This is a genomic window from Campylobacter sp. 1569 (assembly GCF_024723675.1).
Taxonomy (GTDB): Bacteria; Campylobacterota; Campylobacteria; order Campylobacterales; family Campylobacteraceae; genus Campylobacter_D; species Campylobacter_D jejuni_C.
Map to the genome: position 1 here is coordinate 1 of NZ_JANQDB010000010.1, position 51,347 is coordinate 51,347.

Genomic DNA, 51,347 nt, shown 5'->3' on the forward strand with positions numbered 1-51,347 from the left:
GAGTAAAAAAATAGTGCTATAAATTTTTAAATTATTTTTTACCGAAATATACTTTATAAAACACCTAAATCTATTGTAAAAATTTAATCTTGTTTTCTAAAACACTTTTTGGAGTAAGTCCGATGAATTTTTCATTCATATTGCCTTTTTCATCATAAAAAACTATCACAGGCACACCATAAATTCCACCCACTGCTTTAGACAAAAACGAGCTTGCTTTAGCTTCATATAAAAGTGGCAAATCTAGCTTTTTTTCCAAAAGAATTTTTTGAGCTTCTTCTTTTGACTTAGCTCCATTTAACACTGCTAAAATAGAAAATTTTCTTTCTTTATAAAGTTCATTTAGCATAGGAATTTGTGCATTACATGCACCACAGTCTTGTGTGAAAAAAAATAAAGCATAAGCTTGATTTGCATTTTGTGTTTTTAAGGTTTTTTCAAAACCATCATATTTGAAAGTATAGTTTTGATTTGAATTTAGGGTTTGAAATTCATTATTTGAGCATGCACTAAAGAAAAAAATGCCTATTAAAGCCAAGAAGCAATAGAAGCTTTTAGCTGTGACCATGGTTTTTCTCCTATGATTTTATCTTGTACAACTCCATCTTTAATGACAAAAGTAGTTGGCACCGCAAAAACGCTAAATCTTTGCCATGAGATATCTAAATCATCTTGCAAAAATATAATATTTTTATAATCATATTTTGTAGCAAATTCTTCAAAATCTTTCCCCTTATCTATAGAATCAAGTGCCAAAATAGTGATTTTTTTAGGGTATTCGTTAGCTAGTTTTTCTAAAAGTGGCAAATCTTTTAAACAAGAAGCACAACCTTGCTCTACAAAAGTTAAAACAATGAGATTATCAAAATCAGCTAGTTTAATTTTCTCACCTTCTAAATTTTTAGCTGCGATTTCTGGTGCTTTTAGACCTATTTTACCGCCATTTTTATTGTTGTTTTCAAAACACGCACTTAAAAAAACTAAACACAAACAAGCTAAAATTATACTTTTAATTTTCACTTTTCATTACTCCATGACTTAAAATGATAGTTCTATCAGCAAATGTGGCTAAGTCTGGATTGTGAGTGATTAAAACTATGGTTTTGCCATCTTGTTTTAATTTACAAAAAAGCTCTAGAATGTTTTTTTCATTTGCCTCATCTAAATTTCCAGTTGGCTCATCTGCTAATAAAATTTCAGGATCATTCACTAAAGCTCTTGCTATACATAGCCTTTGTTGCTCCCCGCCACTTAGCTGACTAGGTAAATGCGTAAGTCTGTGTGAAAGCCCTACTTTTTCTAGTGCCATTATAGCGTCTTTTTGCTCTATACTTGAGTGATAAAACTGCGCTAGCATGACATTTTCTAAGGCATTTAAATAAGGTATTAAATGAAATTGTTGAAAAATCAAACCTATTTTTTCTCTTCTAATCACACTTTTTTCTTCTTCACTTAAATTTCCAACTTCTTTATCATCTAAAAAATACTCCCCACTACTTTGAGTATCCATCAAAGAAAGTATATTTAAAAGTGTTGATTTACCTGAACCTGATGGACCCATAATGGCTAGCCATTCGCCTTGCTTTACTTCTAGGTTGATATTTTGCAAAGCTTTAACTTCATTAAAATTACGATTTAAATTTGAAATTTTTATAATATTTTTCATCACTCACCCTTTAAATTTTCACAAACATTGATTTTTAAAGCTTTTTTTAGCGGTAAGATGCTTGCAAAAAATGCAAATACTAAAGAAACAAGCACTGCAAAAAATACCGAAAGCAATCTAAAATCTATACTTGCATTAAAAATCAAATATCCAAAAATATTTGCTAAAAAATATCCGCAAAAAGCACCGAGCAAACTCGCACTTAAGCTTAAAATAAACACTTCAGCTCCAAAAAGTTTAATAACTTCTTTATGCTTAGCTCCTAGTGCAAGGTGCAGGGCTATTTCTTTTTTTCTTGAAAAAATCACTGCGCTAAGAGTAGTATTTACACTCAAAGAACTAATGAGTAAAATCGTTAAGCTAATCAAAGCCATTAAAGCTTTAATCTTTTCTAAAATCACACCTTCACTAATGGATACTGAGGCTATGACTTTAGCTTCTACATTAGCCTTACTAAGTTCTTTTGCTTTTTGATCTAAACTTTCATAATCGCCTAGTAAAATAGCTTGAGCATAATTTATCACTTCTTTAGCTGCTAATTCTTGCGCTTTTTTTAAAGAGATGATTAAAACCCCATCTTGCTCATCATTGCTTCTTAAAATGGCTTTGATTTTTACTTTGACTATTTTAGAAATGCTTGGGTTATAAATTTGTAATTCTTGTCCTATTTTAAGTTCAAGTTGTTTAGCTAAATCCGCTCCCACAAAGGCACTATCTTCACTAAAATCACTCAAAGAGAAACTTCCTTTTAAAACTTCCATAAAAGGCTTGGTAAGCTTTAAATTTGCAAAATCAACCCCAACAACTACCGCACTTGAACTTTCAAGATTATAAAAACCATATAAAAATGGGGTTAAAGCTTTTGCTTTCAAGTTTTCTTTAGCTTGATTAAATTCATCCATGCTTAAAAACTCATCATCTTTTGGCGTGATGATAAAATTAGCTCCATAAGCTTTCAATTCTTTGGACAATTTTGTGTCAATATCAAAATAAATATTAAAAAATGAAGCACTGACCATAGCACCCATAAACACAGCTATAAAAATAATACAAACTCTTTTATAAGAAAAAATAAGAGATTTAAAAACCTCTTGCATAAAAAAATTATTTGCCATATAAAACCTCTGAAGTAGAAAGTTTAGAAATTCCTTTGATAGAAAACAAACATCCTAAAAATACTATAAGCACCGCAAAAAATAAACAAATTGGTAAAATAATCCAAGATATAGCAATAGTATGATCAAATATACTTAGAGCAATAACTTCTGAAACTCCCACACCAAAAGCAAAGCCCAAAACAGCCCCAACTAAAGCTACCACAACCCCTTCTAACGCAAAAATCATATAAATTTGCAAAGTACTAGCACCTAAAGCTTTTAAAAGTCCTATTTCGCTTTTTCTTCTAAAAATATCCGCACTCATTAAAGATGATATGGCTATAGAAGCTACAATTAAACATATAATGCTAACTACTGCCATTAAAGATTGAATTTTAGATACTATCAAACTTTCTGCATCTGAAATGGAGCTCACTACTTTTGTACTAGCACCTTTAAAATCTTCTGCTATTTGATAAGCAATAGAACTTACATAAGCAGTGCAATACCACTGATCATACTCAAGCTGATTAAGACTATCTACATCGCGTCTTGCTTTTTGCGCTAAATCATTTTCAGGTATAGTTAAAGCTGAAACTTCTGCTTTGGCAAATAAACCTTCTTTTTTAGAAAGCTTTTGTGCTAAAAGTAAAGAAGTGATAATTTTATTTGAAAAGGCTTGAGTTAAGTCTATAATACCAACAATTTTTACTTTAAAAATTTGATCATTTTGCAAAAGGGTAATTTCATCATCTATTTTTAAATCATACTTTTGTGCTAAGTCTTTTCCTAGCATTATTTCATCTAAACTATCATCTTTTGGGTAATTTCCTTTGATTTGACTATATTTGTATAATTCTTTAATGCCTGCATAAAAATCATCATCATCTTGCACCTTTATAGCTTTATCAAAATAAGTTCCCACTAAAGAGATATTTTCATAATTTGCATTTGGAGTTTGAATTTTTACTTGGGTATCTAAAAATGGCGCAAAGGCGTTGATATTATTTCTCCAAAAAATTTCTTTTATAGTATGGAGTTTGCTTTCTTCTAAAAAATTTTGATTTTTCAAAGGCTCATAGATTTTATTACCCACTTCCACACTTAAACTTGCGCCTTTAGGTAAAACTAAAATATTTGATCCATAACTTCTTAATTCTTTTGTGATTTCATTACCTATGCCCAAAGTAAGATTTAACATAGTAGCCATAAGTAAAGTAGCTAAAAAAATCGTTAGTAAAGCAAGAGATTTTTGAATTTTATTTTGAAAAATGGAATTTTTTACAATCTTAATTTGCATAGTCATTTCCTAATAAATTATGAATTCTATATTTTGAAGTTTTATTCATATCGATGTATTTTAAAGGATCATTTTTAAACTCTTCATAATTTTTTTCATTAGCAAAAAAATATGTTCTTCCTTTATAAACATAAGATCTTGGTGCTTTTAAATTAATTAATTCAGTATTATCAATAGGATCATAAACTTTCTTTTCTACTACTTGAGTGAAAAAATTTACCCCATCTAAAATTTCTGAAAAAGGTATGATAACCTTACCATTTTCAAATTTATATTTCATAGGGATAGGATTACACCCGCCTGCTTTACCTACACTTGGTAAGAAAATTCTAACATTACATGAAATGCAAATTAACTCTCCACCTTTTTTAACATACCCCATATCTCCACATATACTACAAGCATCAAAAACTGCTACTGGCGAATCTTTATCTTCTCTTTTGTTAATTAAGAAAAATCTCACTACCTTACCCTCATCACTAATATAAGCAAAGCGATGTAAGTTATTATCTCTTAAAGTCACTACATCAAAGACAAATTCGTCATTTTCATTTGGCTCTACATAGGTTGGCTCGTCTATAGTAATTGGTCTTGAAGCATGCAAGTCATAAAAGAGAAAAATACAAAGACTTAAAACCATAGCACTAAAAATACTTGCACTAAAGCTAGTTATAGTTGAATTTTTTGCTTGATTTTTTCTAAATTCTATATCAAAATCTTTTTTCTTGGTGTTTTCTCTCGCTCTTTGCTTTAGAGCTAAAACTATACAAATTCCTAGCAATAAAAACCATATGTATGTATAAAATTTAGTATAATATACACTTTTTGCCACATAGCTTAAATATAAATTTTCTGTTTCTATCACACCTTCTCTCATAAGGTGTAATAAAATTTGAGCTAAAGCTTCATTTAGATAAAAAATCATTATAATAAATAAAAATAAATTTAAAAACTTAAATTTAAATTCTCTTAGCCATCTTGTAAAAAGATAAACCCCAAAACACACAACAAAAGCAAGCAAAATAAACCCAAAAGAACTAATCGCTAAAGAATCTAAAAAATTAGTGCTTAATATAGGAAAGTCTATAGAAATATGTAAGTATTTTATACCAAAAACAAAAGATAATAAAAAAAGCAATATTGCTTGAATTTTTTCTTTTAAAAAATTATTTTTTATAAAAGAAAAAACAATAACACCCAAAGACAATAAAACAAATAAAATATCATTAGAAAAATATAACAAATCATAACTTAGTGTTTTAGCGCTAATAAAAAAAGCAAAATAAGAAAAAACAAAACCCACAAAAGCAAGTTTAAACACTAAAGAATTTTTTAAATTATAAAAAAATAAAGCACTTAAAAGCGCATAAGAAAAAAATACTCCAAAAAAATGTACAAAATAAATCGACATAGGCTCTTCTTTGATAGAATTTATTTATAAAATCAATAATTTTATAAATAAACCCTAGCAAAAAGCTAGGGAAGAATCACTTAGGTTTTCCTGTATATTTGAAGTTGTATTTAACTGAAAATGGCTCAAACCATTTACCAACACCTGTTTCTTTATCAACATGGCGTCCAAAACCTTGTTTTTCTGGGCTTTCTATTAAAAATACCAACTCATAATTTCCTATGCCTGTATCCATTTTTAAATTTGCACCATAGTGAGGGCCATCATCTGCTACCATAGGCATAAGGGTTCCTGTTTTTACTTTACCATTATCAAGATTAGTTAGCTTATAAGCTATAGTTAAATAAGGAATCCAAAAGCCTTCTGGAAAGCCGTTTTTATTGCCCTTTAATGCATGAATATCTGCTTCAAGGTGAATATCTGCTAAACTTGCTGCAAGGTCAATCCCTCTTGGCTCCATTTCGATTGGTTGTAAATAAACCGCTGCTATTTCCATACCATTTAACTCATAAGGATCGCCAATTGGCACCTCTGCTGCAAAAACTGAACTAGCTAAAATACTAGCTGCTGCGCCTAAACTTAATAAAGTTTTTTTCATATTTTTTCCCTTTTATTTGAAATTTGCTTTGTTATAAAAATACCCATAATGAGTAAGATTAAAACCATAAACTGAGGTATGATGCTCTCATAGTAAGGATAAATTCCAAGCCATAAAATTCCTTCAAAATCAAAAGGAAGTAAGCTTGGGGTGATAACCTTAGCTTCTATGAGCTCACCAATACCTTTGCCTGTAAAGACAAAGACCATATAAAAAATAATGTATGAAGTTATATAGAAAAATTGTTTTACTGGTATTTTTAAAGCACCAGCTTTTAATAAATAATAAAGTATTATAAGTATGATTAATCCACTAGCTAATCCTATAAATATAAAACTATAATCTGTGCTTGTTTTTGCATCAAATAATAAAGCTTGATAAAAAAGAATAGTTTCAGCACCTTCTCTATATACAGCTAAAAACACACTAAACCATAAGGTTTTTGCTGAATTATTTGAGATAGCTTCAACTGCTTGAGTTTTTACATAATTTGCCCATTTTTTATTTTGTGCATTTGATAAAAGCCAAAAACCTACATAAAATAACAATGCAACAGCCACAAGCATAGTAATACCTTCTAGTAACTCTCTACTTTGCCCTGCTTGTTCTTTAAAAATCCATGAAATAAAAAATGCGGTTACAAAACTTAAAAATACCCCACTCCAAAGTGCTGAATATACTATATTTAAACGTTTTTTATTACCACTTTGAACTAGGTATGAAACTATAGCTACAACAATGATTAAAGCTTCCAAACCTTCTCTTAAGATAATACCCAAAGCCCATATAAATAAAGACATAGGTGAAGATTCTTGAATTTTATCCAAAGAGCTTTCTACTAATGTACTAAGCTCATCAAAATTTTGTTTTAATTCTTCTTTAGAAGCACTTGCTTTAATAAGTGCAACACCTTTTGAAAAATAACTTTCAATTTTTAATTTTAAAGCACTATCAATGGCACCAATTTTACTTTCCATACCACTTGCTTCAAAAATATCCAAATACACATTTTGCAAAGCATCTATGCTATTTAAACTAAATCCCTCATAATTTTGCAAAATATCATTAAGAGCAATTTTCATATCATCATATACTTTAGTATAGTTTTTAGTACTCATAGTACTTTCATCAAAGCCTTTAACTTGAAGCAAGGCTAATTCTTCTTTAGGTAAAGCCAAAAACGCTTCATATAATAAATCTGATATATTTGAAATTTCATCTCTGATAGTTTTTTCATCTAAAGTATTAGCATTGATTTTTCTTATAATAGTTCTAAGCTTGGTTTGAATTTTTTTATCCACCCCTGCTTTAGTATATCTTGCTACTAAAACTTCCACTTTTGAGTTTCTATAGTCTTCAAACAATGCTGATTGAATCAAATCTTTAGCTTTTTGATAGTCTTTATTTACAAAAGCTAATGCAGATTGATCAAGCTTTGAAATCATTGAATCCATCAAAAATTGCAATCTTGTATCCAAAGCCGAAGCTTCTTGTAAAGCTAGCAATGCTTCATCTTTTTGAGTGTTTTGTTCTTGAGCAACCAAACTTTGAGTTGAGTTTTGTGAAGTTTGTTCTTTAACATCTTCTCCAAGCAAAGCTGCAAACATCGCCTCAGCTTGCGCTTGGCGCTCTTTTTCTGCTTTTAAAGATGAGCTTTCAGCTGCTTTTTTATCATATTTTACATCACTAGCTTCAGCTTTAAGCTGAAAGCCTTTTTCTAAAATAGGAACTATTTCATCTAAATCAAAATACAAACTACTAATCAAAGCTTCTATTTTAGGAAAATCTTCTTTATCTTTATACATTTTTCTTAAATTAATAAATTTACGTTCCATAACAATGGCTTTTCTACCGACATTACGCCCAATAGAACCTTCCATGGTTTCAAAATGCTGGAAATATGCATCTTCTGCTTTTTTCTTTGCTTCTAAATTTTTATTTTTTTTATATAAGATCATACTTTCATTTAAAATTTGCTTGATCGCTTGAGCTTCTTTTTGGTAATCAATCTCTCTAGCATAAACAATAGAACAAAATAAAAAAATCATTAATAAACTTATTTTCTTAAACACTATTTTACTCCGAAATGATATTCATTTTTAAAATCATAGTCGCAAGTATAGTACTAGCTTTCTTAAATTTAGATAAACATTATCATTATTTATTTCATAATAAATCATACAAAAATACTACAAAATGCTACTTTTAGCTACAAAATAAGCTAAAAAATTCTTATTTTTAAGACTATTGTTTATTTTTTATTTATTTTAATCATAAAAATAAGTTTTTCTTTGCTAATATGTGTCGTTTTTAAAATTTCAAGGAGTTTTTGTGCTAGTAATTACCCATGAAAAACCAAGCAAGCTCAAAAAAATGTTAAAAAATTTAGGTTTTTGGGTAATTATAGGAATTATAGCTGGTATTAGCCTTGGTTTGTTAGATAAAGAGCTTGCATTAGCTAGTAAAATCGGGGTAGATTATTTTATACAAGCTTTAAAAATTCTCATAGGGCCTATTATATTTTTAACTATTGTTTTAGGAGTTATTAGTCTTGAAAGCTTAAAACAAGTTGGAAGTATAGGTGCTAAAGCCTTGTTATACTTTGAAGTAGTGAGTACTTTTGCTTTAGCTATTGGTATTTTTATGGCAAATATTATGGGACCTGGAAAAGGAATGAACCTTGATCCAAGCACCCTAGATCAAGAAAGTGTGGCTCAATTTGTTAATAAAAATATAGAAATAAGTGCACAAAATGAGATTTTGCATATTTTAAATGATGCCATACCTACTGACATCATCGCTGCTTTTAGCGAAGGAAAAACCTTGCAAATCTTAGTTATAGCTCTAGCTTGTGCTTTTATTATTTCACTTATGAGAATTGATGAGAGAAAAGCTATACAAAAAACCTTAGAAATAATGCAAAGCTTTGTTTTTAAAATTCTAGAAATCATTATGTATTTTTCTCCTATTGCCGCTTTTTCTGCGATGGCTTTTTTAGTAGCAAAATATGGACTTGATTCTTTATTAAATTTGGGTTATTTGCTTATTGTTATGTTGCTTGCCTCTTTGCTTTTTATCTTTGGAGTTTTAGGACTTATTTGTTTTATTGCCAAAGTTAATATTTTTAAATTTATGCGTTTTATCTCAAGAGAAGTTTTGATAGTTTTTGCTACAAGTTCTAGTGAATCAGCATTAGCCCCACTTATGAGAAAACTTGAAAAAGCAGGAATTTCAAAGGCCACCGTGGGTTTGGTATTGCCGACTGGGTATAGTTTCAATCTTGATTGTACTAATATTTATTTAGCTATGAGTTTGATTTTTCTTGCACAAGCTTTTAATGTGGAGCTTTCTTTAATGCATGAAATTAGCATTTTAATCGTACTAATGATAGCTTCAAAAGGTGCTGTTGGTGTAACTGGTTCAGGTTTTATCATACTAGGAAGCACACTTGCAGCTTTATCTAATATGCATATAGCAGAAGCTAACAATGGCTTAGGAGCAAGCTTAGGAGAGGTTTTACCTGTGGCTGCTATTTCTATACTTTTGGGTGTGGATAAATTTATGTCTGAAATTCGTGCGGTAGGAAATTTATGTGGTAATAGCGTAGCAGCTTTAATCGTAGCTATTTGGGATAAACAAATAGACTGGGAAAAATTCCGCTACGCTCTTGATAATCCTAAAGAATTTACAAACGCAGGTTTTGATTAAAAAACATCTTTTTGTATTTTTTCTACATATTTTTCTCTTAACTTTTGAGTATAAAAGCCTACCTTACCATCATTAATTACCTTACTATCTGCTTTTATAACACCCAAAATCAAAAAAGTAGCCGCAGAAATAAACACCTCATCAGCCTCATATACTTCTTTCATACTAAAAGCTCTTTGATCTACTTTAAGACCAAGTTCTTTTGCAAATTTCAAGATATTTTTACGGCGAATTCCTGGTAAAATTTCATTAGAAAATGGCTTAGTGATTAAAGTTTTATCTTTTATAATAAAAGCTGAACTACTAGAAGCTTCCGTTACTAAAGCATTTTCCACCATAAATGCTTCAAAAACCTTAGCTTTTATAGCTTCTTCTTTTGCAAGACATTGAGCTAATAAAGAAATAGATTTTATATCCCTTCTTTTCCATCTTAAATCAGCTGTTGAAATAACACTCACCCCGTTTTTAGCACACTCATGCTCAATCACTTTACATTCAAAAGCAAAAGCCATAATGGTAGGTTTTAAACCTTTTAAAAGAGCAAAATTTCTACTAGCAACCCCTCTAGTAACTTGCATATAAAGCCCGCCTTCTTTAAGAGAGTTTTTAATAATTAATTGCTCTAAAATATTTTCAAATTCTTCTTTTGTATAAGGAATTTCTAATTCAATTTGAGCCAAGCTACGCCCAAAACGCTCCCAAAATTCTTCCTTATCAGCTATTTTTGCATTTACCACAGGAACTACTTCATAAATTCCATCTCCAAAGATAAAACCTCTATCAAAAACACTCACTTTAGCTTCGCTAGCTTTTACAAACTCATCATTTAAAAATACTATTTCCATTTCTTGCATAAACTCTCCTTTAATCGAATAAATCAATAATGTCCTTTGGCAAATCAAGCTGATTAGAATAATAAAAATACTTAGCTAAAACTAAAATTCCTATATAAAATTCTATCTTTTCATCTAAAAATTGCTCTATGTAAACATGAGCATTTTGAATGATTTCTTTTGCTCTATGTGGATTAGCTAAATAATAATCAAGCAAAGCTTCTACATTTTCATAATCATCATCAATCAAAGCAAAATGCTCATTTGGAACTAACTTTCCTTCCATAAACCAAGTTTCATAACGCATTTTGGGGGCTAAAACTAAAGAATTAGAACTTAACGACCAAATCAAATTACTAGCAAAAGTGTTACCTTCAAGTGATATTAAAAATTTATACTGCAATTGATCTTGCTTACTTAAAAATGTTTTTTTCCACTCATTATAACCTTTTCCTGTGTGACCAATATCACATTTTTTATTTGAAATATTTTTTTCAAAAAACTTCACTCTATTGTTTTGGTAGGCAGCACCTCTAAAAATAGCAATGTTTTTTTTATCTTCAAAAACATATTTATCCTTTAAAAAAACAAAGTGTCTATTTTTATCTAACTTCATAATTATATTATTATAGTTATTATTGCAAATAGGTCTATCTTTGCAAATTGAAGCTTCTTTTAAAATATAAGAAATATCACCAAAAGCTTTAATCCATAAAAAATCATCATTAAAATATTTACTAATAGCATAAGCATCATAAGCCAATGAGGTTTTCTTAAAAGGGAATTTTCCTATTTTTTCAGCGGCTTGTGATAATGTAATATGCTTTGCTCTATCAAAAGTCAGTTTATTGTAATAATTTATTCTCTTTTTTATATACTCTTTTTTTTCTGTATTCAGTAATAAGATATCAGAAAAAATATTTTTTAACTTACTTTGAAATAAAATTCTTGGAATAAAAGCTCCGCCTATACCTTTTACATTCATCATAAATCTAGAATCTGCCATTTTTCTTCCATTTTGATATTAAAATAACATAAATTTTATCACAAGATTTCATTTACAAGACTTAAAATTTAGTTTATTTAAAAACAAAAATGTTAAAATCACAAAAATCACATACTAATTTTGGGTAAAACAATGAAAATACAAGAATTTATTTTAAACTTTATTTTTAAAGTTTCAAATCAACCTGTTAATTTAAAAGATTTACTAGAAGCAAACGCCTTGCTTAATGAAGGTATGATGGTAGATCCTGCGAAATTAAATTTTAAATTTAAAGTGTTTAATTCTTATCTTATTTATGCATTTTTTTGTGCTTTAATTATCATTCCTCTAATTTTAATTACACATTATTTTTTAACAATTATTGATTTTCATATTAGCATTTTAAGTGCTATTTTTGTCACTGCTTGTGTTTTTATTGGCTATGATATTTTTAAAATTTACACTAGAAAAATCATTAGCAAAAGATTACTAAAAAAAGCTTGGGCTTTACATTTTCCATATTTTGCTTATGAAAAATACTCAAAAATAGCAGAAAATATTTATAATCAAGCTATTAAAGAAGAAATTCCAAAAAACCAACTTGAGCAATATGTTTTAGAAAAAATCATTCAAACACAAGATTAATCTAAAAAGTCTAAAACTTGATTTTGAAAATAAAGCATTTCAAGTTGCCTTCGAAGTTCTTTATTTTCTTCATCCAAAACAAGTTCTTGTGATCTTAAATCCGCTATATCTCTACTTACATAATAAATTTGATTTCTGATGTAAATTTGTGGGAAAAATATCAACAAAGCAAATGCTATCATTAAACCTGCGTATAATAAATTTTTAGGACTTAAATTTTTATTTTCCTCGCTTACTATGCTATCTAAAAGTTCGTATTTATCTTCTTGATTATATTCTTGGTTTTCTTCAAGCCTTACTTTTTCTTCTAAAATTTTTTGCTCTTGCTTAGCTAATTTTTCTTTTTCTTTTAATTCTTCTTGAGCTTTTTTTATTTTTTCTTGTTCGATTTTTTTTTGCTCTTTTAATTCTTGTTTGAGTTTGACTTTTTCTTTTCTTTTTTCTTTTAAATCTTGAAATTTTGAAGTGACAAAAACATTACTTTGAGTAAGAATTTTAGATATTTGGATAGAATCTTTTTTTTCTACTTTTTTTACTTCTTGTGGCGATTTACTACTTTTAAGCATTTTAGAATTTGCAATATTTTTTTTATCAAATTTTTCTTTTTGTTTTTTGAAAAAATTAAGTTGTAATTTAAAAGGTTTTTTTTCTTCTAATTTAACATTAATCAAATCTTCTTTTAAATAAATAGCGGATTGTTTTTTAGGTTTTTCTTCGTATTCTTCATCAAAATCTGTAAATTTAGGTCTTTTTTTACGCTGTATTCTATTTTTTAATATGCGATCGCTTTCATTGAAATTTTGCTCATATTCCTCATAAGGCCTACCTTCTTTAATAGCCCTAGAATATTTCAACATTTTTTCGCGTATATTTTGTTTTTCTTTTAAAAAGTCTTCTTCAACCATTATTTACCTAAAATAAAAAATTCTCATTTTTGCGCAACTTGATCTACTATTATAGCTTATTTCTTCTTTGGAGGCACTTATAGCTTTTTTACTTAAAATTTTACCAAGACTATGATTTTTACCACATTCACATTTTATGGCTCTTTCATCACAAATACAGTCTTTTTCCCATCTTTTAAAAGTATTTTTTACTATCCTATCTTCTAAAGAATGAAAACTAATAATAGCTAATTTACAATCTTTTAATTTTGCTTTTTCTATACTTTCAAGTAAGGATTTTAACTCGCCAAGCTCATTATTCACTTCTATACGTAAAGCCTGAAACACAAGCAAAGCTAAAGATACATTGCGTCCTTTTAACTTAGCATTTCCTATGATTTGACTTAATTCTTTTGCACTTGCAATCTCTTTTTGGCTTCTTGCATTGATAATTTTTTGAGCAAGCATTGAAGCAACCGGCGCTAAATCTCCATAGTCTTTAAAAATTCGCTCCAAAGCTTCCTTGCTATAAGAATTCACCACTTCTTTAGCGCTTAAAGGATTGTTTTGATCCATTCTCATATCTAAAAAATCAGAATTTAGCGAAAAACCTCTATCGTTTTTATCAAGCTGCAAAGAAGATACACCGATATCAGCTAAAATTCCTCTTAAGTTTTGCGTTGGAATTTGAGTTAAAATATCTTTAAAAGCTATATGGTTAAAACTTATTCTATCTTGAAAATTTTTTAAAAATTCTTTAGAAAAATTTAAAGCTTCTAAATCTTTATCACAAGCAATTAATCTTAGTTTTTTATGAGCTTGCAATAATGCTTTAGAATGTCCTCCATAACCTAAAGTACAATCTAAAAAATCTCCACCATCAAAATCATCAAAAACATCTAAAACTTCTTGCAATAAAACAGGAATATGTGGACTTTGCAAAATAAACCCTTTAATTTTTTTAGTATAATATCTTAGCAAAGTTTAAAACAAGGTTTTTAATGAATAAAGAAAATATCATTTCTCAAATTACAATGCTTTCTGCCTCAATGTTTAAAAAAAATTTTTTTGGAATTTGTCATGGTTCAGTTTCAGCTAAATTATCTCAAGGTTCGTTTATTATCAATAAAAACAATGCATTTTTAAATCAACTAAATGAAAAAAATCTAAGTATTTTAAAATTTGCAAAAGATTACAGCTGGGATGAAGCTAGTAGTGATTCTGAAATCCATAAAAGTATATATGAGAATATACCTGAAGCTAAATTTATATGTTTTGCTTGTCCAGCTTATACCTTATCCATGAGTTTAAATCATGATTTTATAACGCCTCAAGATTATTTTGGTGAAATTTTTTTAGAAGAAATTCGAGTTTATAACCCTAAAAATTATGAGGATTGGGAGGATAGGTCACAAACTGAAATTTATCGCTATATGCTAGAACAAAAACAAAATTTTGTTGTTGTAAAAGGTTATGGTATCTTTGCTTATGGTAGAACAAGCTATGAATTAGGCAAAATTATAGATTTAATTGAAAATTCTTGCAAAATTATCCATTTAGCTGAAACAAATTTATCATAATCTTTTAAAATTAATTTTTTATTAATCACAAATTATCTATAATTTATGGTTTAATTTATTTAATTAGATTGGGGTTAAAATGCTCACTTGGATGCAGCATCATAAAAAATATTTAGTTGTAACTATTTGGATTAGTGTTATTGCTTTTGTTGGAGCAGGTTTTGTTGGTTGGGGGAGTTATGATTTTAACACTGACAGATCAAATTCTGTTGCAAAAGTAGGCAATGAAAAAATCAGCTATGATGAGTTTAATCTTAAATATTCTCAATTATTTAGCTATTATTCTCAGTTAAACAATGGCAATTACACACAAGAACAGGCACAAAAAGATGGCTTAGATACCCAAGCTATCAATGAACTTATACAAGAAAAACTATTACTTTCTTATGCTAAAACCTTAGGTTTAAATGTGAGTGAGGAAGAGATTGCTTATGATTTAGCACATCAAAAAATCTTTCATAATGCTTCAGGTGTTTTTGATAAAAATTTATATTATAATCTTCTTGCAAGAAACAATTATACACCAAAAACTTATGAAAAAATCATACACGATGAGTTATTACTTAAAAAAATCAATACTATTTTAAATTTACAAATCAAACCAAATGAACTTGATATGTTTGCTGCAAGTTTTTTAATGCAAGATAGTTTAAAAGTTCAAGCCGTAAAACTTGATAATAAAAACATAGCAATTGATGAAAAAGAGTTAAAACAAACTTGGGAGAAAAATAAAGAGCTTTATAAAACACAAAAAAGTTACGAGCTTGCAACCTATTTTTTAAACCCCGATATAATTAAAATTGATGATAAAGAAATCCAAACTTACTATGAAGAAAATAAAAATGATTATAAAGATTTTGCAGGTAAAATTCTAAGCTTAGAACAAAGCAAAGATAAAGTTATAAAGGATTTAAAGCTTTCAAAACTCAAACTTAAAGCTAACGAAAACTATGTAGCTTTAAGAAAAAATGAGCTTAATTTTGATAAAAATATCACAATCAGCGATGCTGATATTTATTATCCTTTAGAAAATATACAAAAAGCTAAAGAAAATGATTTTATTAAGCCTTTTAAATTTGAAAATGGCTATATGGTTGCAAAAGTTATAAAAATAAATCCTATACAAACTATGACTTTTGAGCAAGCTAAAAATGAAGTAAGCAAACTTTACATCAAAGAAAAAACCAAAGCCTTATTGGAAGAAAAAGCAAAACTTACCCTAGATAATTTCCAAGGCATAGACATAGGAACTTATAGTCGCGACTCAGCTAAAAATGCAAAAGTAGGTGATATGATGAATGATGCTGAATTTAGTGAGTTTTTAATGCATGTATTTGACTCAAACAAAGCTAAATCTTATGTATTGTTTGATGATAAAGCAATAGTTTATGAAATCACAAAGCAAACTTTAGAAAATAAAAATAAAGAAGAAATTTATAAATTCATCATAGAACAAAGCGCTAAACAAACCAAGCAAGCTTTACTTAAGGAAGAATTATTAAAAAAACTTATAGAATTATATCCAATCCAACGCTATTATAAAGGAAATATAAATTGAATATTTTAGGAATCGATTTAGGCTCAATACAAACTTGTGCTATTTTGGCACAAAAAAACGAAGAAGGACTTAAAATCATTGGTTTTGGAAAATCAAAATCAAATGGTATAAAAAAGGGAGCAATTACCAATATAGAACTTGCTTCAAAATCTATAGAAGAAGCAGTAGCTGATGCACAAATGATGTCAGGCGTACATTATGATAAGGTAATTGTATCTATTTCAGGTGCTTATGCAAAAAGCGTAGACAGCATAGGAGTAGTTAATATACCAAATCATGAAATAGGTATTAAGGAAATTCACAGAGCAGTAAGCACAGCAAAACATACCGCAAATATACCTAGTGGATATGAAATCATTCATGTATTGCCTTATAATTTTAAAGTAAATGATCTTGAACATGTAGAAGATCCTTTAGGAATGAGCGGAAATCGTCTTGAAGTTTCTACACATATTGTAATCTCACAAGAAGTGCATATAAAAAATCTAAAAAAAGCAGTTGAGCTTGCTGATCTTAGAGTAGATAATATCGTTCTTTCAGGCTATGCTTCTTCTATTGCATGTTTTGATGATAGCGAAAAAGAGCTAGGTGCTATTTTAATCGATATGGGCGGAGCGGTTTGTGATATGGTTATCCATGCAGGTAATTCTATACGCTATAATGAATGCTTACAAATTGGCTCAGTAAATATCACTAATGACTTATCTATAGCTTTACATACTCCACCAAAAGAAGCAGAAAAATTAAAACTAAACTACGCATCTTTGGCACAAAATGAAAATTCTATCATACAAATACCATATATGGGTGATGAAAAAAGAAAAAATGAAGTTTCAATAGAAGTCATATCTAATGTTATTTATGCAAGAATTGAAGAAACTATTATTATTTTAGCTAAAATGTTAAGCGATAATGCTTGCGCAAATCAAGCAGGAGCAGGCATAGTATTAACAGGTGGAATGACAAAATTTGCAGGACTTGACAAACTTGCTTCAGCTTATTTTGATAATAAAGCTGTTAGAATAGCGACCGCAAAAAAAGATACTATGGATGGCTTTAAAGAAATTTTTGAAGATGCAGAAAATAGCTGTGCTATAGGTCTTTGCTTATATGGTGGTGGACATTTTACTCCTTATGAGTTAGATTCTAATGAGAAACTAAGATATAAAGGAGAACCTGAGTTTATCAATAAACAGATTAAACAAAATCTTACCATAGAAGAGCATGAAGAAGAGAACAAAGATTTTGAAGAAATTTTTCAAGATCAAAAAGACTTTGAAGAGGAAAAAGCAGAATTAACAAAAGTTGAAACCAAAAAAGATAAAAAATCAGGTTTTATGCATAAATTTTGGAATAAACTAATAAACCAGTTCTAATAGGAGATACAATGAGCGAATATCTAGTAGAAGAAATGCAACACGCAAAAGGTGCAAAAATAAAAGTTATAGGCTGCGGTGGCGGTGGCGGTAACATGATAGATCATATGGTAAATATGGGCTTGCACGATCTTGATCTTATTTCAGCAAATACCGATGCACAAGCTATAGCTAAATCTTTAGCAAAGACTAGAATTCAACTAGGCGAGAAAAAAACCAAAGGTTTAGGTGCTGGCATGCAACCAGAAATTGGAGCAGAAAGCGCAAGAGAAAGTTTTGAAGAAGTAAAAGCTGCTTTAAGTCAAAGTGACATAGTGTTTATTTCAGCAGGTCTTGGTGGTGGAACTGGTACAGGTGCAGCTCCTGTTGTAGCACAAGCTGCTAAAGAAGTAGGTGCATTAACTGTTTCGGTTGTAACCATGCCTTTTGCTTTTGAAGGAAAGCAAAGAAAAAAATTAGCCGAAGCTGGCTTGGCTGAATTAAAAAAAGAAAGTGATTCTATCATTGTAATCCAAAATGAAAAACTTCTTAGCATACTTCCAAAAAAAGCAGGCATAAAAGAAGCATTTAAGCTAGTTGATGATATCTTAGCTAGAGCTGTTAGAGGTATGGTGTCTATCCTTTTAGAAGATGGCGATATCAATGTTGACTTTGCAGATGTTAGAACTGTTATGAGCCATAGAGGTTTAGCTTTAATGGGTGTAGGTCATGGAGAAGGTGAAAATGCCATCATGGATGCATTATCAAGTGCTATAGAATCTCCATTGTTAGACGGTATGACTATGAAAGGTGTTAAGGGCGTAATTATCCATTATAAAATTGGCCCCGAATGCTCATTGATAGAGATTTCACAAGCTACTCAAAGTATTAGCGATATAGCAGATGAAAATGCAAAAGTAATCTTTGGTGCAACTACTGATGAAAGTATGGGCGATCGTGTTGAAGTAACTATCATTGCTACAGGTTTTGAAGATAAAGCTGAAATAGAAAGTGCTAAAGAACAAGAAGAAAGTAAAAAAAATAGCTATATGAATTTACGCAAGGCTAGCGGTGGATTTGACGAAGAAGTAATTTCTCAACTTGATGTTCCTGCTTTCTTGCGTCGTCAAATGGATTAATTTTTTAGTAAAAATCCTTATATGAATTCTTCATTATTATGTGATTTTTACGAATTAAGTATGGCTTATGCATATTTTAAAAAAAACATGCATAAGCAAATTGTTTATTTTGAAGTTTTTTTTAGAAAAGCTCCTGATAATGCTTCTTATGCTGTTTTTTGTGGATTAGAACAAATCATAAATCATATTAATCATTTTTCTTTCTCTCAAAGTGATATAGAGTTTTTAAAAAATACTCACAAATTTGATGATGATTTTTTAAACTATCTTTCAACTTTAAAATTTGGTGGAGATATACTAAGTGTTAAAGAAGGTGAATGTGTTTTTGCTAATACACCCTTAATGATTATCAAAGCACCCATAATAGAGGCTTTATTATTAGAAACTTTCATACTTTTAACCTTAAATCATCAATGTCTGATTGCTACTAAAGCTAATAGAATCACTCAAATTGCAAAAGAAAAATTGCTTTTAGAATTTGGCTCTCGTAGAGCCCATGGAGAAAGTGCAGCTTTAAATGGTGCTAGAGCTGCTTTTATAGGTGGTTTTCATACAAGTGCTTGTACTTTAGCTGGAAAAAAATTCGACATTCCTATAAACGGAACTATGTCCCATGCTTGGATACAAATGTTTGATGATGAGCTAAGTGCTTTTAGAGCATATTGTCAAATTTATAAAGATAATATAAGCCTTTTGATTGATACTTATGATTATAAAAAAGGTATTGAAAATGCTATTTTAGTTTTTAATGAGTTAAATGCACAAGATTCCATGTTTAATTATTCTATCCGTATTGACTCAGGAGATTTGCTTAAAATCTCTAAATATATTAGAAAAAAACTAGATCTTGCTAGCTTAACAAAATGCAAAATCATAGCTAGTAACGCCTTAGATGAGTTCATCATAGAAAAATTACTAAAAAATAAAGCTCCAATCGATGCTTTTGGTATTGGAGAAAAACTTATTACTTCAGCAAGTTCGCCTATTTTTGGAGCTGTTTATAAACTTGTTGCATTAGAAAAAAACAATCAAATCATCCCTAAAATAAAAATCAGCGCAAGTTCAAGCAAAACAACCCTACCACATTTTAAAAAACTTATAAGATACTATAAAAACAATAAAGCAAGTTTTGATATTTTATATACACATGATGAAAATATCAAAAATTATCAAGGCTACACATATAAAAATTTACATAAGCTTATTTTTAAAAATGGAAAATTAATCTATAAGCTTCCTAACTTGAAAAATATTCAAGATTACCATAAAAAAAGTGTTGATAGTTTGGATTTTAAACTAAAAAAACTTCAAAATCCAAGTATTTATAAAATAAAAATTTCTAAAAAATTACAAAATATGCAAAAAACTTACTTGGAAAAAAATTAATCTTTTTCTCTAAGTTTCACCTCATCTTCTACCTCAAGTAAAAATCTATCCACAAGCTCATCTTCTTTTAATTTTGCTACCACTTCGCCATGTCTTATAACTAAACCTTGATTTTTTCCAAAAGCAATCGCCACATCAGCACCCTTAGCCTCACCCAAGGCATTTACAACACAACCCATAACACTTATATTTAATGGTTCTTTTATATGTTTAGTTTTTTCTTCTACTATCTTAATCGCTTTAATCAAATCACTTTGAATTCTTCCACAAGTTGGACATGAGATGATATTTACTCCACTTTTTTGCACTCCACTATCTTGCAAAATAGCCCTTGCTACCTTAATCTCTTCTTCAAGCTCCCCTGTCATAGAAACTCTCATTGTATCACCTATACCTTTTAAAAGTAAATTTCCTAAAGCAATCGAGCTTTTAACCGTGCTATGAAATTTAGTTCCTGCTTCAGTAACCCCTAAATGAAACGGATAATCACAAAGTGGTCTTAAAGCCTCATAAGCTTTTATGGTATTTTGTACATCTGAAGTTTTCATAGAAATTTTAATATCAAAAAAGTCCAAATCTTCTAGTAATTTTATATTATATAAAGCACTCTCAAGCATGGCCTCTATATTATAACCATATTTATCACTAAATTGTTTTTCTATAGAGCCATGATTTACCCCTATTCTAATAGGAATTTTTCTTTGCTTACAAGCTTGCACCACTTCTTTGATATTTTCTTTTGAGCCTATATTTCCTGGGTTAATTCTCACCCCATCAATAAATTCAGCACAAAAAACTGCTAGCTTATGATTAAAATGTATATCCACTATTAAAGGTAAGGGGCTTTTTGCTTTGATTTCTTTTAAAGCTCTTGCATCTGCCATATCCAAACAAGCTAAACGCACTATATTCGCACCGGCAAAATAAAGCTTATTAAGCTGCTCTAAACAACCCTCAATATCTCTTGTTTTAGTAAAAAGCATAGATTGCACCGAAATAGGAGCATCACCACCTATTAAAACATCACCTACTTTTATTTGTCTTGTTTTGTATCTTTTTTCCATAAATCACCAATAAAAAAGTATTGTTTTATATTTTTATGATATTATACAAAATTATAAAAAAATTCAAGGTTTCAAATGAACTTGGAAAACCAAAATATCTCAGATCAAGCAAAAGGCTGTGTAATATGGCTTACAGGCCTTGCAGGAAGTGGAAAAAGTTTTCTTTGTAAGAAAATATATTCAGAACTCAAAAAAACACATGATAATATTATATATCTTGATGGAGATGAGGTGCGCGAGCTTTTTGATCATAAAGACTATACCAAAAATGGTCGAATTGATGTTTCTTTAAAAAGATCTAAATTAGCACAATTTTTAAGTTCCCAATCTATGATAGTTATAGTAAGTGCTATTTCAATGTGGAATGAAATTTATCTATTTAATAGAAAACATATAAAAAATTATTTAGAGATATATGTTAAATGCGATTTAAAAGAATTAATAAAAAGAGATCAAAAACAGCTTTACACAAAAGCATTAAATAAAGAGATAGATAATGTAGTTGGAATAGATATCAACTTTGATATTCCAAATAATGCAGATCTTGTTTTAGATAATAGTAGTTTTAATAACACAGAAGAAAAAATACAACTTATTTTATCGCATTTTAATAATAAATTTAAAGGAATGCTATGACCGTTAAAAAAGATCAAGATATTCTTAGTAAAAAGATAATCGAATTTTTTATTCAAAGTGCTAAAAATAATATTGATTTTGACACTTTCAAACAGCATTCTCTTGATTTTCAAAAAGAAATACACAACATTATCTCTAAGCACGAATATATCATCAAAAAATATTATAACAAAATAATAACTTGGTTAAATTCTAAAGAATTTCAAGAATATAAAAATGATAAACCTTTTCCTTGCTTATTTCCTTTAAAACATATAAATTACGATGAAATCGATGCTGAATTGGCATGGTACTTAAATATACCTATAAAAGACAACTATGATATTATTTGGTTACAAAAAGCTAGTTCTGGAACAGATGTTACCACCTTTTTTTTTGATATTTGTGATATTTCATACAATCATATAGAATGGACAAGATCCTCTGCTGAGGATTTTAAAAATTTTTTCGAATTTTTTAAAGAAAAAAAAGATATTTGTGTCATAAAACACACGCGGGAAGATTTTTGTTATTTTATAAATAAAAATATTAATATGTTTTTTATGGTAAGAGACCCTATAGAAATTTTAAGAAGTAACTTAAACCATCTTTCTATGAATCATTATAATATAACTCCCGATATGAAACGGATAAATCTAAAAAGTGACTATAAAAAATTATTCCCAAAAATAATATATCATCATTCTCAAACAACAAAGCCTGACATTTCAGGATTAAAAAAAATTATTCAAGCTCACAATGGTAATTTTTTTAACACTAACAGGAAAATCCAAATATTACAACCTTTTTTAAAAGATATTAATTGCATTGAATTTTCACAAATAAATACCACTAATGGATTTGAAACTTTTAAAAAATTAGCAAAAAAATACAATCTAAAGCAACCGATTAATCCAGAGCCATTTAAACAAAAAATCAACAGAATGGCTGGAGATTTATTAGTACTCTCGGTTGTTTTTTATGCTAACAAAAACGATCTAAATCCTCTTTCTAATGTTAACTCTTTTAAATCTAAAGAAAGTTTGAAAATAGTTATAACTACTCATTATTTATCTCCTGATACTAAAAATTACATTGATATTACTAACGAAATTTTTACCGGGAGAAAATTATTATTTAACAATATTATATTTTTAATTAAAAGCAATGAATATGAAATTTTAAAAAAAGACCGAGAATTATTTTTAGCTAGTAAAAAATTTCTTAATGGCTATATGAATGCATTAGAAACACATGAACAAAAAATAAAAAACAACCTCATTACAGAAGAGCAAATTCTTGACTATTTAAAAGATAAAAAAGAGTTAAGAAATAAATTAAAAAAACTAATTGATGAAGATTTGACGTATGTAAAAAAATATCATCCAGAATATTTGCAAAAATGGAGATATTATCAAAAATTTAAAGAAATTTGCGAAAAATAAAAAATAATTTTCAAAGGAGTTTCATGAAACAAGGTGACTTTAGTGAAGTTGCAAAACATTATCACAATAGACCAGCATATTCAAGTATGCTTATAGAAAAGCTCATAAAATGCGTAAATGATCAAAATAAAAATACATTAAAAGTTGTAGAAGTAGGAGCTGGCACAGGAAAGCTTACTAAAATGCTTGCTGATGAGTTTAACCTTTGTATAGATGCAGTCGAACCAAATGATAATATGCGTGAAGAAGGTATTAAATTTACTCAAAATTCACAAAATATTACTTGGCATAAAGGTAGTGGAGAAGAAACTACTATGCCCAGTAATTATGCTGATTGGGTAATCATGGCTAGTTCTTTTCACTGGACAGATCCTAAAAAGTCTTTACCTGAGTTCGCAAGAGTACTTGCAGGGGGGGGGTATTTCACTGCCATATGGAATCCACGCCATATAATTAAAGACTCTGTATTTTATGAAATTGAAGAGGAAATTAAACATATTGTACCAGAGCTTACTCGTGTAAGTAGTGGGGTGCAAAATGTTAAAAACTGGGAAGAAATCTTAGTAAGTACTGGAGATTTCAAGGATTGCTTTTTTATGGAGTGTGATTATAAAGAGCTTTGGAGCAAAGAGCGTTATCTTGGGGCTTGGCATTCTGTAAATGATATTCAAGCACAAGCTGGAAAAGCTAGATGGGAAGAAATTTTAAAAATGATAGAAAATAAAATTTCTTCTATGGATATGATTGAAATTCCTTATAAAATCCGTGCATGGACGGCGCATAAGGCATAGTAAAGTCCTTTAGCTTTTTTAGCTTTGCTATTAAAGTTAAAGGAAAAAAATGAAAAAAATAGTAGAACAAGTTTGGGATTATACTAAGCATGCAAAATTTTACTCATACAGACCAAATTATGCACCACTTAGTATAGATATGCTAGTAGAGCTTGCCAAAAGAACTAGTCAAAGTTCTAAAATAAAAGTTGCAGATATTGGAGCAGGTACAGGAAATTTGAGTATTATGCTTTTAGAGAGAGCTTGTAAAGTGGTAGCGGTTGAGCCAAATGATGCAATGCGTGAAATTGGTATAGAAAGAACTCAAGGTCAAGATATAGAATGGGTAAGAGCTACCGGTATTGACTCTACTTTAAAAGATGGAGAGTTTGATTGGGTGAGCTTTGGAAGTAGCTTTAATGTGATGGATAGATCAATGGCATTAAAAGAAAGTCATAGATTGCTCAAAAAAGGATGTTATTTTACTTGTATGTGGAATCATAGAGATTTAAATGATCCTATTCAAAAAATAGCAGAAGATATTATCGTTAGTTTTGTTCCAAATTATACAAGAGGCACAAGAAGAGAAGATCAACGCCCTATTATAGAAGCGCATAAAGAGCTTTTTGATAATATTATTTATTTGGAAGAGGATTTTTACTTTCATCAAAGTGTAGATAATTATATCAATGCTTGGAGAAGTGTAAAAAATCCTTATTGGGATCTTGAGACTAAAGAAGGCAATGAGTTATTTGAGAAAATCACTGATAAGTTAAAGCAAGAATTACCAAGCAAATTTGATATCAAATATACAACAAGAGCTTGGAGTGCAAAAAAAATATAAAAGAGTGATATTATGGATAGATTAGTTTTTCAAACAAAAGCAAGAAATTTGCAGAATTTAAAAAATATACTTAAAAATGCAAAAGTTTTAGATGTAGTTATCACTTCTTTAAAAGAAATCATTCAAGATAAAGAAGAAGTACTTAAAAAAATTACCAACCTAAATGCGAAAAAACTAATCATCCGTAGTTCTTCTAATAGTGAAGATAGTTTAAAAAGCTCCAATGCTGGAGCTTTTTTAAGTTTGGCTAATGTAGATGCTAGTGATAAAAGCCAACTTTTTAACGCTTTAGAAAAAGTAGGTCATTCTATGCCTAGTGAGAATGATGAAATTTTAATTCAACCTATGCTTTTAGATATTCAAAAATGTGGTGTTGCTTTTAGTGTAGATAAGGATAATTTTGCTCCATATTTTTGCATAGAATACGATGAAAACGGCTCTAATAGTTCTATTACAGATGGAAGTGCTAAAAATGCCAAAACATATTTTCACTACCGTGAAAATGAAGATATAAAAGATCCATATATGCAAAAAGTTATTTTATTATTAAAAGAACTTGAAAGTTTATATGATTGTAATTTTTTAGATGTAGAATTTGCTTTTAATGAGCAAGATGAACTTTTTTGCTTACAAGTTAGACCTTTAATAATGCAAGAAAAAATCAATCTTTTTGATAACCTGCCTAAAGAAGCTTTACATAGACTTTATAAAAGATTTTTATCTTTACAAGAACCAAGATCTAGAGTGCTTGGAAATAAAGCTATTTTTGGTGTAATGCCTGATTGGAATCCAGCAGAAATTATAGGACTTAGACCAAAAAGATTAGCTTTTAGTCTTTATAAAGAAATCATTACAGATAATATTTGGGCTTATCAAAGAAATAATTATGGTTATAGAGATCTAAGATCACACCCTTTAATCCATTCTTTTTTAGGTATTCCTTATGTAGATGTGAGACTTTCTTTTAATTCTTTTATACCAAAAACGCTTGATGAGAATATTGCTAAAAAGTTAGTTAATTATTATTTAGATAAATTATATGAAAATCATGAGTTGCATGATAAAGTGGAATTTGATATAGTATTTTCTTGTTATGATTTTCATATGGCTGATAAATTAGAACGCTTATTAGATCGTGGTTTTAATAAAAATGAAATCAAACGTATTGAATTTTCTTTGCTAAATCTTACTAATTCTATTGTTAATATTAAAAATGGCTTATGTTCAAAAGATATAGAAAAATCAAAACAAATGATTGTGTATTATGAGAACATTATGCATTCAGATTTTTCACCATTAGATAAAATTTACTGGCTTTTAGAAGAGTGTAAAAGATATGGAACATTACCATTTGCCGGTGTTGCAAGGGCTGCGTTTGTAGCCATGACTATGCTTAATTCTTTGGTGGAAATTGGATTTTTTAGCAAAGAAGAAAAAAATGAATTTTTAAATTCTCTTCACACCGTTAGTAAGACCTTGAGTAATGAATTAACAACTTTAAATGAAAATAATAAACAAGATTTTCTAAAACAATTTGGCCATTTAAGAGCAGGAACTTATAATATTTTATCTCCAAGATATGATGAGGATTTTGATGGATATTTTGATTTAAAACAAAAAAGTAAAATTCAAAAAGAAAAGGAATTTAAAATTAGTGATGATAAGTTGCAAAAACTTGATCAAATTTTAAAAGAACATGGGATTGAAGTTAATGCAAAAGAATTTTTTAGCTTTTTAAAAATAGCTATAGAAGGACGCGAATTTGTTAAATTTGAATTTAGTAAGCTCTTATCTAAAGCTATATCACTGATAGAAGATCTTGGAAATTATTATGGAATATCCAAAGAAGATATGGCTCATTTAGATATTAAGAGTATTTTAAATTTATACTCTAGTGTATATTCAAAAAGTCCAAAAGATAAATTTTTGAGTGAAATTAATGAAAACAAACAAGAATATGAATTAAGTTTAGCTATAAAACTTCCGGCCTTACTAACTGATGCGCATCAAATATTTGGGTTTTTTGCTAACTATATTCATCCAAATTTTATCACTCAAAAAAGTATTAGTGCTAATATTGCTTTAGAAAATGAACAAGATTTAAAAGGCAAGATAGTGTTAATCTATGCAGCTGATCCTGGCTATGATTATCTGTTTACTAAAGATATTGCAGGTTTTATCACTTGCTATGGTGGTGCAAATTCGCATATGGCTATTAGAGCTTCTGAGCTTGCTATGCCTGCTGTTATTGGTGTAGGTGAAGAGAATTTTAAAAAATATCTTCAAGCAAAGAAGATTAAAATTGATTGTCAAAGCGAGCAGATATTTTGTCTATGAAATTTATAGCCATTAGCCAAAGAATTTTAGAAAATCAAGATTATTATGAATTAAGAGAGTGTTTGGCGCTTGATTGGGGAAATTTTTTTAAAAAAGAATTAAGTGAGTTTTTACCTCTTCCATTGAGTTATGAAATTGATTTTAAAAATTATATCTCTAGTATTAGTGCTGTGATTTTAAGTGGAGGTAATGATTTAAACTCTTGTAAATCTTCTTTCATTAATCAAAAAAGAGATGAATATGAAAAAAATATTATAAAGTATTGTGTGCAAAATAATATTCCTTTGCTTGGGATTTGTAAAGGAGCACAAATGATCGCTTCCTATTTTAATTCTACTATTTGTCCTTGTAAAGATCATATTGGAAATCATGAAGTGTGTTTAAATGATCAAGCAATTAATGTTAATTCATATCATAATTTTGCTATTAAAACATTAGGTAATGAGCTTGAGGTGTTAGCAAATGCAAAAGATGAAACAATAGAAGCTTTTAAGCATAAAAAATTTAGTATTTATGGTCTAATGTGGCATATTGAAAGAGAAAATGGTATGAGCGAAAAAAGTATTTTTAATGCGTGGTTAAAGGATATAAAATGAGAGCTATAATTTTAGCGGCAGGATTTGGTTCAAGGTTAATGCCTTTAACAAAGAACAATCCAAAATGTATGGTTGAATATAAAAATAAAAAAATCATAGATTATGAAATTCAAGCTTTAAAAGAAAATAATATTCACGAGATATGTGTAGTTGGTGGATATTTATTTGATGTTTTAAAGGATTATGTGGGTAAAAATCATAATTTGGAGTTGTTTTATAAAAATGAAAACTATGATAAAACTAATATGGTTCAGACTTTATTTTGCGCTAGAGAATTTTTGCAAAGTTGTATTGAGGATAAGCAAGATTTGATTATTTCTTACGCTGATATAGTTTATTTTAAAGATAGTATAGAAAAACTCAAACAGTCAAAAGATGATTTTGCTGTTGTTGTGGATAAAGCTTGGAAAGAACTATGGGTAAAAAGGTTTGAAAATCCACTTGATGATGCTGAAACTTTAAAATTACATGATGATTTTATAGTAGAGCTTGGCAAAAAAGCAAAAAGTTATGATGAAATTCAAGGGCAATATATAGGCTTATTTAAATTTTCTCATCATTTTTTAAAAGAAGTTTTAAAAACCTATGATGGACTTGATAGAACTTTACTTTATGATGAAAAAGATTTTGAAAATATGTATATGACAAGTTTTTTACAAATTTTAATTAATAAATACAAAAATGCAAAAGCTATAAAAATCAATGGAAATTGGTGCGAGATAGATTTTATGAGTGATTTGAATACTTGATTATTATTTTAGTTGATTTTTACATATACTTACAATAATAATGTAAAAATTCTACTAATTTTTAACTAAAATCAACCGGATCTATATCGCAAGTAATATTTTTAAAATTTAAAGCAAAATGCTCAAATTGTACAAGTTCTTGATGGGTATTGGCACGCAATAATACATAAAAACGCCATTTTTTATTTAGCATTTCAATACCACAAGCACCATGGCCTACTAATTGCACTTGTTTTAATTCTTGAACTTTATTAGCTATAAATTCACATAAATTTAAAGCTTTGTTTTTATCCTCATCTTCAATAATTAGCCTTAAAAGTCTTTTAAATGGAGGGTAAAGCTCATTTCTAGTATTTAATTCATCTTTTAAAAAACTATCATAATCTTGTATATATTTTTCAAAAAAAGATCTATTCTTAGTTTGTAAAAGCACCCTACCCTCACCCTTGCGACCTGCACGACCTGCTACTTGCATAGCAAGAGCCAAAGTCTCTTCTAAAGCTTTAAAATTAGGTCTAAATAAATACTCATCAAGCCCCAAAATCACACTCAAATCCACATTATGATAATCATGTCCTTTAGCAAGCATAGAAGTACCTACTAAAATATCAATTTTTTCTTGATTAAAATCTTTTAAAATCATATCAAGCTTTTTTACACTGCTAATCTCATCACTATCAAATCTTTTTATGATAGGATTAAACTCAGCTAATTCTTTTTCTAAAAGCTCACAAAGCTCTGCTGTACCCATTTTTTTAGCTTCAAGCATAACTCCATTGCAAGTTGGGCAGGTTTGATCGATTTCTTTAGTAAAATTACAATAATGGCATTTTAATGCATTTTTATTTTTATGTAAACTCAAAGCAATAGAACAAAAAGGGCATTTAATGGTATTAGCGCATTCTTTGCATAAAATTTGTCTAAAATTTGCCCTTGTAGGTAAAAATACCACAGCTTGCTTTTTATTTCTTAAGCTAATTTTTAATTCTAAAAGCAATTTTGACGAAACACTAAGCTCACTCTCATCGTATAAAAACTGCTTTTTACTTTCAAAAAAGGTTCCTTTAAGTCTAAAACAAGGATGTTTATAAAAACTTACAACACTTGGAGTAGCCGAACCTAAAAGAACTTTTATATACATTTTTTTTGCTATAAATAAAGCCAAATCTCTTGCATTGATTTTTGGATTATTAGAAGCTTTGTAAGAATTATCATGCTCTTCATCAATAATAATCAAACCCAAATTCTTAAAAGGTAAAAACAAAGCCGATCTAGCTCCTACTACCAAAAGAGCTTTTGAATTTGCTAAATCTTGCAAATATTCTTGCTTTTTTTTCTTAGTAATTTTAGAATGCCACAAGAAAAAATGCTCACCAAAATACACTTTTAATCTTTTTTGCATTTGCGGAGTTAGAGCGATTTCTGGCATTAAAAGCAAAACTTGCTTTCCTTGCTCTAGATATTCTTTTATCAGGCTAATATAAATTTCAGTTTTACCACTTCCCGTATCACCAAATAGCAAACTAGTTTGTTTAGTTTTTATAAATTCCAAAGCTTCTTGTTGGTTTTTACTTAAACTAGGTGCTTTTTCTATATGAATTTTTTCATTTTTATACTCTTTAATGCTTTCAAACATACCCAAAACAAAAGCTATTTTACTAGCATAATAATAAGCAATAAATTGAGCAAGTTCGTATTGGTATTGCGTTAGCTTAAAACCTGTTTTTTCTTTTATAGCTTGGGTTTTAAAATCAGGCTTTGAGCATTTTTGTAAAATTATAGCTTTAAGATTTTTTTTCCTTGCAAGATCAACTACCACCTCATCTAAAATTTCAAATTCTTCCTCACTCTCATAAGTTAAGGTATCTAAATAATATCCTTTAATAGCAAGTTGATAAAAATTCAAAACCCATAATCCTTACAGTTTAAACTCACACATTCCAAAAAAACCTTTTCACTATTATAAGAAAAATCTATGTAATTTTTAGTATTTATGAAAAATCTATATTGAGTATTTGCTGTTTTCATCCACGATTTTTTAGATGAAATGATTGGTTTTTCTAAAACACTATAAGTGCATTGTTTTGTATTTTTATGATTTTGAGAATTAGAACATACAAATAATTTTTGATTTTCGCTATTTATCAAAGCTTCATCTAAAATTGTTGGAAAATCCTTACTTTCTTTAAATAAAAACTGATTTTTGAGTAAAGACAAAGAAGCATTGATGAGCTCCACCTCACTTTTTACTTGAATGAGTTTAGCATCATTTTTTCCAAAAGAAAAATACGGATAAGCAATTACACTAAGAATAGCAATAATCATCATACAAAAAACAAGCTCTATCAAAGTAAAAGCTTTTTTTATTTGCATTTATTTTATTTCTTCATCGATAGTATTGATAAGTTTATTGAGTTCTTTTTTTAAGATATAGTTTTCGTAGCTAAGTTTTACAAAAGCATTAATGAAATTTGCAAGTTCTATCTTGCCCGTGCCTCCAGAAATTAAAGCAATTTCATCTTCAAGATGATTTGCAAATTCATTACTGCATGTTACAACAAAATCTTTTGCATAGACATTAATTGTAACTTTTCTTTGGTTATTGTTTGCCAAGAACTGCCTCTATTTTTTTGATCACATCTTCGCTTTCAATATTTTTATTTTTAAGCTCTTCTTCTAAACGCGCGATTTGATTATTTTTAGCTTCATTTTGTGCTTTTACACTTACTAATTCATTTCTTAAATTTTCATTTATTTCACACACTTCATTATATTTAGCCAAAAGCTCATTTACTTTATCTGTCATTGTGTTGATTATTTTTTCATCATACATATTTTCTTGCCTTTATTGATTTTATATTTTAGAGTATTTTAAACACATAATTGTAACAAAAAAAAATTTAATTTTACATAGCTTTTTGTTTTAAAATTTAAATTTTTTACAAAAAATTTTGTGTAAAATTAGCAAAATACAAGTTAGGAAAATTTATGTTTGAACTTACTAGTGATTTTGAGCCAAGTCCTGATCAAAAACAAGCCATTGATAGTATAGTAAAAAGTATCAAAGCAGGTAATAAATATCAAACCTTACTAGGTGTTACAGGCAGTGGAAAAACTTTCACTATGGCAAATATCATTAAAAACTTGAATATACCTACTCTTATCATGAGCCATAATAAAAGCTTATGCGCACAACTTTATAGTGAATTTAAAGGCTTTTTTAAAAACAATCACGTGGAATATTTTATAAGTTATTATGATTATTATCAACCAGAAGCCTATATACCAAGAACGGATGTTTTTATAGAAAAAGATAGTTCTACCAATGAAGACTTAGAAAGATTAAGACTAAGTGCAAGCGCTTCACTTTTAAGTTATGATGATGTTATTTGCATAGCTAGCGTTTCAGCAAATTATGGCTTAGGAAATCCTAGTGAGTATGTAGGTATGGTTTTGATTTTAGAACTAAATATGCAAATTTCACAAAAAGAACTTTTGAAAAAACTTGTAGATATGGGCTATAAACGCAATGATAATTTCTTTGATAGAGCTGATTTTAGAGTCAATGGAGATATAGTAGATATATATCCAGCTTATTATGAGGATGAGGCTATTAGACTTGAATTTTTTGGCGATGAACTTGAGGCGATGTATCATTATAATGTCTTAGAAAATAAAAAAGGTAAAGATTTAAAAAAATTTATACTTTATCCAACTAGTCAATTTAGCGTAGGTGAAGCTAGACTTAAAGAGGCTATAAAAGGTATAAAAACTGAATTAAATGAACGTCTTGCTTATTTTGAAAATGAAAATAAACTCGTAGAAGCACAAAGACTAAAACAAAGAGTGGAATTTGATCTTGAGATGCTTCAAAGCACTGGCATGTGCAAAGGAGTTGAAAATTATGCCTTGCATTTAACAGGACTTAAAAGCGGTGATACACCTTATACGCTTTTTGATTATTTTGCTATTAAAAACCAAGACTTTTTAGTCATTGTAGATGAATCTCATGTATCTTTACCACAATTTCGTGGGATGTTTGCAGGGGATAGAAGTAGAAAGCAAACTTTGGTTGATTATGGTTTTCGCTTGCCAAGTGCTTTAGATAATAGACCTTTGATGTTTGATGAATTTATTAATAAAAATTGTAAATTTTTATTTGTTTCAGCTACACCTGCGCCTTTAGAACTAGAATTAAGCAAAGAAAATATTTTTTATCAAATTATACGTCCAACAGGGCTTTTAGATCCTAAAATAGAAATCAAAGATAGTGAAAATCAAGTTGAAATTTTATACGATGAAGCTAAAAAAGTTATAGAACGTAATGAAAGAGTTTTAATAACCGTTTTAACTAAAAAAATGGCTGAGGAACTTAGTAAATACTACTTAGAGCTTGGCTTAAAAGTAAAATACATGCACTCAGAAATTGATGCAATAGAACGTAATGAAATCATCCGTGACCTAAGAAGCGGTGCTTTTGATATTTTAATCGGGATTAACCTTTTAAGAGAAGGACTTGATTTACCTGAAGTTTCCCTTATAGCGATTATGGATGCAGATAAAGAAGGTTTTTTAAGAAGTACCACTGCACTCATTCAAACAATGGGACGCGCAGCTAGAAATGTCAATGGAAAAGTATTACTTTTTGCTAAAAAAATCACAAAATCTATGCAAGAAGCTATCGATACCACCAATGAGAGAAGAGCTTTACAAGAAGCTTATAACAAAAAACACAACATCACACCAACCTCAGTAAAAAGAAACATAGAAGAAAGTTTAAAACATGAACTTGAACAAGGAGAAATTTATCGCAAAGGCAAAGAACTTGAAAAAATGCCTGCAAAAGAACGTGCTAAAATAGTAAAAGAATTAAGAAAACAAATGCTAGAGGCAGCTAAAAACCTTGAGTTTGAGAAAGCAGCAATGCTTAGAGATGAAATTGGAAAACTAAAATTTTTATAGGAGAAAAAATGAAAAAAACGCTCATTCAAATTATTATCTTTTGTTTTTTATTTATAAGCATATTTACTATTAATAGGCTTTTCATGCAAAATGATTTTATTTCACAAAAAATCATACAAAATAATTTCTATGATATATTAAAAATGTATTTTTATGGAATTTATCATGATATAAGATTTTTAAGTGTTGCTTTTTTACCGCTTTTGTTTTGTGGATTTCTTTCTTTAATAATTTCTCATCTTAACCACAAAAAACTAGTGATATTTACGGGGGGGGGTATATAGACTATATAGCATTGTTTCAAGTATTTATATAGCATTTATAGCTATTATAAGTATAATTTTTTCTTTTGCAAAATATTACTACTACGAACTTTATAATGACAAATTTAATATTTTTTTATTTAGTATAAAAAATGACAATATTAGCACTATTTTAGATATCATCTATAATGATTACCCTATTTTAAAAATTTCATTTTTAGCTTTATTTATTTCTTTATGCTGTGTATTTTTAAATTTAAAAATTTTATATTATAAAACTACCAAAAACAACTATAAAATTCATACCTTATTATTTTTAAATATCATTTTAATTTTTATATACATTTTAGCTCTTAGGGGACCATTTAAACATGTTGCTATTAATGTACAAAACTATTCCTTTAGCGAATTTAAAGTTGTAAATGATACTATGCTAAATCCTATAATGACTTTTGCTTGGGCTCATAAACAATACAAAGAAGAACAAAAAATACCCTCAATTGATGATAGCACTGCAAAAGAAATTCAAAGTAAATTGTTTCCTTATATGGATATAAGTCAAAATAACCCTATAGCAGATACTACAAAACCAAGTATTTTTTTAAATATAATGGAAAGTTTTGGTTTAGAAATTAATGAGTATAGTTCTGAAAAAATAAATTTTTTAGGTGAACTAAAGCAACATTTTGAGCAAGATTTTTTATTTAAGAGATTTTTATCATCAAGCAATGGAACTATACCTAGTTTGGCAAATTTATTATTTATCAGTCCATTTTCAAATATTTCAACTAGTAAATTTCAAACAATAAAACTACCTCTTACTCCTATTGAAATTTATAAAAAAGCAGGTTATAGGGTTATTTTTATAAGTGCTGGAAATGGATCTTGGCAAAATATAAAAGAGTATTTAAAAATACAAGGAGTAGATGAAATTATAGATGAAAATAGTATAGTTAATTCTTATCCTCAAGCTAAAACAACGCAAAATGGTTATGGAGTAGCCGATGAATTTTTATATAAAAAAGCTTATGAAATATTGCAAGATAATCCATATAAAACATTAATCATTGCCCTAACAATATCAAATCATCCTCCATATTTAGATTATAATATAAAGATTAATCATGATCAAATACCAAATAAACTATTAAATCTTCTTCCATATAATCATAAAAAACAACTAGCTATATTAAAAGCATATACTTATGCAAACAATGAATTTGGAAAATTCTTAAGCAAAATAAAACATAGTGAGCTAAAAGACAAGATTATTGTAGCCGCAACAGGAGATCATAGAACAAGAGATTTGAAAAATAATCTAAATAATGCAAAAGCTTTTTCTTATAGTGTTCCTTTTTATTTATACATCCCAAAAATACTACAATATAATATTCATTATGATAAAAATAGAGTAGGATCACATAAAGATGTATTTCCGACCTTATATAATATAAGTCTTAGTAACGTAGAATATATTAGCATGGGCGGAAGAAATATATTAGGTCTAGCTAAAAACGAAAAACTAGAATTTGGGATAAATGATGCATTGTGGATTGATGATAAAGGTGTATATATTACAAATAAAGGATATTTTTTTGAAAAAAACACTTCAATCAAAAACACAAGTCAAGAAATTATTTTAGATAAATACCATAAAGAATTTCATGAGTTATATTATAAAATAAATTGGTGGCAACTCAATAAAAGGCTAAATAATAAATAAGCTAAGACAACTTAGCTTATTTATTTGCTCTTTCTATATACTCTCCACGCACAGTATCAACACGGATTACTTCCCCTTCTAGCACATGGAAAGGAATTTGCACTACTGCACCTGTTTCTAAAGTAGCTGGTTTTTTGTTTGAACCTTGAGTATCACCTTTAAAATTCGGCGCTGTTTCAATAATTTTAAGCTCCATTACTTGAGGTACTTCCACGCCAATTGCTTTTCCATTGTGAAATAAAACATCTACCATGGTTCCATCAAGCATCCATTTTTTAGCTTCACCCACATCTTCATCACTAATTGCAACTTGCTCATAAGTTTGAGTATCCATAAATTGACAATTTTCACCATCATCGTATAGATATTGCATTTGTTTTTCTTCTAAATTTGGAGATTCACATTTATCCCCTGCATGGAAAGTTTTTTCCAAAACCTTACCATCAATAAAAGATTTAATTTTAATACGCACAAAAGCAGGACCTTTTCCTGGTTTTACATGTTGATATTCTACGATTTTAAAAGGAATACCATCAATTTCTATTTTTAAACCTTTTTTTAAATCTCCCATTCCATAAGAAGCCATATATTTTCCTTAATTTTAAAATTAAAAAATAATTGTAACAATTAAGGCTTATAAAAAGCCTTAAATTTCTGCATATTCTGCAAAAATACAAGCATCAATAGCTCTTAATTCCTCAAGCAAAGCTTTTGAAATTTTTGTATCAAGCAAAATCACAGCCAAAGCTTTTCCAAAGCCATTTCTACCAAGTCTAAAATCAGCTATATTGACATTATTTTTAGCTAAAATTCCGCTAACATTAGCAATAACTCCTGGTATGTCATTATTGTTTAAAATTATCATTTTCCCTTTAGGTTTAAAATCTACATCAAAACCATTTAACTCTACTATCCTTTGTTCATTTTCACCAAAAATAGTTCCTGAAATAGAAAGATTAGAATTATCTGTAATTACCTTTATGGTGATTTTATTACTATAACCACTACTTGGTAAAATACAAGAAGAAAGTTCCACACCCTTATCTTTAGCTACAAAATGCGCATTAATATAATTAATATTTTCACCTAAAATTCCTCTTAAAACACTCACTGTTGCAAAAGTTAGCAAAGACTCATTATACTCACTAATTTGTCCTTCACTTTCAAGTTTAATAGCCTTAATAGGAGTTTTATCAAGCTGAGCAGCCAAAAAGCCCATTTTAGAAATAAGCTCAATATAAGGTGCTACAAAACTTGGCAAATCTTCAGTTTTAATTGGTAAATTTAAAGCATTAGGATAAGAAATTCCTCTTACAGCATTTAAAGCTTGCTCGCATGCTTGAATAGCGATATTTTCTTGACTTTCTAAGGTATTTGCACCAAGATGAGAAGTAACAGAAACATTTTCAAAGTCTAAAAATGGATGATTAGTTGCAGGTTCTTTATTAAATACATCTATGCCAAGCCAAGCTATTTTACCACTTTTTAACCCCTCGCACAAAGCATCTTCATTATAAAGACCGCCTCTGGCACAATTGATCAATCTTACGCCATCTTTCATTTTAGAAATTTCTTCAAAAGAAATCATATCTGTTGTTTCTTTTGTTTTTGGTGTATGTATGGTAATAAAATCACTTTGAGTTAAGATTGTATCTAAAGAATTCACACACTCTATACCCAAATCAGTCATTTTAGAAGCTACCACATAAGGATCATAAGCTATAACTTTCATACCAAAAGCTTTTGCACGTACAGCTACTCTTGAACCTATGTTACCAAAACCTATAACCCCTAAAGTTTTGTTCATAAGCTCAACACCATACCACTTTTCTCTTTCCCATCTTCTTTGTATTTTTAAAAAATTATGAGCATTTACAAAAGATCTTGCAGAGCATAATAAATGATTCATAGTAAGTTCAACCGCTGCTATGGTATTAGCCGTTGGCACATTCATTACTATAATGCCTTTTTTAGAGCATTCATCTATATCAACATTATCAACCCCAACACCTGCTCTAACTAAAGCTTTTAAATTAGAACATGCATTGATAAATTTCAAATCCACATCCGTTGAACTTCTAGTAATAGCCACATCCACATCGTTTAATTTTGTCAAAAGCTCATCTTTAGGTAAATGTGCCGCTTCGATAAGCTCTACATCATCAGCTTTTCTTAAAAGCTCTACACCTTTGTCTAATATTGCATCACATACAATAATTTTTTTCATAACCAAACCTCCTTTAATTTTGCATTTATGTTGTAAATTTTTAATTTGTCGATCAGTGCATTTAAAACTTTTTCATTATCTGTATCTAAATAAATCGCAACTTCATCTTTACTCTGTGTTAAAGTATATTTAATAAAAAAAGAATGCAAAGTTTGCTTTAAACAAAACATAGAATAAACATCATTTTTATTCACATCAAGCATATAGAATTTTTGCTTTGGCTTTACTATAGAATCATCCATATTAAAACTCATATAAAATTCATTTGCCGCTGGAGAGAAGTCATTGATTTTAAGATTTGAAAGTTTATCTTGCCAAGTTTGCGGCAATTCTTTTTTTATCTCATCAAAAGAATATTTAACATTTTGTGAGATAGATAGATTTCCAACATCTAAATATCTCACCATAAAAACAAAAGCAACAAATAAAGCTAAGCTTAAAAAGCCTAAAATACCATAAAGGGTATATTTTTTCATTTTTTATTATGAAAGTTGATCTTTGATAATATCACCTAAAGTTACTTTATCATTATCATTGATTTCATTTAACGCTTCTCTTTCTTTCATTTTTGCAAGACTTTTCACGCTTAAACGAATTCTATTTTTCTTTTCATCAATGAAAACAATTAAAGCTTCTATTGTATCGCCTACTTTTAAACTTGAAAAATCAATATTACCTAAATCTTCTTTGTGAATTAGCGCATCAACACCTTCTTCAAGCTCCACAAAAACTCCAAAATCCTTAATATCTCTAATTTTTCCTGAGATAATATCATTTACTTGGTGTTTTTGCGCATAAACTTGCACAGGGCTTTTTTGCAATTCTTTAGTACTTAAAGAAATCTTTTGATTTTCTTTGTCTAGCTTGATGATTTTAACTTCCATAACATCACCAACTTTATACATATCTTTGCATTTATCGTTTCTATTCCATGAAGCGTCTTCATTGTGCAATAAACCTTCTAAATTTGCAATTTTTACAAAGGCACCAAAATTAGTCACAGAAGTAACACTACCTTTTACTACATCACCTACTTTATGTGATTTTAAAAACTCATCAAAAGGTTTTGCTAATAAATTTTTTAAAGAAACCCTAAGTCTTCTTTCTTTAGCATTAATCTCAATTACTTCCACATCAAGCTCTTGACCTTCGCTAATATAATCTTTTGGATTCTTAGCATTTTTATCCCAAGAAATTTCACTTATATGTAAAAATCCTTCTATATCATTTCCTAAATCAACAAAAGCACCATATGGCTCTATATTTGAAACTGTAACCTTAATGGTGTCACCAACCTCTAAACCATCTTTAATTTCATCCCAAGGATCAGGCATAGCAAGTTTGATAGATAAAGAAAGATGTTTTTTATCTTTATCATATTTAATCACTTTTACAGGAACCTTATCGCCTTCACTATATAATGAACTAGGATTTACTGGCCCTTTGTAAGAAATTTCACTATAATGAACCAAACCATCAACACCACCTACATCAACAAACATACCGTAAGTAGTGATTTTTTTAACAGTACCTTCTATAATTTCTTCTTGATTTAACACATTTGAGATAATCTCTTTGCGTTTTTTTCTTTCTTCATCTACTATTTTTTTTCTAGAAACTACTATACTTTGAGCTTCTTTGTCTATTTTGATGATTTTAACTTTAAAGGTTTTATTGATGATATTGTTTGAATCTTTAAAGCTACTTTGTGATTTTGGTAAGAAAAACTCTACTCCATTTTCATCCACAGCTACAAAGCCACCTCTATTTTTACCAATGATTTTTACATCAAAAATACTTTCATCATCTTTATAATTATCAATAAATTCTTTAACTTTTTGCTTTCTTAAAGCTTTTTTATGAGAAAGTAAAGATCTGCCACCGCGAGAACCCACTATAGCAACTTCTAATGTATCGCCTTCTTTGAAGATAAATTCGCCTTTGTCGTTTTGAATTTCTTCTATTGCTAAAATACCTTCTGATTTTTGCCCTACATTTACAAATACTTCATCGCCTTTAATCGCGACAATTATACCCTGTGTAGTTGCCTCCTCATCAGACTTAAAAGATTCTTCAAGCATTTGCTCAAAATCTTCTTCTATAATAATATCCTCTAGTCTGTTTTGAACTTTTTTGTTCACCTCGCTCATCGTGGTCCTTTGTTTTAAATTTTAATTCTTGATTATAGTATTGTTTTCTTTAAACTTAGTTAATTTTGGTGTATTCTTTGATTTTTTCCAAAACCAAATTAATCACCCAATCAGGTGTAGAAGCACCCGCGCTAATACCACATTTTTCTTTACCACTAAACCATTCTTTTTGAATTTCTTTTTCATTTTCGATTAAATAGCTATCCTCGCAGTAATTTTTTGCTATTAAAAAAAGTTGCTTAGTATTGGCTGAATTTTTTCCTCCAACTATTATCATTACATCACTTTTCTTGGCAAGTTCATTGATTGCTTCTTGGTTTTTAAAAGTTGCATCACATATAGTATTAAAAACACGCACTTCCTTAACCCTGAGCATTAAATAATTTACAATTTCCATAAATTTTTCTACTTTTTTTGTAGTTTGTGATACCACTGCAATTTTAGAAGGCAATTTAATATCAAGCAATTCTTTTTCATCAAGCACTACATAAGCCTTAGTACTTACATAACTTCTAACCCCTTTTACTTCAGGATGATTTTCATCGCCAAAAATTACCACTTCATAGCCTTCATTGCTCATTTGTTCACAAATTTTTTGAGGTTTAGTCACAAAAGGACATGTAGCATCAAAAATTTCCATATCTTTTTGCTTTAATTTTTCTAAATCTTGTTTTGTAATTCCATGGGTTCTAATGATGGCTTTTTTTTCTGTGCTTAATTCATTGATATCATTTAATGTTTTAACATTATAATTTTTCCAAAGTCTTGTGATTTCTTCATTATTATGAATTAAAGGGCCTATAGTAGCTGCATCTTTAATCTGCTCAGCCTTTTTAATGGCTCTTTTTACTCCAAAACAAAATCCATAACTTTTTGCTAGCTCAATCTCCAACTTTAGCTCCTATTTGCTTTAAAATCTCAATAAAATTTGGAAAAGAAGTTTTAATGCATTCGCTATCATCTACTTCCATTCCACATCTTAAACCTAAAATTAAAAAGCTCATCGCAATTCTATGATCTCCAAAGCTTTCTATTTTAGCACTTTTAGCTTCGCCACCTTCTACTTCAAAACCATCTTCAAATTCTTTTACTTTTATGCCACATTTTTGCAAATTTAATACAATTGATTTAATTCTATCGCTTTCTTTTACGCGTAATTCTTTAGCATTTTTTACAGTACTTTTTCCTTTTGCACAAGCAAAAGCTATAGCCAAAGCTGGAATTTCATCAATCAACCATGCGATATTTTCACTCACATTTATCGCTTTTAAGGGCGCACTTTCAACATAAATTTCTCCAATACTTTCAAAATCTTCATTAGTAGTATTATAAGTAATTTTTACACCCATTTTTTCTAAAATTTTAAAGGCTTCAATGCGTGTTTTATTTAACAAAACATTTTTTAAAACTACTTTTGAATGAGGCAAAATACAAGCGGCTAAGGCAAAATAAAAGGCTGATGATGGATCATTTGGTACACATACTTCAAATGCTTTTAATTTTTCTTTTAAAGGATTTATTTTAATAAAAGTTTTATCCTCATTTAAATATTCAATGCAAGCTCCCATTTTATTAAGTATAATCTCACTATGATCTCTTGAAAGCTCAATTTCTTTAAAATAACTTTCTTTTTTGGCAAATAAAGCTGCTAAAATTAAAGCTGATTTTACCTGAGCTGAGGCAATATTACTACTAAAATCAAAACCTTCTAACTTGGCTCCTTGTATACAAATAGGTGCTAAATTTGCATTAGCTCTTCCATAAATTTTAGCTCCTAAACTCATCAAAGGCTCACTTACCCGCTTCATCGGCCTAGCATTTAAATAACAATCTCCACTAAGTACAAAAAATTCATCTTCGATAGCACTTAAAAGACCTATTAAAAGTCTCATAGCTGTACCTGAATTGCCACAATCTAAAACACAATTTGGAGATTTTATATATTTTGGAGCTCTAATATAAATTAATCCATTAATTTCTTCAACTTCAGCTCCCAAAGCTTGAATAATTGCTAAGGTATGTAAGGTATCTTGGGCTTTTAAATAATTTTTAATTTTGCAAGTTCCTTGGGTAAGCAAAGAAAAGATAGCAAAGCGATGAGATATAGACTTATCAGAAGCTATATCTTCAAGCTCTACTTTAAAAGATGAAATAGGACTGATTTTCATCGAAGTTTTAAACCATGTTCATCATCTAAAGCTTTGATGATTTTATCAATATATCCAAGAATAATATTATCTTCTAAGGTTTTTTCAAAATCTCTAAATACTAAATTAATAGTCAAGCTATAAAAATCGCCTAAATTCTCATCTGTATATAAATCTACTACTCTAAAACTTTCTAATCTTTCAATATCTAATTTAGCAATAGTGTGTTTGATTTTTTCATATTCAAAACCCTTAGGTATAACTATACTTAAATCCCTGCTCATAGATGGAAATTTAGAATAAGCTTTAGCAGTTTTAAAGTCTTGTTTTAACCCTTCTAAATCAAGCTCACAAATATAAGTTTTAACCAAATCTCTTTTGTTTTCTATACTTAAATGCACTCTACCTATAAATCCTATACGCTTGCCATTTTTATATACATTTGCTTGCTCATATGGGCTTAAAAATGCGTATTCTGATTTTTGCAAACTAAACTCACCTATAATGCTCTTTAATTCTGCTAAAAAAGTATAAAAATCCACTAAAACAGGCTTGGCCTTATTTATGATTTTAGCTTCTTCTTTGTAACCACTAAAGATCATCGCAAATTTAGCATGCTCGTTTGAAAACTCATCAAAAACACTACCACATTCAAAAAGTTTAATTTTCTTTTTTGAATTTCTTAGATTAAAGCTTACTGCATTTAAAAGATGATTTATTAAAGTACTTCTTAAAGTATTAAGTTCGTTAGTAATAGGATTAATGAGTTTGTTTTTAATACATTTAAATCCTAGCTGACTTAATTCTTCTTCATTATCCAAAACATAATGCACACTTTCAAAATATCCATTGCTACTTGCTTTTAATCTTAAATTTTTAAGCTCTTGATAATCAAAATATACTTGATTTAAGCGATTTTTTTCTTTAAATTCTAAAGCTTTTGATGGGATATTATCAATACCAATAATTCTTACTATCTCTTCACTAATATCAGCTATATTTACTATATCACTACGGTGAAGTGGAATTTTAATATTAAATTGTTCATCATTTACCACACTTATTTCAAAGCCTAGTTTTCTAAGAATTTTGACTAAATTATTTTTATCTATAGGCATACCAATGATTTTATCAACCTCTGCACCAAAAATCCCAATAATATTTGCTTCATTTTCTTTAAAAACTTGTTGGCTTCCTGAAAAAACACTCATTGCACTAATTTTTAAGCACTCATTAAATAAATACTCCATTCCCAAAGAAAGCTTAGGCTCGCTGCCTCTTAAAGAACGATATATAGTGTCATTTTTCTTTTTATAAAAGGCTATTGCATTTGCTATAGTTTGAGGATGAGTATAACTTGCTTCTATAATGATGATTTTACTCTCATCATTGATTTTAAATTTATCTTCTTGCTCTATACCTGCTAAAGCAATCAACTCATCTTTATAATAAACCCCATATTCTCCATGTTCTTGAGTTTTAATCTCTAAAACAATCTTTTCATCGATTTGACATTCTTGACAAAGCTTATGAAAATCATAAGCACAAAAAATCACTCCGCTTGCATGAGTTGCATAAGTTAAAAGATTTTCTATGTTGTTATTTTTATATGCTTCAATCAAAGCAAGACGAATTTGTATCGTGATATTTAACTTAAATTCTTCTTTAATCTCTAGTGCCTTATAAGCAAAAAATCCTTCAACATCACTTTGATTTTTAACACTTAGTATTCTTCCTATACCTACGCTATTTTCACTTTCTTTTAAAGGGTTTAATTCTTTTAAATTTAAATCAAGTGCTGCACTCAAATCTCTAGCAACACCATATAAACTCAAGCAATCCCCGCGGTTTGGAGTAAGTTCTATTTCAATTAATTCATCATTAAAAAGTTCATAATCATTTAAAGCTTTTCCTAAAACCAACTCCCCCATGCTTTCATCTAAAACCATAATACCTTCATTGCTTTTTCCAAAACCAAGCTCACTAGAAGAGCAAATCATACCCATAGATTCAACCCCTCTAAGTTTGGCAGGTTTTATCTCAAGTCCGCTAGGAAGCACTGCACCTACTAAAGATACGGCTACAAATTGATCTTTATCAACATTTTTTGCGCCACAAACAATTTGTAAAATTTCATTCCCAACATCTACTTTACAAATATTCAATTTATCTGAATTTTCATGTTTAACTTTTTCTAAAACCTTACCTATTACAACTTTTTGGGGAGCTTTAACACTTTTGAAACTATCAACTTCTAATCCTATAGAATTTAAAGTATTTACTATAGTTTGTGTTGATATTTCACTTAAATCAATCCATTCATTTAACCAATTTCTACTAATAATCATCTAAATTGCTCCAATAATCTTAAATCACCTTCAAACATAGAACGCAAATCAGGAATTTTATGTAAAAGCATAGCAAAACGCTCCACACCCAAACCAAAAGCATAGCCACTTACATTTTTATAACCAACAAATTTATAAACATTAGGATCAACAACGCCACATCCTAAAACTTCAAGCCATCCTGTTTGCTTACAAACCCTACATCCACAACCTTTACAAAACACACAAGAAATATCTACTTCAGCAGATGGCTCTGTAAATGGAAAAAAACTTGGTCTAAAACGCACTTTTACATCGCCAAACATATGTTTTAAAAAATGCTCTAGCATATCTTTTAAATTTGCAAAATTTACCTTATCGCCTTCTTCTACCACAAGTCCTTCTACTTGATGAAACATAGGGGTATGAGTAATATCAAAATCTCTTCTAAAAACTGCACCTGGTGCTATCATTCTAATAGGTGGTTTTTGAGATAGCATAGTTCTAATTTGAACTGGAGAAGTTTGAGATCTAAGCAAGGTTTTATCTTCAAAATAAAAAGTATCTTGCATATCTCTTGCAGGATGATTTTGTGGTAAATTCAATGCTTCAAAATTATGAAAATCATCCTCAATCAAAGGCCCTTTTTCTATACTGAAATTTAAAGCTGTAAAATATTCTATGATTTTATCCATAGTTTGCATGATTGGGTGCAAAGCACCTGCATTTGAAGTTTCATCAAAAAAGCTAAAATCTTGCACATCTTGTTTCATTTTTTCATTTAAAGCTTTTTCTTCTAATTCTTTTAATTTTATTTGATAAGCCTCATTAAATTCATCTCTTGTTTTATTTAAACCATTGGCAAATTCTTTTTTTTCTTCACCTTGCAAATCTTTTAACTTTGCAAATTCTAAAGTCAAAATACCTTTTTTTCCTAAAACACTTACTTTTATATTTTCAAGCTCTGCTAAAGTATTTACAGAAGCAATTTTTTCTATCATATCTTGCAATTTTAGCTCCAACTAAATTTTTTTTAAACATTCTAATGTAAAATTATTTAAAATTAGCAAAAAATAACAAAAAAAAGGATTACTAAATGAGAGAAAAAACCGTATTTGAACTAATCGTAGAAGGAAAAATCCCTGCTAATAAAGTTTTAGAAAGTGAAAAATTTTTAGCTTTTCATGATATCAATCCTAAAGCACCTATTCATATTTTAATCATTCCAAAAGAGCATTTTGAAAACTTTCAAGAATTAAGACCTGAATTAATGAGTGAAATGACACAATTTATCCAAGAACTAGCTACTCTTTTAGGACTAGATAAAAGCGGGTATAGATTAATCACAAATTGTGGGAAAAATAGCGGGCAAGAAGTTTTCCATTTACATTTTCATATGTTAGGTGGATTTGAGCTTCCAAAAAATAAAGAAACCCAAATCAATCCTGAATCACTATTCTAAAAAGAGCTTAACTCTTTTTAGATAGCAGGACCAGCTAATTTAAATTCTGCTCCTTCTTTTACATCTTCATAGCGTTTGAAATTTTCTATAAACATTTTCGCAAGCTTTAATTTAGTTTTTTCATAAGCTTTTTTATCCTCCCAAGTATTAATAGGATTTAATAGCTTACTTTCTACACCCGCTAATTCTTTTGGAACTGCAAGATTAAATAAATCATAGTTTTCAAACTCACAATTTTGTATGCTACCATCTAAAATCGCATTAATGCAAGCTCTAGTAGCTTTAATGCTCATTCTTTTACCTACACCATAAGCTCCACCGCTCCAACCAGTATTTACCAGATAAACATTTACATTATGCTTGCTGATTTTTTCGCCCAAAAGTTTTGCATAAACAGTTGGGTGTAATGGCAAAAACACTTCTCCAAAACAAGCTGAAAAAGTCGCAACAGGTTCGGTAATGCCTCTTTCAGTTCCTGCTACTTTAGCAGTATAACCACTTAGAAAATAATACATTGCTTGTTCTTTACTAAGCTTACTAACCGGAGGTAAAACACCAAAAGCATCCGCTGAAAGGAAAATGATATTACTAGGATGACCTGCACTAAGGCTTGGCTCGTGATTTAAAATATGCTCTATCGGATAAGAAACTCTAGTATTTTCAGTTTTAGAACCATCATTGAAATCAACGCTTAAATCATCTTTTAAAACTACATTTTCTAAAAGTGCATTTTGCTTTATAGCTCCATAAATTTCTGGCTCACTTTGAGGATCAAGGTTAATGCATTTTGCATAACAACCTCCCTCAAAATTAAACACACCCTCATCATCCCAACCATGCTCATCATCGCCTATTAATTTTCTTTTTGGATCAGTTGAAAGAGTAGTTTTACCTGTACCGCTAAGTCCAAAGAAAAGCGCTACATCACCTTTTTCTCCAACATTAGCACTACAATGCATAGAAAGTTTATTTTCAAGTGGAAGCCAATAATTCATCATAGAAAAAATTCCTTTTTTCATCTCTCCACCATACCAAGTTCCACCAATTACTGCTATATTTTTTTCTATGTTAAAAATGACAAAAACCTCTGAATTTAAACCATCTTTTTTATAATCTTCATTAATACATTTGCAAGCATTATACACCACAAAATCAGGTTTAAACTCACTAAGTTCTTCTTCTTTTGGACGAATAAACATATTTTTTACAAAATGCGCTTGCCATGCAATTTGAGTTACAAAACGCACAGCTTTACGACTTTTTAATGAAGCTCCACAATATGCATCTTGGATATAAATATCACTATTACTAAGTTGTTTTTTAGCTTTTGCTAAAAGTTTTTCAAATAACTTCTCACTAATAGGTTGATTAATCTTACCCCAAGCAATATATTTTTGTGAAGGATCTTGTTTTACAAAATATTTATCCTTAGGACTTCTTCCGGTAAAAATTCCCGTATCCACACTAAAAGTACCATTTTTAGTACATACACCTTCATTATTGTTTTTTTCGTGTTTTAAAAGCTCATCATAACTAAGATTATGAAAAACTTGTCCGATATTTTCTAAACCTAAATTTTCTAAACCTATCATTTTTGCCTCCTTATTTATAAGTCATTAAAGCTTGGCCTTCACTTACACTCTCACCAGCATTTACTAAAAGTTCTGCAATTTCTCCATCTTTACTTGCATTAACTTCAATCTCCATTTTCATAGCTTCAAGTACAGCTACAACTTGCCCTGCTTTTACACTATCATTTTCTTTGACTAAAATTTTAAATACATTTGCATTCATACTTGCAACAATAGCATTATCACTCGTTTGGACTTTTTTAGCTTCTGTGTTGTTGCTACTTACTTTTACAGCACTTTTAACATTAACATCTCTATCAAAACCTGCACTTACTTCCACATGGTATTTGTTACCATTAACTGAAACGGTAAATTGATTTTCATTAACAAGACTTGGTTTTAATTTGCTATTTTTTCTAACATTAACCTTAGCTTCGCCTTTTAAAAAAGCTATGCCTTTTTCTTTACAAGCTGCAACGATAAAAATATTTTCTTCACTTGTTTCTAAATTTTCTTTTTCCAATAAGTTTTTAATATAAGCTATGCTTTTACTCTCATCTGCATCGGCAATATCTGTTGCTAATTTTGTAGTTGGCTCTAATTTTAACTGCTCGCTTGCAAGCTTAATTACTTCAGGATCTGGAGCAACGGGTGTTTTTCCAAAATATCCTAAAACCATCTTTCCATATCCATCTGCTATTTTTTTCCAAGGTCCAAACATTACATTATTAAAAGCTTGTTGAAAATAAAATTGCGATACAGGAGTAACCGAAGTGCCATAACCACCTTTTTCTACTACTTCTTGCATGGCTTTTATAACTTGAGGAAATTTATCTAAAATATTATTATCTCTCATCATTTGTGTATTAGCAGTTAATGCCCCACCTGGCATAGGTGAAAAAGGTATTAAAGGATTTACCGCTGTTGCTTCAGGTGGTAAAAAATAATCTTTTAAACAATCTTTTAATACTTCTTCATATTTTAAAATTTTCTCTTCGTCCAAACCAAGATCAAAATTACTTCCCTTTAGAGCATGAAGCATGGTTAAAATATCAGGCTGAGAAGTACCACCACTAACAGGAGCTGCAGCTAAATCTATACCATCAACACCTGCTTCTAAAGCTGCTAAATAGCATGCTATACTCACCCCTGCAGTTTCATGCGTATGTAATCTTATATGCATATTTTCAGGCAGGTTTTTTCTAGCCATTTTAATAACTTCATAAATTTTATTTGGATTTGAAGTTCCACTTGCATCTTTAAAACAAATACTATCAAAAGGAATTTGTGCTTGTAAGATTTCTTTTAAAATTCTTTCATAAAAAGGTACATCATGCGCACCTTTACATTTTGGAGGTAAATCCATTAAAGTAATAGTAATTTCATGTTTTAAACCATGCTTAACTATACATTCTCCACTAAATTTTAAATTATTTACATCATTTAATGCGTCAAAATTTCTTATGGTGGTTGTGCCATGTTTTGCAAACATTTTTGCATGCAAGTCAATAATTTCTTTACTACCTGTATCAAGTGCTACAGTATTAACCCCTCTTGCAAGGGTTTGTAAATTTGCTTCTTTTCCAACAATGGCTCTAAATTTATCCATCATTTCAAAAGCATTTTCATTTAAATAAAAAAATAAGCTTTGAAACCTTGCTCCACCACCAAATTCAAAATGCTTAATGTCTGCTTCTTTGGCTGCTTCTAGGGCAGGAAAAAAGTCATTCATTAAAACTCTAGCACCATAAACAGATTGAAAACCATCTCTAAATGTGGTATCCATTACATCAATTAATTTTTTAGCCATAATTTTTCCTTATTTTTACATCTTTGCAATTATAACTCTACTTTCTTAAAAAATAAATTTATAAAATTTGATTTAACATAATGATAATAATCGCAACAGGCGCAACGAATCTAAGTAAAAAATACCATACTTCAAAAATAGCTTTACTCATAAATTTAGAAAATAAATTATAGATTTTCATTTTATCTACAAAAAATCCCACAAAAATAGCACTTGCAATCGCTCCAAGCGGGAGCATAAAATTAGAAGTTAATTTATCCAAAATATCAAAAAAACTTAGACCAAAAAAGCTAAAACTAGCTCCATAACTAGCACTAAAAGATAAAATACAACTCATCCCTAAAAGAAAAACTACAAAACCTATAAAAACCAAAGCTTTTTTTCTTGAAATTTTATATTCATTCACAAGATAAAAAGTAAAAGGTTCTATCATAGAAACTGCTGAAGTAATTCCTGCAAAAAATAAAGCTAAGAAAAAATAAAAGGCTAAAAAATGCCCGAAAATAGTGCCTAAATTAGAAAACAAAGTTGTTAAAGATATAAATACAAGTCCAGCACCTTCTGCGGGATTGGCATTAAATTTAAATATAAAGGTAAAAACAATAAGCCCCATCATCAAACCTATACTGATATTTAAAAGCACAATTACAATTGAGCTTGTAATTAAATTTGTATCATCTTTTAATGAAGCTGCATAAGTGGTAATACAACCTATACCTAAACATAAAGTAAAAAAAGCAAGACCTAAAGCTGTTAAAACAGAGTTTAAACTAAGTTTGGTAAAATCAGGATAAAACAAATAGGCAAAAGCTTCCTTAAAACCATCTTGAAAAAAACAATACACTAGCATTAAAACAAGCATGATAAACAAACTTGGCATAATCCAAACATTCAGTTTTTCTATACCACTCTTAACCCCTCTTGAAACAACAAATAAAGTAAGAAAAAAAGCAATTAAAAAATACAAACTACTTTCTAAAATACTATTTTGTATTAAATTTCCAAATAAAACTCCTGCTTCTTGAGTATTGCTAGGTAGATAATAAATCGAAGTTATCATGTATTTTAAAACCCAACCCATAATAACAAGATAAAAAGATAATACGAAAATTCCACCAAGCATAAAAAATCCAGCAAATTTCCATTTTTGAGCATACTTAGTTGCTAAGCTTTTATAAGCATTGACAGGATCACTTTGACTTAATCTTCCCATGGCAATTTCAGCCAAAAATACACAAAATCCTATACTAATAGTCAAAAGCAAGTACAAAAGCACAAAGGCAAAACCACCATTTTGACCTACTAAGGTTGGAAATTTCCAAGCATTTCCAAGCCCTATAGCCCCGCCTGCAACGGCTAATACAAAACCTATTTTAGAAAATTTATCATTCATTTTAATACCTTAGAAAAAAAGCTGTCTAGCCATGATTAAAACAACCGCTAATGGAGAAATGTATCTTAAAAAGATATACCAAATTTCAAAATACACCCCGCGCATAAATGGTTGAAATAAAATTTGCAAAGCTTCTTTTTTAAGTACAAAACCTACAAAAAATGCTGTAATTAAAGCAGAAATTGGCATTAATAAATTTTGTATGAAAAAGTCTAAAATATCAAAAAAGCTTTTTCCAAAGAAATTTAAACTTGATGCACTTACGTGATAAAAAGAAAGTATAGATAAACTTCCAAGAAAATAAACAATCATACCCACAAAAACCAAAGCTTTTTTTCTTGAAATTTGATAACGATTTATAAGATAAAAAGTAAAAGGTTCTATCATGGAAATAGCTGAAGTAATCCCTGCAAAAAACAATGCAATAAAAAAAGCTACAGCTAAAATATTTCCCAAAAGTCCTAATTTTGCAAAAAGCGTTGTTAATGATATAAATATAAGCCCTGGGCCTTGTTGAGTAGGATCAGCTCCAAATTCAAATATAAAAGTAAAAACAATAAGCCCCATCATTAAACCAATGATAGTATTAATAATGATAATATTTAAAGCACTACTTATAAAATTTGTTTTATCAGGTAAACTTGCTGCATAAGTTAAAATCACACAAACACCCAAAGACATACTAAAAAATGCAAGACCTAATGCATCTAATATAGAATTAACACTTAATTTTGAAAAATCAGGCAC

General features: G+C 29.1%; 45 protein-coding genes and 1 pseudogene. 17 read left to right on the plus strand and 29 right to left on the minus strand.

Annotated features, from left to right (window positions below; translation table 11 throughout):
• Positions 1 to 70: 70 nt before the first annotated feature.
• From CAMP5060_RS05800 to CAMP5060_RS05835, 8 genes are all read right to left on the minus strand, one after another.
• Positions 71 to 568: a TlpA family protein disulfide reductase gene (locus tag CAMP5060_RS05800; RefSeq protein ID WP_337218054.1), complete on the minus strand. Its 498-nt coding sequence runs from the start codon at positions 566 to 568 to the stop codon at positions 71 to 73.
• Positions 529 to 1,020 carry a TlpA family protein disulfide reductase gene (locus CAMP5060_RS05805; RefSeq protein ID WP_087700022.1) on the minus strand — a complete coding sequence of 164 codons (492 nt, stop codon included), beginning with the start codon at positions 1,018 to 1,020 and terminating at the stop codon, positions 529 to 531. The genes CAMP5060_RS05800 and CAMP5060_RS05805 overlap by 40 nt, the downstream gene beginning before the upstream one ends.
• Positions 1,010 to 1,666: an ABC transporter ATP-binding protein gene (locus tag CAMP5060_RS05810; RefSeq protein ID WP_012661870.1), complete on the minus strand. Its 657-nt coding sequence runs from the start codon at positions 1,664 to 1,666 to the stop codon at positions 1,010 to 1,012. The genes CAMP5060_RS05805 and CAMP5060_RS05810 overlap by 11 nt, the downstream gene beginning before the upstream one ends.
• Entirely contained in the window at positions 1,666 to 2,781 is a 1,116-nt protein-coding gene (locus CAMP5060_RS05815) for an ABC transporter permease (RefSeq protein WP_337218055.1), read from the minus strand. The genes CAMP5060_RS05810 and CAMP5060_RS05815 overlap by 1 nt, the downstream gene beginning before the upstream one ends.
• A complete protein-coding gene (locus CAMP5060_RS05820) occupies positions 2,771 to 4,063 on the minus strand; it encodes an ABC transporter permease (RefSeq protein ID WP_214126539.1) in 1,293 nt (430 codons plus the stop codon). Before CAMP5060_RS05820 ends, CAMP5060_RS05815 begins: the two co-directional genes overlap by 11 nt.
• On the minus strand, positions 4,053 to 5,474 hold the full coding sequence (locus CAMP5060_RS05825) for a Fe-S-containing protein (RefSeq protein ID WP_337218056.1): 1,422 nt from the start codon (positions 5,472 to 5,474) through the stop codon (positions 4,053 to 4,055). Before CAMP5060_RS05825 ends, CAMP5060_RS05820 begins: the two co-directional genes overlap by 11 nt.
• 76 nt (positions 5,475 to 5,550) lie before the next feature.
• Complete coding sequence (locus tag CAMP5060_RS05830; RefSeq protein ID WP_012661874.1) at positions 5,551 to 6,072, minus strand: ferrirhodotorulic acid transporter, periplasmic binding protein; 522 nt, start codon at positions 6,070 to 6,072, stop codon at positions 5,551 to 5,553.
• Entirely contained in the window at positions 6,069 to 8,120 is a 2,052-nt protein-coding gene (locus tag CAMP5060_RS05835) for an FTR1 family iron permease (RefSeq protein WP_261545175.1), read from the minus strand. Before CAMP5060_RS05835 ends, CAMP5060_RS05830 begins: the two co-directional genes overlap by 4 nt.
• Before the next feature lie 325 nt (positions 8,121 to 8,445).
• On the opposite strand from CAMP5060_RS05835, the gene CAMP5060_RS05840 reads away from it, so the two are divergent.
• Positions 8,446 to 9,780, plus strand: coding sequence for a cation:dicarboxylate symporter family transporter (locus CAMP5060_RS05840; protein WP_214136382.1), 1,335 nt, complete (start codon positions 8,446 to 8,448; stop codon positions 9,778 to 9,780).
• Here the strand turns inward: CAMP5060_RS05840 and CAMP5060_RS05845 are convergent.
• Together CAMP5060_RS05845 and CAMP5060_RS05850 are read right to left on the minus strand one after the other, a co-directional pair.
• Positions 9,777 to 10,634, minus strand: a complete 858-nt coding sequence (locus CAMP5060_RS05845; protein WP_337218057.1) for a D-amino acid aminotransferase — start codon at positions 10,632 to 10,634, stop codon at positions 9,777 to 9,779. The genes CAMP5060_RS05840 and CAMP5060_RS05845 overlap by 4 nt on opposite strands.
• Positions 10,635 to 10,644: 10 nt before the next feature.
• A complete protein-coding gene (locus CAMP5060_RS05850) occupies positions 10,645 to 11,619 on the minus strand; it encodes a glycosyl transferase family 90 (protein ID WP_261545177.1) in 975 nt (324 codons plus the stop codon).
• Positions 11,620 to 11,751: 132 nt separating this feature from the next.
• Between CAMP5060_RS05850 and CAMP5060_RS05855 the strand changes: the two genes are divergently transcribed.
• Positions 11,752 to 12,243, plus strand: coding sequence for a hypothetical protein (locus tag CAMP5060_RS05855; protein WP_087700007.1), 492 nt, complete (start codon positions 11,752 to 11,754; stop codon positions 12,241 to 12,243).
• On the opposite strand, the gene CAMP5060_RS05860 is transcribed toward CAMP5060_RS05855, so the two are convergent.
• Together CAMP5060_RS05860 and rsmH are read right to left on the minus strand one after the other, a co-directional pair.
• A complete protein-coding gene (locus tag CAMP5060_RS05860; protein WP_192866630.1) occupies positions 12,240 to 13,148 on the minus strand; it encodes a hypothetical protein in 909 nt (302 codons plus the stop codon). The genes CAMP5060_RS05855 and CAMP5060_RS05860 overlap by 4 nt on opposite strands.
• 3 nt (positions 13,149 to 13,151) lie before the next feature.
• The gene (gene rsmH / locus CAMP5060_RS05865; protein WP_087700005.1) at positions 13,152 to 14,069 is read right to left on the minus strand and encodes a 16S rRNA (cytosine(1402)-N(4))-methyltransferase RsmH; all 918 of its coding nucleotides are present in this window, start codon (positions 14,067 to 14,069) and stop codon (positions 13,152 to 13,154) included.
• 59 nt (positions 14,070 to 14,128) lie between these two features.
• Between rsmH and CAMP5060_RS05870 the strand changes: the two genes are divergently transcribed.
• The 5 genes from CAMP5060_RS05870 to CAMP5060_RS05890 all read left to right on the plus strand — a co-directional run bounded on the left by CAMP5060_RS05870 (position 14,129) and on the right by CAMP5060_RS05890 (position 20,145).
• Complete coding sequence (locus tag CAMP5060_RS05870) at positions 14,129 to 14,707, plus strand: class II aldolase and adducin N-terminal domain-containing protein (RefSeq protein ID WP_087700003.1); 579 nt, start codon at positions 14,129 to 14,131, stop codon at positions 14,705 to 14,707.
• Positions 14,708 to 14,786: 79 nt separating this feature from the next.
• Positions 14,787 to 16,265: a peptidylprolyl isomerase gene (locus CAMP5060_RS05875; RefSeq protein WP_214125845.1), complete on the plus strand. Its 1,479-nt coding sequence runs from the start codon at positions 14,787 to 14,789 to the stop codon at positions 16,263 to 16,265.
• Positions 16,262 to 17,641 carry a cell division protein FtsA gene (ftsA, locus tag CAMP5060_RS05880; protein WP_087699999.1) on the plus strand — a complete coding sequence of 460 codons (1,380 nt, stop codon included), beginning with the start codon at positions 16,262 to 16,264 and terminating at the stop codon, positions 17,639 to 17,641. Before CAMP5060_RS05875 ends, ftsA begins: the two co-directional genes overlap by 4 nt.
• A gap of 11 nt (positions 17,642 to 17,652) precedes the next feature.
• Positions 17,653 to 18,759 (plus strand): cell division protein FtsZ, encoded by a 1,107-nt coding sequence (gene ftsZ, locus CAMP5060_RS05885; protein WP_039626779.1) that lies wholly within the window; start codon positions 17,653 to 17,655, stop codon positions 18,757 to 18,759.
• 21 nt (positions 18,760 to 18,780) lie between these two features.
• A complete protein-coding gene (locus CAMP5060_RS05890) occupies positions 18,781 to 20,145 on the plus strand; it encodes a nicotinate phosphoribosyltransferase (RefSeq protein ID WP_337218058.1) in 1,365 nt (454 codons plus the stop codon).
• Here CAMP5060_RS05890 and ispG read toward each other — a convergent pair.
• Positions 20,142 to 21,209, minus strand: a complete 1,068-nt coding sequence (gene ispG / locus CAMP5060_RS05895) for a flavodoxin-dependent (E)-4-hydroxy-3-methylbut-2-enyl-diphosphate synthase (RefSeq protein ID WP_337218059.1) — start codon at positions 21,207 to 21,209, stop codon at positions 20,142 to 20,144. The two genes, CAMP5060_RS05890 and ispG, sit on opposite strands and share 4 nt — an antisense overlap.
• Before the next feature lie 75 nt (positions 21,210 to 21,284).
• Here ispG and CAMP5060_RS05900 point away from each other — a divergent pair, with 75 nt between their 5' ends.
• The 7 genes from CAMP5060_RS05900 to CAMP5060_RS05930 are packed head-to-tail and all read left to right on the plus strand — an operon-like array spanning position 21,285 to position 28,565.
• Positions 21,285 to 21,845, plus strand: coding sequence for an adenylyl-sulfate kinase (locus CAMP5060_RS05900; protein ID WP_337218060.1), 561 nt, complete (start codon positions 21,285 to 21,287; stop codon positions 21,843 to 21,845).
• Positions 21,842 to 23,269: a DUF2972 domain-containing protein gene (locus CAMP5060_RS05905; protein WP_337218061.1), complete on the plus strand. Its 1,428-nt coding sequence runs from the start codon at positions 21,842 to 21,844 to the stop codon at positions 23,267 to 23,269. The genes CAMP5060_RS05900 and CAMP5060_RS05905 overlap by 4 nt, the downstream gene beginning before the upstream one ends.
• A gap of 23 nt (positions 23,270 to 23,292) precedes the next feature.
• On the plus strand, positions 23,293 to 24,060 hold the full coding sequence (locus tag CAMP5060_RS05910) for a class I SAM-dependent methyltransferase (protein ID WP_337218062.1): 768 nt from the start codon (positions 23,293 to 23,295) through the stop codon (positions 24,058 to 24,060).
• A gap of 49 nt (positions 24,061 to 24,109) precedes the next feature.
• Positions 24,110 to 24,883 (plus strand): class I SAM-dependent methyltransferase, encoded by a 774-nt coding sequence (locus tag CAMP5060_RS05915; RefSeq protein ID WP_214100225.1) that lies wholly within the window; start codon positions 24,110 to 24,112, stop codon positions 24,881 to 24,883.
• A 12-nt stretch (positions 24,884 to 24,895) separates the two neighbouring features.
• The gene (locus CAMP5060_RS05920; protein ID WP_214136270.1) at positions 24,896 to 27,220 is read left to right on the plus strand and encodes a PEP-utilizing enzyme; all 2,325 of its coding nucleotides are present in this window, start codon (positions 24,896 to 24,898) and stop codon (positions 27,218 to 27,220) included.
• Positions 27,217 to 27,816 carry a gamma-glutamyl-CDP-amidate hydrolase gene (locus tag CAMP5060_RS05925; RefSeq protein ID WP_337218070.1) on the plus strand — a complete coding sequence of 200 codons (600 nt, stop codon included), beginning with the start codon at positions 27,217 to 27,219 and terminating at the stop codon, positions 27,814 to 27,816. The genes CAMP5060_RS05920 and CAMP5060_RS05925 overlap by 4 nt, the downstream gene beginning before the upstream one ends.
• Positions 27,813 to 28,565: a phosphocholine cytidylyltransferase family protein gene (locus CAMP5060_RS05930; RefSeq protein ID WP_337218063.1), complete on the plus strand. Its 753-nt coding sequence runs from the start codon at positions 27,813 to 27,815 to the stop codon at positions 28,563 to 28,565. Before CAMP5060_RS05925 ends, CAMP5060_RS05930 begins: the two co-directional genes overlap by 4 nt.
• A 61-nt stretch (positions 28,566 to 28,626) precedes the next feature.
• Here CAMP5060_RS05930 and CAMP5060_RS05935 read toward each other — a convergent pair whose 3' ends face one another.
• From CAMP5060_RS05935 to CAMP5060_RS05950, 4 genes are read right to left on the minus strand one after another with little or no spacing between them, the layout of a single operon-like run.
• Positions 28,627 to 30,471 (minus strand): primosomal protein N', encoded by a 1,845-nt coding sequence (locus CAMP5060_RS05935; protein ID WP_337218064.1) that lies wholly within the window; start codon positions 30,469 to 30,471, stop codon positions 28,627 to 28,629.
• A complete protein-coding gene (locus tag CAMP5060_RS05940) occupies positions 30,468 to 30,938 on the minus strand; it encodes a type II secretion system protein (protein ID WP_214100300.1) in 471 nt (156 codons plus the stop codon). Before CAMP5060_RS05940 ends, CAMP5060_RS05935 begins: the two co-directional genes overlap by 4 nt.
• Complete coding sequence (locus tag CAMP5060_RS05945) at positions 30,939 to 31,178, minus strand: hypothetical protein (protein ID WP_012661889.1); 240 nt, start codon at positions 31,176 to 31,178, stop codon at positions 30,939 to 30,941.
• Positions 31,165 to 31,398 carry a hypothetical protein gene (locus CAMP5060_RS05950; RefSeq protein WP_337218065.1) on the minus strand — a complete coding sequence of 78 codons (234 nt, stop codon included), beginning with the start codon at positions 31,396 to 31,398 and terminating at the stop codon, positions 31,165 to 31,167. The genes CAMP5060_RS05945 and CAMP5060_RS05950 overlap by 14 nt, the downstream gene beginning before the upstream one ends.
• A 155-nt stretch (positions 31,399 to 31,553) precedes the next feature.
• On the opposite strand from CAMP5060_RS05950, the gene uvrB reads away from it, so the two are divergent.
• Both uvrB and CAMP5060_RS05960 read left to right on the plus strand, forming a co-directional pair.
• Positions 31,554 to 33,527, plus strand: coding sequence for an excinuclease ABC subunit UvrB (gene uvrB / locus CAMP5060_RS05955; RefSeq protein WP_337218066.1), 1,974 nt, complete (start codon positions 31,554 to 31,556; stop codon positions 33,525 to 33,527).
• A gap of 8 nt (positions 33,528 to 33,535) precedes the next feature.
• Positions 33,536 to 35,513: pseudogene (locus CAMP5060_RS05960) on the plus strand (LTA synthase family protein).
• A 16-nt stretch (positions 35,514 to 35,529) separates the two neighbouring features.
• Here CAMP5060_RS05960 and efp read toward each other — a convergent pair.
• The 8 genes from efp to pheS are packed head-to-tail and all read right to left on the minus strand — an operon-like array spanning position 35,530 to position 45,374.
• A complete protein-coding gene (gene efp, locus CAMP5060_RS05965) occupies positions 35,530 to 36,099 on the minus strand; it encodes an elongation factor P (RefSeq protein ID WP_039618934.1) in 570 nt (189 codons plus the stop codon).
• Positions 36,100 to 36,159: 60 nt separating this feature from the next.
• On the minus strand, positions 36,160 to 37,740 hold the full coding sequence (gene serA / locus CAMP5060_RS05970) for a phosphoglycerate dehydrogenase (RefSeq protein ID WP_087699988.1): 1,581 nt from the start codon (positions 37,738 to 37,740) through the stop codon (positions 36,160 to 36,162).
• Positions 37,737 to 38,216, minus strand: coding sequence for a hypothetical protein (locus CAMP5060_RS05975; protein WP_087699986.1), 480 nt, complete (start codon positions 38,214 to 38,216; stop codon positions 37,737 to 37,739). Before CAMP5060_RS05975 ends, serA begins: the two co-directional genes overlap by 4 nt.
• A 6-nt stretch (positions 38,217 to 38,222) precedes the next feature.
• Complete coding sequence (locus CAMP5060_RS05980; RefSeq protein ID WP_087699984.1) at positions 38,223 to 39,890, minus strand: 30S ribosomal protein S1; 1,668 nt, start codon at positions 39,888 to 39,890, stop codon at positions 38,223 to 38,225.
• Between the two features lie 55 nt (positions 39,891 to 39,945).
• Entirely contained in the window at positions 39,946 to 40,782 is an 837-nt protein-coding gene (locus tag CAMP5060_RS05985) for a 4-hydroxy-3-methylbut-2-enyl diphosphate reductase (RefSeq protein ID WP_087699982.1), read from the minus strand.
• A complete protein-coding gene (gene aroA, locus CAMP5060_RS05990; protein WP_214100296.1) occupies positions 40,772 to 42,058 on the minus strand; it encodes a 3-phosphoshikimate 1-carboxyvinyltransferase in 1,287 nt (428 codons plus the stop codon). The genes CAMP5060_RS05985 and aroA overlap by 11 nt, the downstream gene beginning before the upstream one ends.
• Positions 42,055 to 44,385 (minus strand): phenylalanine--tRNA ligase subunit beta, encoded by a 2,331-nt coding sequence (gene pheT, locus CAMP5060_RS05995; RefSeq protein ID WP_214100295.1) that lies wholly within the window; start codon positions 44,383 to 44,385, stop codon positions 42,055 to 42,057. Before pheT ends, aroA begins: the two co-directional genes overlap by 4 nt.
• Positions 44,382 to 45,374, minus strand: a complete 993-nt coding sequence (gene pheS / locus CAMP5060_RS06000) for a phenylalanine--tRNA ligase subunit alpha (RefSeq protein WP_087699975.1) — start codon at positions 45,372 to 45,374, stop codon at positions 44,382 to 44,384. Before pheS ends, pheT begins: the two co-directional genes overlap by 4 nt.
• An 86-nt stretch (positions 45,375 to 45,460) precedes the next feature.
• On the opposite strand from pheS, the gene CAMP5060_RS06005 reads away from it, so the two are divergent.
• Positions 45,461 to 45,826: a histidine triad nucleotide-binding protein gene (locus CAMP5060_RS06005; RefSeq protein WP_039626806.1), complete on the plus strand. Its 366-nt coding sequence runs from the start codon at positions 45,461 to 45,463 to the stop codon at positions 45,824 to 45,826.
• A 17-nt stretch (positions 45,827 to 45,843) separates the two neighbouring features.
• Here the strand turns inward: CAMP5060_RS06005 and pckA are convergent, their stop codons facing one another.
• From pckA to CAMP5060_RS06025, 4 genes are all read right to left on the minus strand, one after another.
• Positions 45,844 to 47,418, minus strand: a complete 1,575-nt coding sequence (gene pckA / locus CAMP5060_RS06010) for a phosphoenolpyruvate carboxykinase (ATP) (RefSeq protein ID WP_337218067.1) — start codon at positions 47,416 to 47,418, stop codon at positions 45,844 to 45,846.
• A 10-nt stretch (positions 47,419 to 47,428) separates the two neighbouring features.
• Complete coding sequence (locus tag CAMP5060_RS06015) at positions 47,429 to 49,207, minus strand: biotin/lipoyl-containing protein (RefSeq protein ID WP_337218068.1); 1,779 nt, start codon at positions 49,205 to 49,207, stop codon at positions 47,429 to 47,431.
• A 58-nt stretch (positions 49,208 to 49,265) separates the two neighbouring features.
• On the minus strand, positions 49,266 to 50,600 hold the full coding sequence (locus CAMP5060_RS06020) for a sodium-dependent transporter (RefSeq protein ID WP_214125829.1): 1,335 nt from the start codon (positions 50,598 to 50,600) through the stop codon (positions 49,266 to 49,268).
• Between the two features lie 9 nt (positions 50,601 to 50,609).
• On the minus strand, positions 50,610 to 51,347 hold a 738-nt coding region (locus CAMP5060_RS06025), incomplete at its 5' end, for a sodium-dependent transporter (protein WP_337218069.1).

Excerpts from the sequence above, each read along its gene's own strand:
- CAMP5060_RS05800 (WP_337218054.1), bottom strand. The coding sequence starts at position 568 with ATGGTCACAGCTAAAAGCTTCTATTGCTTCTTGGCTTTAATAGGCATT.
- CAMP5060_RS05810 (WP_012661870.1), bottom strand. The coding sequence starts at position 1,666 with ATGAAAAATATTATAAAAATTTCAAATTTAAATCGTAATTTTAATGAA.
- CAMP5060_RS05815 (WP_337218055.1), bottom strand. The coding sequence starts at position 2,781 with ATGGCAAATAATTTTTTTATGCAAGAGGTTTTTAAATCTCTTATTTTT.
- CAMP5060_RS05820 (WP_214126539.1), bottom strand. The coding sequence starts at position 4,063 with ATGCAAATTAAGATTGTAAAAAATTCCATTTTTCAAAATAAAATTCAA.
- CAMP5060_RS05825 (WP_337218056.1), bottom strand. The coding sequence starts at position 5,474 with ATGTCGATTTATTTTGTACATTTTTTTGGAGTATTTTTTTCTTATGCG.
- CAMP5060_RS05830 (WP_012661874.1), bottom strand. The coding sequence starts at position 6,072 with ATGAAAAAAACTTTATTAAGTTTAGGCGCAGCAGCTAGTATTTTAGCT.
- CAMP5060_RS05835 (WP_261545175.1), bottom strand. The coding sequence starts at position 8,120 with ATGATTTTTTTATTTTGTTCTATTGTTTATGCTAGAGAGATTGATTAC.
- CAMP5060_RS05840 (WP_214136382.1), top strand. The coding sequence starts at position 8,446 with ATGTTAAAAAATTTAGGTTTTTGGGTAATTATAGGAATTATAGCTGGT.
- CAMP5060_RS05845 (WP_337218057.1), bottom strand. The coding sequence starts at position 10,634 with ATGCAAGAAATGGAAATAGTATTTTTAAATGATGAGTTTGTAAAAGCT.
- CAMP5060_RS05850 (WP_261545177.1), bottom strand. The coding sequence starts at position 11,619 with ATGGCAGATTCTAGATTTATGATGAATGTAAAAGGTATAGGCGGAGCT.
- CAMP5060_RS05855 (WP_087700007.1), top strand. The coding sequence starts at position 11,752 with ATGAAAATACAAGAATTTATTTTAAACTTTATTTTTAAAGTTTCAAAT.
- CAMP5060_RS05860 (WP_192866630.1), bottom strand. The coding sequence starts at position 13,148 with ATGGTTGAAGAAGACTTTTTAAAAGAAAAACAAAATATACGCGAAAAA.
- CAMP5060_RS05870 (WP_087700003.1), top strand. The coding sequence starts at position 14,129 with ATGAATAAAGAAAATATCATTTCTCAAATTACAATGCTTTCTGCCTCA.
- CAMP5060_RS05875 (WP_214125845.1), top strand. The coding sequence starts at position 14,787 with ATGCTCACTTGGATGCAGCATCATAAAAAATATTTAGTTGTAACTATT.
- ftsZ (WP_039626779.1), top strand. The coding sequence starts at position 17,653 with ATGAGCGAATATCTAGTAGAAGAAATGCAACACGCAAAAGGTGCAAAA.
- CAMP5060_RS05890 (WP_337218058.1), top strand. The coding sequence starts at position 18,781 with ATGAATTCTTCATTATTATGTGATTTTTACGAATTAAGTATGGCTTAT.
- ispG (WP_337218059.1), bottom strand. The coding sequence starts at position 21,209 with ATGGAAAAAAGATACAAAACAAGACAAATAAAAGTAGGTGATGTTTTA.
- CAMP5060_RS05900 (WP_337218060.1), top strand. The coding sequence starts at position 21,285 with ATGAACTTGGAAAACCAAAATATCTCAGATCAAGCAAAAGGCTGTGTA.
- CAMP5060_RS05905 (WP_337218061.1), top strand. The coding sequence starts at position 21,842 with ATGACCGTTAAAAAAGATCAAGATATTCTTAGTAAAAAGATAATCGAA.
- CAMP5060_RS05910 (WP_337218062.1), top strand. The coding sequence starts at position 23,293 with ATGAAACAAGGTGACTTTAGTGAAGTTGCAAAACATTATCACAATAGA.
- CAMP5060_RS05915 (WP_214100225.1), top strand. The coding sequence starts at position 24,110 with ATGAAAAAAATAGTAGAACAAGTTTGGGATTATACTAAGCATGCAAAA.
- CAMP5060_RS05920 (WP_214136270.1), top strand. The coding sequence starts at position 24,896 with ATGGATAGATTAGTTTTTCAAACAAAAGCAAGAAATTTGCAGAATTTA.
- CAMP5060_RS05925 (WP_337218070.1), top strand. The coding sequence starts at position 27,217 with ATGAAATTTATAGCCATTAGCCAAAGAATTTTAGAAAATCAAGATTAT.
- CAMP5060_RS05930 (WP_337218063.1), top strand. The coding sequence starts at position 27,813 with ATGAGAGCTATAATTTTAGCGGCAGGATTTGGTTCAAGGTTAATGCCT.
- CAMP5060_RS05940 (WP_214100300.1), bottom strand. The coding sequence starts at position 30,938 with ATGCAAATAAAAAAAGCTTTTACTTTGATAGAGCTTGTTTTTTGTATG.
- CAMP5060_RS05950 (WP_337218065.1), bottom strand. The coding sequence starts at position 31,398 with ATGTATGATGAAAAAATAATCAACACAATGACAGATAAAGTAAATGAG.
- uvrB (WP_337218066.1), top strand. The coding sequence starts at position 31,554 with ATGTTTGAACTTACTAGTGATTTTGAGCCAAGTCCTGATCAAAAACAA.
- efp (WP_039618934.1), bottom strand. The coding sequence starts at position 36,099 with ATGGCTTCTTATGGAATGGGAGATTTAAAAAAAGGTTTAAAAATAGAA.
- serA (WP_087699988.1), bottom strand. The coding sequence starts at position 37,740 with ATGAAAAAAATTATTGTATGTGATGCAATATTAGACAAAGGTGTAGAG.
- CAMP5060_RS05975 (WP_087699986.1), bottom strand. The coding sequence starts at position 38,216 with ATGAAAAAATATACCCTTTATGGTATTTTAGGCTTTTTAAGCTTAGCT.
- CAMP5060_RS05980 (WP_087699984.1), bottom strand. The coding sequence starts at position 39,890 with ATGAGCGAGGTGAACAAAAAAGTTCAAAACAGACTAGAGGATATTATT.
- aroA (WP_214100296.1), bottom strand. The coding sequence starts at position 42,058 with ATGAAAATCAGTCCTATTTCATCTTTTAAAGTAGAGCTTGAAGATATA.
- pheT (WP_214100295.1), bottom strand. The coding sequence starts at position 44,385 with ATGATTATTAGTAGAAATTGGTTAAATGAATGGATTGATTTAAGTGAA.
- CAMP5060_RS06005 (WP_039626806.1), top strand. The coding sequence starts at position 45,461 with ATGAGAGAAAAAACCGTATTTGAACTAATCGTAGAAGGAAAAATCCCT.
- pckA (WP_337218067.1), bottom strand. The coding sequence starts at position 47,418 with ATGATAGGTTTAGAAAATTTAGGTTTAGAAAATATCGGACAAGTTTTT.
- CAMP5060_RS06015 (WP_337218068.1), bottom strand. The coding sequence starts at position 49,207 with ATGGCTAAAAAATTAATTGATGTAATGGATACCACATTTAGAGATGGT.
- CAMP5060_RS06020 (WP_214125829.1), bottom strand. The coding sequence starts at position 50,600 with ATGAATGATAAATTTTCTAAAATAGGTTTTGTATTAGCCGTTGCAGGC.